Annotated in this window: 58 protein-coding genes and 3 pseudogenes (1 of these 61 running past the window's edge); 48 read left to right on the top strand and 13 right to left on the bottom strand. The window is 61.9% G+C overall.

The window, feature by feature from the left end; genetic code table 11:
- From M3I56_RS24470 to M3I56_RS24460, 3 genes are all read right to left on the bottom strand, one after another.
- On the bottom strand, positions 1 to 147 hold the 5' portion of the coding sequence (locus tag M3I56_RS24470; RefSeq protein WP_254316937.1) for a hypothetical protein. The gene continues 9 nt to the left of window position 1, outside the view; only the first 147 of its 156 coding nucleotides appear in the window; it begins with the start codon at positions 145 to 147; its stop codon lies beyond the left edge, outside the window.
- Between the two features lie 185 nt (positions 148 to 332).
- The gene (locus tag M3I56_RS24465; RefSeq protein WP_254316936.1) at positions 333 to 767 is read right to left on the bottom strand and encodes a hypothetical protein; all 435 of its coding nucleotides are present in this window, start codon (positions 765 to 767) and stop codon (positions 333 to 335) included.
- Positions 764 to 1,771 (bottom strand): PRTRC system protein D, encoded by a 1,008-nt coding sequence (locus M3I56_RS24460; protein WP_254356176.1) that lies wholly within the window; start codon positions 1,769 to 1,771, stop codon positions 764 to 766. The genes M3I56_RS24465 and M3I56_RS24460 overlap by 4 nt, the downstream gene beginning before the upstream one ends.
- Before the next feature lie 1,101 nt (positions 1,772 to 2,872).
- Here M3I56_RS24460 and M3I56_RS24455 point away from each other — a divergent pair.
- On the top strand, positions 2,873 to 4,003 hold the full coding sequence (locus M3I56_RS24455; protein ID WP_254344380.1) for an integrase domain-containing protein: 1,131 nt from the start codon (positions 2,873 to 2,875) through the stop codon (positions 4,001 to 4,003).
- A gap of 724 nt (positions 4,004 to 4,727) precedes the next feature.
- Positions 4,728 to 6,005, top strand: a complete 1,278-nt coding sequence (gene ltrA, locus M3I56_RS24450; protein WP_254356175.1) for a group II intron reverse transcriptase/maturase — start codon at positions 4,728 to 4,730, stop codon at positions 6,003 to 6,005.
- A 106-nt stretch (positions 6,006 to 6,111) separates the two neighbouring features.
- On the opposite strand, the gene M3I56_RS24445 is transcribed toward ltrA, so the two are convergent.
- The 6 genes and pseudogenes from M3I56_RS24445 to M3I56_RS41120 all read right to left on the bottom strand — a co-directional run bounded on the left by M3I56_RS24445 (position 6,112) and on the right by M3I56_RS41120 (position 9,989).
- Positions 6,112 to 6,489: a hypothetical protein gene (locus M3I56_RS24445; protein ID WP_254356191.1), complete on the bottom strand. Its 378-nt coding sequence runs from the start codon at positions 6,487 to 6,489 to the stop codon at positions 6,112 to 6,114.
- A 15-nt stretch (positions 6,490 to 6,504) separates the two neighbouring features.
- Positions 6,505 to 6,783, bottom strand: a pseudogene (locus tag M3I56_RS24440) (Lar family restriction alleviation protein); the annotation flags it as partial.
- Between the two features lie 135 nt (positions 6,784 to 6,918).
- Positions 6,919 to 7,920 (bottom strand): phage Gp37/Gp68 family protein, encoded by a 1,002-nt coding sequence (locus M3I56_RS24435; RefSeq protein ID WP_254356174.1) that lies wholly within the window; start codon positions 7,918 to 7,920, stop codon positions 6,919 to 6,921.
- 2 nt (positions 7,921 to 7,922) lie between these two features.
- Positions 7,923 to 8,504, bottom strand: coding sequence for a hypothetical protein (locus M3I56_RS24430; RefSeq protein ID WP_254344384.1), 582 nt, complete (start codon positions 8,502 to 8,504; stop codon positions 7,923 to 7,925).
- 100 nt (positions 8,505 to 8,604) lie between these two features.
- Positions 8,605 to 9,822, bottom strand: a complete 1,218-nt coding sequence (locus M3I56_RS24425; protein WP_254356173.1) for a DUF1173 family protein — start codon at positions 9,820 to 9,822, stop codon at positions 8,605 to 8,607.
- A 35-nt stretch (positions 9,823 to 9,857) separates the two neighbouring features.
- On the bottom strand, positions 9,858 to 9,989 hold the full coding sequence (locus M3I56_RS41120; protein WP_302056976.1) for a hypothetical protein: 132 nt from the start codon (positions 9,987 to 9,989) through the stop codon (positions 9,858 to 9,860).
- Positions 9,990 to 10,451: 462 nt separating this feature from the next.
- Between M3I56_RS41120 and M3I56_RS24420 the strand changes: the two genes are divergently transcribed.
- From M3I56_RS24420 to M3I56_RS24255, 33 genes are all read left to right on the top strand, one after another.
- Positions 10,452 to 11,588, top strand: a complete 1,137-nt coding sequence (locus tag M3I56_RS24420) for an N-6 DNA methylase (protein WP_254356172.1) — start codon at positions 10,452 to 10,454, stop codon at positions 11,586 to 11,588.
- Positions 11,589 to 11,806: 218 nt separating this feature from the next.
- Positions 11,807 to 13,483: a PRTRC system ParB family protein gene (locus tag M3I56_RS24415; RefSeq protein ID WP_254344396.1), complete on the top strand. Its 1,677-nt coding sequence runs from the start codon at positions 11,807 to 11,809 to the stop codon at positions 13,481 to 13,483.
- Positions 13,484 to 13,563: 80 nt separating this feature from the next.
- On the top strand, positions 13,564 to 14,031 hold the full coding sequence (locus M3I56_RS24410; RefSeq protein WP_254344398.1) for a PRTRC system protein E: 468 nt from the start codon (positions 13,564 to 13,566) through the stop codon (positions 14,029 to 14,031).
- Positions 14,032 to 14,042: 11 nt separating this feature from the next.
- Complete coding sequence (locus tag M3I56_RS24405) at positions 14,043 to 14,261, top strand: PRTRC system protein C (RefSeq protein WP_254344400.1); 219 nt, start codon at positions 14,043 to 14,045, stop codon at positions 14,259 to 14,261.
- 99 nt (positions 14,262 to 14,360) lie between these two features.
- Positions 14,361 to 15,500 carry a PRTRC system protein F gene (locus M3I56_RS24400; RefSeq protein WP_254356171.1) on the top strand — a complete coding sequence of 380 codons (1,140 nt, stop codon included), beginning with the start codon at positions 14,361 to 14,363 and terminating at the stop codon, positions 15,498 to 15,500.
- A gap of 15 nt (positions 15,501 to 15,515) precedes the next feature.
- Positions 15,516 to 16,244 carry a PRTRC system protein B gene (locus tag M3I56_RS24395; protein WP_254356170.1) on the top strand — a complete coding sequence of 243 codons (729 nt, stop codon included), beginning with the start codon at positions 15,516 to 15,518 and terminating at the stop codon, positions 16,242 to 16,244.
- A complete protein-coding gene (locus M3I56_RS24390) occupies positions 16,241 to 16,876 on the top strand; it encodes a PRTRC system protein A (protein ID WP_254316921.1) in 636 nt (211 codons plus the stop codon). Before M3I56_RS24395 ends, M3I56_RS24390 begins: the two co-directional genes overlap by 4 nt.
- Complete coding sequence (locus M3I56_RS24385) at positions 16,873 to 17,676, top strand: PRTRC system ThiF family protein (protein WP_254344408.1); 804 nt, start codon at positions 16,873 to 16,875, stop codon at positions 17,674 to 17,676. The genes M3I56_RS24390 and M3I56_RS24385 overlap by 4 nt, the downstream gene beginning before the upstream one ends.
- A gap of 119 nt (positions 17,677 to 17,795) precedes the next feature.
- Positions 17,796 to 18,287: a hypothetical protein gene (locus tag M3I56_RS24380; RefSeq protein ID WP_254316919.1), complete on the top strand. Its 492-nt coding sequence runs from the start codon at positions 17,796 to 17,798 to the stop codon at positions 18,285 to 18,287.
- Between the two features lie 357 nt (positions 18,288 to 18,644).
- A complete protein-coding gene (locus tag M3I56_RS24375) occupies positions 18,645 to 18,896 on the top strand; it encodes a hypothetical protein (protein WP_254344410.1) in 252 nt (83 codons plus the stop codon).
- A 134-nt stretch (positions 18,897 to 19,030) separates the two neighbouring features.
- Complete coding sequence (locus tag M3I56_RS24370; RefSeq protein WP_254316917.1) at positions 19,031 to 19,492, top strand: glycine zipper 2TM domain-containing protein; 462 nt, start codon at positions 19,031 to 19,033, stop codon at positions 19,490 to 19,492.
- A gap of 494 nt (positions 19,493 to 19,986) precedes the next feature.
- Positions 19,987 to 20,454 carry a hypothetical protein gene (locus M3I56_RS24360; RefSeq protein ID WP_254316915.1) on the top strand — a complete coding sequence of 156 codons (468 nt, stop codon included), beginning with the start codon at positions 19,987 to 19,989 and terminating at the stop codon, positions 20,452 to 20,454.
- 206 nt (positions 20,455 to 20,660) lie between these two features.
- Positions 20,661 to 21,080: a hypothetical protein gene (locus tag M3I56_RS24355; RefSeq protein ID WP_254316914.1), complete on the top strand. Its 420-nt coding sequence runs from the start codon at positions 20,661 to 20,663 to the stop codon at positions 21,078 to 21,080.
- Positions 21,043 to 22,683, top strand: coding sequence for a hypothetical protein (locus M3I56_RS24350; RefSeq protein ID WP_254356169.1), 1,641 nt, complete (start codon positions 21,043 to 21,045; stop codon positions 22,681 to 22,683). Before M3I56_RS24355 ends, M3I56_RS24350 begins: the two co-directional genes overlap by 38 nt.
- A gap of 9 nt (positions 22,684 to 22,692) precedes the next feature.
- Positions 22,693 to 23,157, top strand: a complete 465-nt coding sequence (locus M3I56_RS24345) for a hypothetical protein (RefSeq protein WP_254316912.1) — start codon at positions 22,693 to 22,695, stop codon at positions 23,155 to 23,157.
- 251 nt (positions 23,158 to 23,408) lie between these two features.
- Positions 23,409 to 23,633 (top strand): DUF3717 domain-containing protein, encoded by a 225-nt coding sequence (locus M3I56_RS24340; protein WP_254316911.1) that lies wholly within the window; start codon positions 23,409 to 23,411, stop codon positions 23,631 to 23,633.
- A gap of 123 nt (positions 23,634 to 23,756) precedes the next feature.
- Positions 23,757 to 24,782: an ATP-binding protein gene (locus M3I56_RS24335; protein ID WP_254344729.1), complete on the top strand. Its 1,026-nt coding sequence runs from the start codon at positions 23,757 to 23,759 to the stop codon at positions 24,780 to 24,782.
- A 113-nt stretch (positions 24,783 to 24,895) separates the two neighbouring features.
- A complete protein-coding gene (locus M3I56_RS24330; protein ID WP_254316909.1) occupies positions 24,896 to 25,810 on the top strand; it encodes a hypothetical protein in 915 nt (304 codons plus the stop codon).
- Positions 25,811 to 25,817: 7 nt separating this feature from the next.
- Complete coding sequence (locus tag M3I56_RS24325) at positions 25,818 to 27,011, top strand: VWA-like domain-containing protein (protein WP_254316908.1); 1,194 nt, start codon at positions 25,818 to 25,820, stop codon at positions 27,009 to 27,011.
- A 266-nt stretch (positions 27,012 to 27,277) separates the two neighbouring features.
- Positions 27,278 to 28,324 (top strand): CpaF family protein, encoded by a 1,047-nt coding sequence (locus M3I56_RS24320; protein ID WP_254344726.1) that lies wholly within the window; start codon positions 27,278 to 27,280, stop codon positions 28,322 to 28,324.
- A 20-nt stretch (positions 28,325 to 28,344) separates the two neighbouring features.
- A complete protein-coding gene (locus M3I56_RS24315; protein WP_254316906.1) occupies positions 28,345 to 28,731 on the top strand; it encodes a TrbC/VirB2 family protein in 387 nt (128 codons plus the stop codon).
- Positions 28,718 to 29,050 carry a VirB3 family type IV secretion system protein gene (locus M3I56_RS24310; RefSeq protein ID WP_254344724.1) on the top strand — a complete coding sequence of 111 codons (333 nt, stop codon included), beginning with the start codon at positions 28,718 to 28,720 and terminating at the stop codon, positions 29,048 to 29,050. The genes M3I56_RS24315 and M3I56_RS24310 overlap by 14 nt, the downstream gene beginning before the upstream one ends.
- Complete coding sequence (locus M3I56_RS24305) at positions 29,044 to 31,518, top strand: VirB4 family type IV secretion system protein (protein ID WP_254344722.1); 2,475 nt, start codon at positions 29,044 to 29,046, stop codon at positions 31,516 to 31,518. The genes M3I56_RS24310 and M3I56_RS24305 overlap by 7 nt, the downstream gene beginning before the upstream one ends.
- Before the next feature lie 10 nt (positions 31,519 to 31,528).
- Entirely contained in the window at positions 31,529 to 32,278 is a 750-nt protein-coding gene (locus tag M3I56_RS24300; protein WP_254344720.1) for a DUF4141 domain-containing protein, read from the top strand.
- A gap of 44 nt (positions 32,279 to 32,322) precedes the next feature.
- The gene (locus M3I56_RS24295; RefSeq protein ID WP_254356168.1) at positions 32,323 to 33,330 is read left to right on the top strand and encodes a type IV secretion system protein; all 1,008 of its coding nucleotides are present in this window, start codon (positions 32,323 to 32,325) and stop codon (positions 33,328 to 33,330) included.
- Positions 33,331 to 33,341: 11 nt separating this feature from the next.
- Complete coding sequence (locus tag M3I56_RS24290) at positions 33,342 to 34,727, top strand: TraI domain-containing protein (RefSeq protein ID WP_254344718.1); 1,386 nt, start codon at positions 33,342 to 33,344, stop codon at positions 34,725 to 34,727.
- Complete coding sequence (traD, locus tag M3I56_RS24285; RefSeq protein WP_254356167.1) at positions 34,724 to 36,604, top strand: conjugative transfer system coupling protein TraD; 1,881 nt, start codon at positions 34,724 to 34,726, stop codon at positions 36,602 to 36,604. Before M3I56_RS24290 ends, traD begins: the two co-directional genes overlap by 4 nt.
- 11 nt (positions 36,605 to 36,615) lie before the next feature.
- On the top strand, positions 36,616 to 37,137 hold the full coding sequence (locus M3I56_RS24280; protein ID WP_254344716.1) for a hypothetical protein: 522 nt from the start codon (positions 36,616 to 36,618) through the stop codon (positions 37,135 to 37,137).
- Positions 37,094 to 37,354 (top strand): hypothetical protein, encoded by a 261-nt coding sequence (locus tag M3I56_RS24275; protein ID WP_254316898.1) that lies wholly within the window; start codon positions 37,094 to 37,096, stop codon positions 37,352 to 37,354. Before M3I56_RS24280 ends, M3I56_RS24275 begins: the two co-directional genes overlap by 44 nt.
- The gene (locus tag M3I56_RS24270) at positions 37,347 to 37,946 is read left to right on the top strand and encodes a DUF4400 domain-containing protein (protein WP_254316897.1); all 600 of its coding nucleotides are present in this window, start codon (positions 37,347 to 37,349) and stop codon (positions 37,944 to 37,946) included. The genes M3I56_RS24275 and M3I56_RS24270 overlap by 8 nt, the downstream gene beginning before the upstream one ends.
- A 234-nt stretch (positions 37,947 to 38,180) precedes the next feature.
- Positions 38,181 to 39,074 carry an ATPase gene (locus M3I56_RS24265; protein ID WP_254344714.1) on the top strand — a complete coding sequence of 298 codons (894 nt, stop codon included), beginning with the start codon at positions 38,181 to 38,183 and terminating at the stop codon, positions 39,072 to 39,074.
- Between the two features lie 10 nt (positions 39,075 to 39,084).
- Positions 39,085 to 40,797, top strand: a complete 1,713-nt coding sequence (locus M3I56_RS24260) for an ATP-dependent helicase (RefSeq protein ID WP_254356166.1) — start codon at positions 39,085 to 39,087, stop codon at positions 40,795 to 40,797.
- Positions 40,798 to 40,804: 7 nt separating this feature from the next.
- Positions 40,805 to 41,221: a hypothetical protein gene (locus M3I56_RS24255; protein ID WP_254344710.1), complete on the top strand. Its 417-nt coding sequence runs from the start codon at positions 40,805 to 40,807 to the stop codon at positions 41,219 to 41,221.
- Positions 41,222 to 41,770: 549 nt separating this feature from the next.
- On the opposite strand, the gene M3I56_RS24250 is transcribed toward M3I56_RS24255, so the two are convergent.
- The 3 genes from M3I56_RS24250 to M3I56_RS24240 form a co-directional block, all read right to left on the bottom strand.
- On the bottom strand, positions 41,771 to 42,184 hold the full coding sequence (locus M3I56_RS24250) for a polymer-forming cytoskeletal protein (protein WP_254316893.1): 414 nt from the start codon (positions 42,182 to 42,184) through the stop codon (positions 41,771 to 41,773).
- Positions 42,185 to 42,197: 13 nt separating this feature from the next.
- Positions 42,198 to 42,986, bottom strand: a complete 789-nt coding sequence (locus M3I56_RS24245) for a hypothetical protein (RefSeq protein ID WP_254356165.1) — start codon at positions 42,984 to 42,986, stop codon at positions 42,198 to 42,200.
- Positions 42,987 to 43,069: 83 nt separating this feature from the next.
- Positions 43,070 to 43,684, bottom strand: coding sequence for a DUF1845 domain-containing protein (locus M3I56_RS24240; protein ID WP_254316891.1), 615 nt, complete (start codon positions 43,682 to 43,684; stop codon positions 43,070 to 43,072).
- Positions 43,685 to 44,456: 772 nt separating this feature from the next.
- Between M3I56_RS24240 and M3I56_RS24235 the strand changes: the two genes are divergently transcribed.
- The 11 genes from M3I56_RS24235 to M3I56_RS24185 all read left to right on the top strand — a co-directional run bounded on the left by M3I56_RS24235 (position 44,457) and on the right by M3I56_RS24185 (position 53,490).
- Positions 44,457 to 44,597 (top strand): hypothetical protein, encoded by a 141-nt coding sequence (locus tag M3I56_RS24235; RefSeq protein ID WP_254356164.1) that lies wholly within the window; start codon positions 44,457 to 44,459, stop codon positions 44,595 to 44,597.
- Positions 44,594 to 45,895, top strand: coding sequence for a hypothetical protein (locus tag M3I56_RS24230; RefSeq protein WP_254316889.1), 1,302 nt, complete (start codon positions 44,594 to 44,596; stop codon positions 45,893 to 45,895). Before M3I56_RS24235 ends, M3I56_RS24230 begins: the two co-directional genes overlap by 4 nt.
- 109 nt (positions 45,896 to 46,004) lie before the next feature.
- A complete protein-coding gene (locus M3I56_RS24225) occupies positions 46,005 to 47,384 on the top strand; it encodes a metallophosphatase family protein (protein WP_254344706.1) in 1,380 nt (459 codons plus the stop codon).
- Positions 47,385 to 47,625: 241 nt separating this feature from the next.
- On the top strand, positions 47,626 to 48,156 hold the full coding sequence (locus M3I56_RS24220) for a hypothetical protein (RefSeq protein ID WP_254316887.1): 531 nt from the start codon (positions 47,626 to 47,628) through the stop codon (positions 48,154 to 48,156).
- On the top strand, positions 48,144 to 50,465 hold the full coding sequence (locus M3I56_RS24215; protein WP_254344703.1) for an SMC family ATPase: 2,322 nt from the start codon (positions 48,144 to 48,146) through the stop codon (positions 50,463 to 50,465). Before M3I56_RS24220 ends, M3I56_RS24215 begins: the two co-directional genes overlap by 13 nt.
- 72 nt (positions 50,466 to 50,537) lie before the next feature.
- Entirely contained in the window at positions 50,538 to 50,720 is a 183-nt protein-coding gene (locus tag M3I56_RS24210; protein WP_254344700.1) for a hypothetical protein, read from the top strand.
- Positions 50,721 to 50,776: 56 nt separating this feature from the next.
- Positions 50,777 to 50,977 carry a hypothetical protein gene (locus tag M3I56_RS24205; RefSeq protein ID WP_254344698.1) on the top strand — a complete coding sequence of 67 codons (201 nt, stop codon included), beginning with the start codon at positions 50,777 to 50,779 and terminating at the stop codon, positions 50,975 to 50,977.
- A 270-nt stretch (positions 50,978 to 51,247) separates the two neighbouring features.
- The gene (locus M3I56_RS24200) at positions 51,248 to 51,622 is read left to right on the top strand and encodes a hypothetical protein (protein WP_254344696.1); all 375 of its coding nucleotides are present in this window, start codon (positions 51,248 to 51,250) and stop codon (positions 51,620 to 51,622) included.
- A 13-nt stretch (positions 51,623 to 51,635) separates the two neighbouring features.
- Positions 51,636 to 51,956 carry a GntR family transcriptional regulator gene (locus M3I56_RS24195; RefSeq protein WP_254344695.1) on the top strand — a complete coding sequence of 107 codons (321 nt, stop codon included), beginning with the start codon at positions 51,636 to 51,638 and terminating at the stop codon, positions 51,954 to 51,956.
- A 135-nt stretch (positions 51,957 to 52,091) separates the two neighbouring features.
- On the top strand, positions 52,092 to 52,676 hold the full coding sequence (locus M3I56_RS24190) for a hypothetical protein (RefSeq protein WP_254344692.1): 585 nt from the start codon (positions 52,092 to 52,094) through the stop codon (positions 52,674 to 52,676).
- A 76-nt stretch (positions 52,677 to 52,752) separates the two neighbouring features.
- Positions 52,753 to 53,490 carry a hypothetical protein gene (locus M3I56_RS24185; protein ID WP_254356163.1) on the top strand — a complete coding sequence of 246 codons (738 nt, stop codon included), beginning with the start codon at positions 52,753 to 52,755 and terminating at the stop codon, positions 53,488 to 53,490.
- Between the two features lie 624 nt (positions 53,491 to 54,114).
- On the opposite strand, the gene M3I56_RS24180 is transcribed toward M3I56_RS24185, so the two are convergent.
- Positions 54,115 to 54,603, bottom strand: coding sequence for a hypothetical protein (locus M3I56_RS24180; protein WP_254346643.1), 489 nt, complete (start codon positions 54,601 to 54,603; stop codon positions 54,115 to 54,117).
- An 88-nt stretch (positions 54,604 to 54,691) separates the two neighbouring features.
- Here M3I56_RS24180 and M3I56_RS24175 point away from each other — a divergent pair.
- Together M3I56_RS24175 and M3I56_RS24170 are read left to right on the top strand one after the other, a co-directional pair.
- Positions 54,692 to 55,318, top strand: a pseudogene (locus M3I56_RS24175) (hypothetical protein); the annotation flags it as partial.
- A gap of 78 nt (positions 55,319 to 55,396) precedes the next feature.
- Positions 55,397 to 56,042: pseudogene (locus M3I56_RS24170) on the top strand (IS701 family transposase); the annotation flags it as partial.

Raw genomic sequence — 56,042 nt, 5'->3', positions numbered from 1 at the left:
CCCAACGTTGTGGGCGCCGTCAAAGAGCACGCCGCCAAACATCCAGCCAGCGATTGCGACCGCGACTAGCGCGCCGATATAGACCCAGGTGAGGGGCTCGTCCAGGCGTTGACCGTGGAGGATGGCGAAGAGACGTTCGTATTCCATGTTGACTGCTCCTTTGAAGTTTATGTACCGGTGCAGGAGGTTGCACCGGCATCTGATTTGATGATGACATGCCCACACTGAAGTCAAGTCGCGCGGCGCTGCTCACCCTTCCACCGTCCCCTCGGTCCTAATAGGCGGCACGCTCGCGGACACGTAGGGAAAGGGAGAAAAGGGGCAGCGCCTGTTCAATCAAACTGAGCAAACTCATTGCTGAGCGCGTCGCCGAATGCCGATCCGGAGTCGTCGGAGTCGGCAACCCGAACAGTCTGGAACGCGTCTGACGATGCTCCCATTTCGGCTCTCGTTGTAGATGGGGCAATTGGGCCGCGCGACACCACCGCGGAGGTGCCCGTCGCGGCATTCTGCGATGGCGCGACGTCTAGAGGGACCGGGGTCGCCTGCCGAATGTACACCGGTACGGCGGTCGCCTCTCGACGGTCCGGGGCGCCGCGCTCGACCGGGTGAGCATTGCCCATGGTCTCGTCCCATAGCCTGGCTTCAGCGAGCGCGCGGAACACGATTGCGCGCTCGCGCGGCGAGCTGCATGCACGCAGTCGCTGGTAGAGCTTCGGCGAGACAAGTGGATTGACCGTGACGGTCATCTCGATCTTGTCGCTCATGCTACGCGGCGCTCGCTCGCAAGGCGTTCGCCAACAAGCAGGAAACCTCTCGCGTTGGCCGTGCATGGGGAATCGATCACCTCGATCACAATGCGAGGGAACGCATGCCGGATCACGGATGCATAGAGTCCCGCGCCACCGCCGGAGAGGATGATCGATCGCACGTTCCGCAAATGACCGACGCTGTTCTGCATTTCCTTCACGACGTCGGTAACGATCGGACTGGCCTTCTCGAGATAGGGCGAGAGATCGACGTCCTTTCCGTAGAGAAGGAAAGGCTTGTATTCGCGCAGCGCCTTGTCGATAAGCTCAATCTCAGTCACGTTATCGTCTTCGTCCACGGAGATCAGACGCGCGATGCGCTGATAGATCTGTGACGCGCCACCAAGCATACCGCCGCTGCGCGTGTCGTCCATTGCGAAACCGTTCGCATAGACCCAATCGGTCGTGAAATAGCCAACGTCGATGACGAGATGCGCGTCGTCGCGATTGAAGCTGTCGCCACGCGTACTGGCAGCAAATACGAGTGAGCCTAGCGGCTGGGGGATCACGACGACGCGCTCGACGACCACTCGACCGGGGCCGAAATCGTGTGCACCAACAAAGCGGTCCTTGAGCGCGGCCGAATACTTCTTCATGTTGTGCACGGGCAGGCCAAGTACCAGACGGTCAATCTGCGTGATGCCAGCAAAATGGATAGCGCCGAAAAGTAGCGCGGCATAGTTGTCGGTCATCACGTAGTCGTCGGCGAGAGCGCGGCCTGTCTTGCCATAGGCAGCACTCAGCGAGACGTCGGGTCCAACTTCATAGTTAATCCCGTCAATCTTGATAGTGACCACCTTTCGCGATGCGAGAACGCCTTCACCGAATCCAGAGAGCGAGTGGGTTGCAGCGAGCGGGGCGAGTGAGGGAAACATGCCCGTCGCGACCGTGCCGCTCGCTGCGCGGTGAGCGTATTTGGTGTTGCCGTAGCCAACGTCGATAGCGAAGACTGCAGTTTTCATGGTGTCTATGTTCCCTGGTTAGAACGAATCGGGTGAACGGCAAAGTTAGACGTGAAGTCCGACTTCATCCGGGATCTCAAAAGGCTGTGGAGCCCAGTTTGAAATGGCATGTTGCTGAGTCCAGTCTATCGAGCGTAGTGGGAAGTCAAGTTTCCAAAAGCGCGCTGGAACAGGTCATCTTTTGCTCGCGGGCGATTGCAGCGAGCGCCTATTCTTGTCAGTACCTGTCGCGCCCCTGGCGCATCGACCTGAAGTGCATGGCACTTCGCGCGTCCTGTTTCTGGCCAAATCGGCCAACGCCCCCCCGCCCGCAAGGGCAAACTTCCCAAGACTGTCCGCGTGCCACCGTGACGCGGCTTTTTTTCAATCAGATCAAGTCCACCCTGTCCCACTCTGAGGACCACTGGACAGTGCGATATCCATACGATCGGCGGGTGTCCGCCGGAATGCGGCGCAATGAGACAAAGTGGGTGCGGATAGTTGGACAGTTCGCGCCCTCGGTCTCATACGCCTTACACACGTTCCTTCAGCCCACAGCGCTGGGTGCGTTCACGAAGCCCGATACACCGCGGCGGAGATGAACGTGCTTCGGAACGGGGGAGAGTCTGCACGCTGGCCACGCCAGTGTTTCGCGCCTCCCTGTACGGAAGATAGAACGGTCCGCGCAGCCGTCACCAAAAATGCGCAACAGGAATTGCCCGGCAGTTGGCCCGGGCACCCACAGGCCGGACGGCGCTGTGTGGTGTCCAGATGCGGAAACGCGTCCGGGGGCCGGTCGGGTAGCCACAGCAGGCGGCAAGGCAGCACAGGCAGTAACCGCGGGAAGCGGTTTGCGCGAAGCGCGATCCGGCCCGTGCCGCAGCAAGGTGGACAGTCGGAACGCATCTCTTCCGTGCGTCGGGCTGATCGGATGGAATCGCTAAAGGCAAGGAAGGCAACAAACCCCGCGCCGGGGAATCGGCGAAGCCGCTCAGGCGGCCAGTAACAGCGGTCAGGTCGGTGCGGCCGCAACGATGTCAGGCAGGGACATCGGGCATCACCGACCTGGCCACAGCAATCTGCGCAACTTCGCGCGGAGCGCAACGGCAACGGAGGAAAAAAGTGGCGGCGATACTGAACGTTCGAGCGGTGGTGCGCGGCTACCGGCTGACGCCCGCGATTGCACAGGAGTTGATAGACCTGTTCGATGAGCACGTGGCGACGGTTCACAGCAGGACGCGAGTCAGCGGGAGGTCATTGTCGATCAAGACACAGGAACATCGTGTGCGTGCGATATGCGTCGCTCTGGTCGAACTGCGTGGAGGCGGCTTCGCAGTGACGAGCCCGTGGAACCTGCGGCAGAAGCATATTGAGTGGCTGGTGCGGCGCTGGGTGGATGCGAAGCAAAGCGGCGGGACGATCGAGAACAAGCTCACATATCTGCGCACGCTCGCCGGGTGGATGAAGAAGGAACACCTGGTCGGCACGCTCGCGAACTATGCGGATCGCAAGGCTAACGGGCTCGAGCGTTCCTACGTGGCCGAAGCAGACAAGTCATGGTCGGGCAACGGTATCAACGCGACGGAAAAAATTGCGGAGATTGCGACAACGTGCCCACGGGTGGCGGTGCAATTGAAGCTTCAGGCAGCTTTCGGACTGCGGATCAGCGAGAGTTTCCTGCTGAGACCGGCCGAGGCCGTGAAGGATATCGAGAACCTTGGCGTCACTCGTGGCACGAAGGGCGGCCGCGAGCGCAAGGTGCGGATCGAAGACCAACTCGCGGTGCTCGAGGAGGCAGCGCAGCTGGCTAACCCGATGACCGGTTCGACGATTCCCGCGGATCGCACGTTGAAGCAATGGGTCGACCGGTACAAGACGGTGCTGCGGAAGCACGGCGTCAACAAGAAGGGGCTGGGTGTCACAAGCCACGGGCTGCGTCATCAGTATCTGCAGGAGCTGTATGAGCGGGCGAGCGGTGTCCCTGCGCCCGTGAAGCTCGCTGGAACTCGGCCAGATCCCGAAGTGCACAAGGAGGCAATGCGTCGCGTTGTCGAGGCTGCCGGCCATAGTCGGGTGACGAAGGCCAACGCGTATCTCTCGACGTTCGCGCGCCAGGAGCGATTGGCGAAACCGTCCCCGACCGTCGAGGAGGCGGCGAAGGCGCTGGAGGCGGCGGGAGGAAACAAGACGCACGCGGCGCGGTCACTTGGGATTTCCAGGCAAGCGCTCTATCGGCTGCTTGGCAACGCGTAGGCGCTATTTGTCTGGAGAAATGTTCGGCGCACTGATGGGAAAAACGCGCTGGCTATCATGGCAGTGCCTTGACGCGGCCCGGGGGAGCATCGAATGAGCACTTAAGAACCAACGATACGGGGAAAAGAGGGCATGGCCGCGAGGCACAATGAAGGCGTGTCTCTCAGGTTCTGGTCCCCTCGAAACCAACACCCAGAACCCATTCAACCGGCCCTAGCGGCCGGTTATTTTTGTGCGCCGAGCATGCGCAACAGCTTGGGGGTGCGAGTCCCCTGCCCAGCCAGATGGGGCGAAGGGCTAGTGAAACGCAAGGGCGTCGTCGCGAGGCGGGGTCTGAAGGAAGCGTGTAGCAAAGCCGCGACCTGACGAACAGAAACCAGATATGAGGCCCACCAGGTCGGACGAGCGAGCAAATGATCGCGAAGTCCACAACCATCAAGGACCGGGGAGGTAGATCTGGCAGGTGTGCGGTGAAGGCGGTTGAGCTTACCTCGGGAGGCCTGCGTGGTGTCCAGTAGGACTGAACATCTCGCAAGGGATGTTGATCGCCACGCTGGAGTCAGCAGCGGGCATAGTAGGGTGGCGACGCCTGAAGGCCCAAACGGAAAGGAGTGGCAAGTAAGCCGGAGAACTCGACATGGGAGCGCAGCGGAAAACGCGTCGCGTCCTTGGAATCGAAGATAGGGGTGAAGCCCCAAAGATCGATGTCCGAGGGGCTGAACCTATGGCGGCGAACCCCGGGCCTGAAAGCCCGTCGGCTAGTGGCCGACTGATGGAAGAAGTCTGTGAACGGGAGAACCTGAAACAGGCGCTGAAGCGTGTGCAAGCAAACAAAGGGGCGCCCGGCGTGGACGGCATGACAGTCCAGGCGTTACGGCTGCACCTGCGTGAGCACTGGCCGTCGATACGGTCGTCATTGCTGGGCGGAACCTACCAACCCCAACCTGTGAGACGGGTCGAGATACCCAAGCCGGACGGAGGCGTGCGCAAGCTCGGCATCCCGTGCGCGCTAGATCGCTTCGTTCAGCAGGCGGTGTTGCAGGTGCTGCAAAGGCGGTGGGACCCGACGTTCTCGGAGTCCAGCTACGGATTCCGTCCGGGGCGCTCGGCACATCAGGCCGTGGAACGTGCCCAAAGCTACATTCAGGCGGGACACCGCTGGGTTGTAGATTTGGATCTCGAGAAATTCTTCGATCGCGTGAACCACGACATTCTGATGTCTCGGATAGCCCGGCGGATCAGCGACAAGCGGATGCTCAAGCTGATTCGTTCGTTCCTGACGGCGGGCGTGCTGGAAAACGGGCTGGTTGGTGCGACGGATGAAGGTACGCCGCAGGGCGGTCCGCTGTCGCCGTTGTTATCCAATCTGATACTCGACGATCTTGACCGGGAGCTTGCCCGACGCGACCTAAGTTTCGTGAGATACGCAGACGATTGTAACGTCTACGTGCGCAGCGAACGCGCGGGGCTTCGGGTGATGGCAGGGCTGAAGGTCTTCCTCACTAGCAAGCTGAAATTGCAGGTCAATGAATCGAAGAGTGCCGTTGCGCGGCCACACACGCGGAAGTTTCTAGGATTTACCTTCTCGGATCGGGAACAGACCCGGCGGCTCATAGCGCCCAAGGCCCTGTCCCGGTTCAAGGAGCGAATTCGAGAACTGACTCAGCGCACGCGCGGCATCAGCGTCGACCAGATGATCGGCTCGCTGAAGCGGTATCTGACGGGTTGGCGTGGATACTTTGGTTTCTGCGAAACGCCATGGGTACTTCGGGACCTGGATAAATGGATTCGTCGCCGCATTCGTTGCTACTTCTGGAAGCAATGGAAACGTGGCCGGACTCGATTCGAGGAACTCATTGCCCGTGGCGTGAAACGCAATCTTGCCGCCCAAACCGCCGGAGCACCGCACAGCGCGTGGCGGCTCAGTCACAGCCCTGCAGTGAACCTCGCCCTGTCAAACGGGTACTTACGTTCTCTCGGGCTCCCATTGCTTGGTCCCTAGCCGATCAACCGATCCGAACCGCCGTGTACGGACCCGTACGCACGGTGGTGTGGGAGGGGTCGGGCCGCGAGGCCTGCCCCTATCCCGATTTTGCTTGTCCGAGCGATTACCAGCGGTCGCGGTCGGGCAGCGAATCGACGGCGGCGGCGATCCGGTCTTCGAATAGCATCTCGTCGTGCTCGGCGGGCGAATAGATTTTGGGGAACTGGGCGTACGACTCGCCGTCAATCTCAACCCATTTCGCGAGCTGGATCAGTTTCCTCCAGCGTGCCGCGTCGTTGAGCACCGGGTCGATTGGCCATGAGTCAAACGTGACAACGGTGGCATCCACGAGGCGGCGAGCGAGCATCGCAAACATCGGCCCCATCTCTTCCCAGTTGCCGGCGGTACGCGATAGCAGATCGAGGACAGCGGGTATGTCGGCGGCCCCAATTTCGCGCTCGACGAGCCGCTGCACGTCGCTCTTCTCGGCTTCGGGGCGCATCAGCCGTCTGTTCCATACGGCGCCACAGCGGTCCATCGCGGCTTTTTCGTCGCGACCAGTAGCTTCCCATGGCGTTTGCATTCCGCAGTCCGCGCAGTAGATACAGACCAGGGGTGCTGTCTTCGGGACCTCAGGCGGACGCGGCAGCCGGTCGCCGATCCGAGGAGGCCCTGACATGCGGCCCCACTCGGTGTAGTCGTACTGTGGATTCGGGAGTTTGGAGACCAGGCGCTGTGAGCGGCCAACTGTCGGTCGACCGCCGCAGTGGTCGCAAGGTATGAGCTGCTCGTACATGGCGAGTAGTTAGTGGAATGGTAGGCCGCCATTATCCATGCTTCGCCAGTTTTCAATACCGCAAGGTGAGCGGTGCAAGGGGCGTATCTCGACGCTCTGCGGGTGTTTTGCCCGCAAACTCAGCACCCCTGCGGGTCAAGCCGGAGACGGCACCAGCGGCACGCGAGGGTTGGGGAAATCGTTGTGCATCCGGCCGTCGAGCAGGCGGCCAGCCGCTTTCTTACCGACGCGCTGCATCCATGTGCCATCCTCGAAGCGATAAAAGAGCGGGCCGCCGGCATCGACGACTTCAGGCGCTGGAGCCCACTCCCCCCACTGCTTGAAGTGATATGCAGTGCCAGATGTCGCGCACTGGTCGCGCAGCGCTCGCGGCCTCGTCGGATGAGTCGGACGTGCGTGTGGGCCGCTCTCGCCGCCGCAGATGACCCAGTCGACGAAGTCGTGCATGCCAGGTCGATGAATCGGATCGCTTTTGTTGCCCGCACAATGGGCACAGTAGCCGTCCCCCATGCTCCCGCCTTGCTCGAAGCCCGCGCAATGCGGAAAGCCCGGTGCGAGCCAGTCGCTTATATCGACAGACCCAAGCAGCGGCTCCATGCTCAGGAACTTGATGCGCGCTGGAACCTCGAGCAGCTTTGGTATGTCGCGGTCCGCCTCTGTCTGATTGACGATGGTGGCACCGAGCCAGACGTTATCGGGCAGACGTGGTTCTTGCAGGCACTCGAGGTCGAAGCGGCGGGCTGCCGTCTCGTTGATCATCGACATCACGTTGCCGATTCGTTTCGTGAGCAACAGCCAGTCGAGATTCGGTGTGCGTTCGATGAGGTCGAAGAGGTCGGCGCGCCACGCCGGATCGACTGCGTTGTCGAACACATCTGCGAGCGACGCACAGAAAACTCGCTGCCGGCGTCCGTGCATGGCGAAGAAGTCGTCATGTCGCGTGTTCCAGGTCAGCGGCTTACGCCAATTGGCAGGGCTGGTCCGAAGACGTGGCTGGCCAGAGCCCCATGCGACTTTATGCAACCGTTTGTCCAGCAACTGTTCGGCGTAGTAGTGGTCGCACCCGGGCGAGACCTTCGTGCAGCCGAGAAACGGATTGAAAGTGTGGTCGGCCCATTCGATGGTTGTGTTTTCCATCCTCAACCTCCGGACGTTTTGCTGCCGAGAACATAGCCCCGGATGACTTTCATGCAATGTGCGTCGGCCTGCGCGGTTGCGCCGGAAAGCCACGACTTATCCAGTGGCGTGCACATGCGCTCGAGCGCTGCTCGCACGGAATCCGGAACCGGATTGTCGATCACTTCGCGAGCGAGGAGTTCGGCATCGTCCAGCGCGATCGAAACTCCAGTTCGTTCGTTGCTGGGAGGCAGTTTCAGCAGATCGAGCCGCGCAGCCGCGATCGTCGCCAGCAATCGTGCCGCTCGTTGTCGGGATGGTTTAGGTGTGCATTCGCAGACCGCGTCCGCTTCCAACGTTGCTTCATTCGCGTGGAGCAGGGCAATCTGCGCTGGTGCAGCCGCCTCGTCTTCGTAGGCTTTATCGCACAGCGGATGATGGAAACCTCTCCAATCTCCAAGTCGTCGGCATTTGCATGTCTCGTCGGGCTGCGCTGTCGTAGCAGGCGCGATGGTGCCGACGTGGGCGACGCTGCCGTCCCCGTGATTTCTTTGGTGGGCGAATTTACGGCCGTCGCTGCCTTCTGTTTGGATTGTGTCGTTCACTTTCGCTGTTACTCGCGTCGGATAGAGAGATCGAGGTTGGGTCTGGCGACCGGGCTGAACCGGGCCGGATCGAATCCAGCCTAACCGAGCGTGGACGAAGTCAAGTGCGCTGGACCGGTGAAGGCAGCCTGGCCTGTCTGACTGTTTGGCGATCGACATTCCACTCTACGGTCGGTATGCCGCGAGCCAATCGCATTGCGCGTTTTTTCGCCTTGCGCTCCTCATAGCTCGCGAGTCCGTTCATGCCGTAGACCTCAATGTGCGTCGCGGGCTCGTTATCGAGCAGCACAAAATCGGGCAGCATTTGATCGCCCTCGGCCATGCGGATGGGCTTTTCGAAGACTCGCCTCAGGCCGACGAGCCGGTTGGCCATTGCGACCTCGTGGATCGAGTCACATGGAATGAATGCGGCTGAACAGAGCATCGCGGCGAGATCGATGATGATCAGGTGCCCTTTGGTCGTGCGTTCGATGAGCAGAAGGCCAATGACGCGGGCCGTGGATTCGGCGATTGCGCGCCATGCGTGGCCATACTTCTTTGTGGTCTGCTCGATGAGCGCGTTTGACGCGTAGTAGCGCAACTTGCGCTGACGTAGCGTTATCGATGCGCCGTATTTGGTTTCGCCGACTGCGCCAATTTCACCGAGCACAAGGGCGCGGCGCGATACCTTTCCGTCGGTGGTTATTGTCGCGAGAAACCTTTCAAATTCCGCGTTGATCGCGTCGCGCTCGCTCTCCTCGTAACGCCTCATGACGTGTAGGACATCCTGAGCTGACGCGCCGTTAATCCGCGCATTTTCACCAAGTCCGCCGAGTAGCATCGAATTCACCGCGCCCCAGCCGCGGTGATCGTTGGTACCCGTCCATGAATTGAGGCCGGCGCTGACCCATAAGGTTTGCATGAAGGCCAGCAGGGGCGCGGCGCGGCGCGATGTGCCGTTGGATGTCGTGTGGCTGCGCGCTCGGGGTCCCGACGCGACTTCGCGCTGGAGCAGTGAGGCATCCAGTCGCACATTCAGACCGTCCGCGTCAATGACGATGGCGGCGGTGCTATCGCTCCCATCGCCCGCAGCGGCCCCCGGAGTCTTGCGGAATTCGCATCCCTCTGCGTGATGCACGCCGTCGTCGGGCCAGCCGGCGAGATGAAAGAGTGAGCCATACCGGCGGATCACGAGCTTGCGAGGCGCGTCCGTGCGGCAGTGGCACTGCGCGAAGCCGGGGACAATCTTGGCGCGCTCAAGTCGGCGTGCGAAACGTGCTGGATTTTCCTGAACTTCGGTGAGCGGCACGCGCTCGCCGTCGAACGATACTTCGAACATGAAGGGGTTCTCCTGGTTGGGGCGCCGCGAGCAGACTAGGCCACGACTTCGACTAGCCGCTGGGGACAGTGCCAGAAGGAACCATCGTTGGTGTTGAGCACGGTCACCATCTCGTTGTCCGCGTCGTGCTGCGTGACGACGCCTTCGCAGGGGGTTACGGCGTCCATCGGGTAACGGACGCGGCGCAGGCGAAGCGAGGCAACACCGAAAGTGAAGGCGGTCGGGGACATCGGTCCATCTTCGCGCCTTGAGGGCGAGATGAAGGGGGAAAAGCCAGCGAATTTCACGCCCGTTTCGACCGACCGACAGCGGGAAAGCTGCACAAAAACTGCACCATTCCGGGTTTAAGCGTTTAGGCGCCTAAACGGAGAGGCTGACCGCGACCGCCCGGACGCGACGAAGCGACGTCGCGCCGACGGCGTGGCCCTGTTGCCCGCTGCTGTTCATTCTCGGGCGCGCCTCGGGTCTCTGGCGGCTGGAAAGCCAACCGATATGGGCGCGATAGCGGGCTGGTCTTGTTGTCGCGAAAACTGTTCTCCACAGGCTTGTCCACGGAAATTGTGGATAACGAGGGCGCCCCAAAGGCGAAAGCCCATGCGTAGCGGCCTTCTTTGTGCGGAAACCGATCGGTGGTTTCCACTTACGATTGCACGATCAACCGCGTCTTCGACGCATCGAACCATACCGGCGCTGCCGGTTTTTTTTTCCCTGTGGGGCATCGCGCCCGCAGGGGCCGTGCCCCTCTCTCACGGAGTGGGCATATGAGCAAGAATGCACAACGAAAGCATGAGCAGACGGCTGACGAACATCAGCGCAACCTCGTTGCTCTCATTAACCAGTTTTCCTACGGCCATCATCTCGACACGGTATTCCGCGACTTTGTCGAACTGGCGGCGCTCGCGATCAGCAACAGCGTCGATCGCGCGCAGTTCGATGGGCGAGAAAAGCGCTATATGGAGATCGTCGGGAAGTACAAGCCGGAGGAGGTCGCGAGATTCCCGAAGATGCTTTCGGAACTGACGATGTCATTCGAGGTGCGCGTCGCGACGATGACAGCAGCCCGCGGCCTCGGGGTTCGAGGAAGTGGCCTCACCGATGTACTCGGCGAGACCTACATGATGCTCGACCTTGGCAACGCACGAAGCGGGCAGTTCTTCACGCCGTACCACGTGTCGAAGCTGATGGCCGGGATGATCGGCGGTGACACCGTGGCGAGAGCCGACGCGCAGGGATTCGCACGCGTGCACGAACCAGCATGCGGCGCGGGCGGCATGGTCATCGCAACAGCCGAGGCATTTCACGATGCCGGCCTGAACTACCAGAAGGCAATGCACGCAACCTGTATTGACATCGATCCATGCTGTGTCCATATGGCCTACCTGCAACTGTCGTTGCTCCACATTCCCGCCATCGTCGTGCACGGCAATGCGCTCTCAATGGAGGTCTGGGGGCACTGGTTCACGCCGGCGCACGTGCTCGGCGGCTGGGGTCACCGCCTGCGTGCACGCAAGGCGTTCGATGCGATGCGCGAGTTGCTGGCACCCGATGCCGGGACGTCTGAAGTCGAGGCGGACGCGAAGCCTGCCCTCGTCGCCGCGCCGCCGGCAAGCGAGGTGCTTGAGGTCGAAGTGGGCGGAGCCGCGGTGCTTGAACAACCGCGCGCCGAGGGCCTCGACATCGCGGACATGTTCGAGGAGGCGATCGCAACGCTCCCTGCGGCGCCTGCCTCCATCTTCGAGGTCGTTGATCAGTTGACGTTGTTTTGAAAGAAGGGCCCGGATTTTTGTCCGGGCCCTTTTCCTTTTCCTGAAAGCCATCCCGTATTCGCGATCTTTCCGGCCATGCGCGATGCGCCGGCAGGCTATCGTTCCCATATCTACCGCGCTTCATGCGCATCGACACAGGCCCATGTGGCCTTTCTTTTTGTACCCTTCGGGAATCCTCCTCCCGATTGGGGCGCGGGTTCCCTCTCTGGAGACCCGCAATGCAAGAGCATATTCAGCAACCCACACTTCCGCTGTCCCGCATCAAGCTCGGTCGTAACCCGAGAACGTACTTTGACGACGCAGAGATGCAGGAGATGCGTGCGTCGGTGCGTGCGCGCGGCGTTGATACGCCGATTCTCGTTCGCCCGATCGACGATGGGTTCTACGAACTCATCGCTGGCGGGCGTCGTTACAAAGCTGCGATGGAAGAACGTGGCGAGAGCTACGAGATGCCCGTTGCTGTGAAGTACGTCGACGAGTTCGAAGCCGAGGAAATGGCGCTCATCGAGAACATCCAGCGTTCGGATATGTCGCCTGGCGAGGAGGCAGTCGACGCGGCGAAGCTCGTCGGTCGCTGTCAGGGTGATCGGGAGGAGGCGGCACGCCGTCTCGGCTGGAGCGTCCACACGCTCGACAGTCGCCTCGCGCTCATGAACTGCAGTGCGTCCGTTCTGGAAGCGCTCAACACCCGCAGCATCAAGCTCGGCCACGCCGAACTGTTCGCGGCTTTCACGAAGGAGCAGCAGGACAAGCTCCTGCCCGTCGTTGTGAAAGAACGGCACAGTGTCGCCGACCTGAAGAAAGTACTGGAGCGCGCAGCATGCTCGCTCTCTGCCGCGATCTTCGACAAGGTGGACTGCGCCGGATGCCAGCACAACTCGGCCGCTCAGGCTGAGATGTTCGGCGAGTCGATCGGCACCGGCAGTTGTACGAACCGTGCCTGCTACAGCGAAAAAACGGAAAAGCAGCTCGAAGCAACGGCCGCAGGCCTGCGCGACGAGTACCAGACCGTTCGCATCGTTCGGCCCGGCGACAACCACACGCGCATCCAGCTCGTGGCGGATGGTCCGAAGGGCGTTGGCGCTGAACAGGCGAAGGCGTGCTATGCGTGCCAGAACTTCGGCGCGGCGGTGAGCGGTCTGCCCGACTCGCTGGGCAACGTCTACAAAGGCCAGTGCTTCGACACCGTCTGCAACATGAAGAAGGTTGCTGCACGCATCAAGAGCGAAAAGCCATCGGCACCGGCCACGGCGAAAGCTGCACCGGCAGCGGGCGCATCGAAGGCCGTGAACGCTGCAAAGGGCGACAAGCCCGCTGCAGCTGCACCTGAAGCGACGACGGTGTCTGAATCCGACCGGGTGAAGGCATACCGGGTCGCGCTCTGGCGCAAGGCGCTGCGTCGCGAGGTCAGTACGGACGTTGCGCTTGCGCGTCAGTATCTGATCGCAATCGTGGCGACTGGCCAGGCACGGTGCATCGACGGCGGTCCGGTTACGACCGTGTGGGAGCGCCTGATTGACGACAAGCCGGCCGTGGGTGACTTCGGCAAGGCCGCGTCGGCAGCGTCGCAGGTCCAGTCGGATCAGCAGGTGAAGCTCGTCGTGGCCATGACGCTCTCCGCAATCCAGGGTGTCGATGTTACGTACCTCACGCAGATGTGCCGTCACCACAAGCTCGACCTCACGAAGCACTGGAAGCTCGACAAGGAGTTTCTGGAGCTGATCACGAAGTCGGAGATGAAGGTGGTAGCCGACGAACTCGGTCTGCGCGCAGCGATGGGCGCAGATCACTTCAAGAAAGTGTTCGCGAAATCGAAAGCTGAAGTGATCGAGGCAATGCTGACCGTCGAGGGTTTCGACTACGTCGGCAAGGTGCTGAAGGTCCTGAAGTTCTGACAACTGCCGTGGGGTTTCCCCGGCACATTCCCTGATACACGCCGCGTTTCTCGCGGCGTTCCTTTTTTCAAGAGGTTTTTATGTTCCAGGAACTCGAAGCATTCGTGCGCGAGACCGGAAAGGTCACGCTCACGATGAAAATGGCAGGCGACCTGATGGCAGTGGTGGTCATGCCGTGCGGCGACTCGAAAGAGGTGGCGCTGCGGCAACCGCTGGTGCTCACGGCGTCGCCGGCCGATCTCGATGAGGGCTTCGTCGAAGCCCTGCAATCGTTCCACGGCGTGCACCGCTCACTCGCGGAGCAGGTAAGCGCCACGAACGAGATCCTGCAGGCGGCTGAAAAGTCGCAGGCGGGCAAGGCGCAGAAGGCGTTGTCGAAGGGATCGAAGCCGGCGCTTCCCGCGCCCGCATCACAGCCCGACGGCAACGACGAAGACGAGTCGCCGGACGCCGAAAACGCCACTGCGGCGCAGTCGCCGACGGTCGATGCAACTTCGGCGTCGGCAGCACCTGCTGACGGTAAGTCCGATCTGTTTGCTCTTCTGTGAGGGTTCGCACCATGGCAATCAACGTAGCCACACTCGTTCGCGAATTTATCTACAACGGCATGCACTTCGTGGATCCCGGTCCGGCGTTCTCGCCCGATCAGGTTCGCGATCTCTACGCGGCGCAGTATCCGGAACTCACGACCGCCACGGTCGACGGGCCGGAAGTCGCGGGCGAGGTCGCCAGCTACAAGTTCGTCCGCGCAGCCGGTGCCAAAGGCTCCCATGCGTAAGGACGCTCTGCTCAAGGCCCTGTCCGATCCGGACAAGGGCTTCAACCAACAGGAACCGCCCGAAAGGGCGGTTTTTCTTTACGACGACGAGATGAACAAATGTTGCTCGATCCTTCATACGCTGATCGATCGATCGTTGACGGCGCGTGCGAAGCCTGGCAACCGCCACGCCTTGCCGCTCCCCGACATCGATCTTCCCCTTGTGTTCTGACGCTGCCGGACATTGCAGACGATGTGCCGTCCGGCATCACGCTCAGATGGCGCGCCGAACTCGCCATCAACGACATCGTGCTCGAGCAGTTCCGGCACGGCCCGTTGCGTGCGACGGACGTGCAAGCGCCGACAAGTGCGGCGGACGCATTCCAGCAGGCGTTTTTCATCTGGATGCAAAGGCAGATTCGTCAGCCCTTGCGGTTCCTCTCGGTCACGTTCGAGCTCTGCGACACCAACGCCGTTGAGGATCGCATCGCCTACCAGGACAGCGATGAGTTCAAGCCGAAGGGTCCGCTTCATCTGGGCGTCAAGCTGACCGATGAGTGGGTGCATGAGATTGGCCCGCTCGCTGAACCGCTCAGGGCGTGTCATCCGCTGCTGCTTCACACGCTTTTCTCGCTCGTTGACCGGGTTTCCGGCAAAACCGTCCTTATTCGCACGCCCGGCTGGTTCCTCCAGGAATTCGCCTGCATGCACTGGGAGGGCGACGAGAGCGCGAAAGACGAAGACGTGCGTGAGCTGCTCGTCGCGTATCACGGCGCGGACGAAGAGACGGTGGAGCGTTACCTGCCGTCGAACGTTCTCCCGGAGATCTATCCCGATGAGATCCGGAGGCCATCGAAACCGGATGGGCGCCGCAGCAGGCGGCTCGCGCTTTCCGAGCGCGAGCTGCTTGAACTGCAGGCGCGTTGTTCCGGCATGCCATCAAAGGTGTGTGCTGAGCTGGCCGCGCTTCATCGGCTGCTCAGGCGCGCGGGCAAGCGTCCACTGCTGAACACGGGCTACGACTCGCGGCCGATTTATTCGGGCTGCACGTTGATGCTCGCGACCAACGAGCGATCCATCGAGATTCTCGACGACTACATGAACGGTGAGTACCAGGCCGGAGAAGCGACCGAGTACAGCTGCTTCATTGAATTTTCCAGAACGAAACGGGGCATCCGCGAGCAGTACGCGCAATGGAGCCTTGCCTTCCAGATGCTTCACCACCTCGACCGGCTGCTGGCGCTGGTGGTGAGCCCCTAATCAGGAGTTTTTCCCATGAGTGATGTTTCGATTGGCCGTACAGGCCATGACGTGTCCCTGTCGTCTGCATTGCTGCTCTATGCTGGCCAGAACGGCGCGCACTACGCGACCGTCCACCGCATCGCCGCCGATCGCGTGTCGGGTCGTCCCGTTATCGGGGCGGGCCGCCCCCTCGATCGCCGCGCGCTCATCACCACGCTCATGCAGCTGGAGAAGAGCGCGGCGCCCAAGTGCGAGTTTCTGCCCGCCAACCTGTTGGGCGTGTCTTCCGCCGCGGTCACGTGGTGGTGTCCGCCGGCGCCGCGCCGCGTGTTCTTTGACTGCAAGGAACTCGGCAAACGCAGTCGCGTTGTTTCGCATCCGGGGCTGGTGTTTCAGGCCTCGTTGACGGGGTTCCGTGTGTTCGCGCTGAAGGAGAGCGGACGCCCGACTCCGGATACGCCGCTGTTCGAGCCGCCGTACTTCAACACGTGGGACCTCGGCGAGATCTGCATCGGTTCGGCGCAGGTCCCCCGGCGCATCGAGGTTGATGCGATTGGCGGCTGGGAAGATGGCTTTTTCAACTCCGCCTTCACGCATTCGAATCACGGTGGCAAGCGCGTGACGTACGAGGACGGGTTCTATGCGTTCTGGCGCGACATGCTCGACGGCAAGTTCGAGGTGTTTCCGCTCGACGTGCTGGTACCGATAAAAGGTGCAACGGCGGGCAAGCTCGTCGCTGGCGCGATCGGAGGGAAGGCATGAATCCCATCGATTTCGCTCTTCAGCACTCGTTCCCCTCGGTGATGGTGCCCACGCGTGAGCCGGTGGCGCCCATGACCGTGCCGGGCGAGCGGTTGCTCATCGCGTCGAATGGCGTGTTCCTCGAGATCAATCGCCCATGGATCCGTCTGGTTCGTCGGCTGGGGGTGTTTGAGTGGCGCACGTCGGTGCCCTATGGCGAGGCGGCCGAGCTGACCGAACTGGCGTGCGGCTCCGTGCCGGCCGAACTGGTCGCGGGGTTTGCACACATGGCGCGTGCGGCTCTTCCCAACGAGGCGGGCGCATGGATTGTGTGGGACGCGGCAACGGGGGAATTTCGCGTCGTACCGCTTCCCTCGTTGTCGCACAGTCCTGCTCACCTGAGCTACGAACGCCCGGAATTGCGCAGCGGTGAATGGCTGGTCGTGGATTGCCATTCGCACGGCAGCGGAAGTGCGTACTTCTCGACGACCGATGATCGCGACGATCAGCACGACGTGAAGTTTGCGCTCGTGCTCGGTCATTGCCATCGCGTACCGTCAGTCGCGCTGCGTCTTTGTGCGAAAGGACGGTTCGAACCCGCGCAGGCGGTTCCGCAGAAGTGGATGACGGCACTGGAAGGAGAGGTCGCATGAACGGACCCATTCTTCACAAGACGCCGCCCCACATGCTCAACGGACCGTGGAAGGTGGTTGTGGTTGGCGCGGGTGGTACTGGCAGTGCGCTGCTCCCGTCGCTCGCGCGACTGCACCACGCAATGATCGAGCTGGGGCACCCGGGCGGTATCGAGTGCACGGTCTACGACGATGACACGGTCAGCGAATTCAACGTTGGCAGGCAGGGTTTCTATCCCAACGACGTCGGCCAGTACAAGGCGACGTTGCTGGTGAACCGGCTCAATCTGCTGATGGGGACGAACTGGGTGGCTGAACCGCGTCGCATCGATTCGCGGATCAACCTGCACACTGACATCGTCATCGGTTGCGTCGATTCGCGACGTGCGCGTCACGCGATCGTGCAGGCCGCGAAACGGGGAAAGTGCCTCTACTACCTCGATTGCGGCAACGAGACGGACCGTGGTCAGGTCATTCTCGGCGAGTTCGGCAAGCCCCGGCACGACCGGTTGCCCCATGTGGGCGATCTGTTCCCGGACATGCTGAATGCCAAGAACGACAAGGGTGACGATTCCCCGTCGTGTTCGATGGCGGATGCACTGCGCAAGCAGTCGCTCGTCATCAACCAGGCGATTTCGGTGCAGGCTTTCAACCTGCTCTGGTCGCTGTTTCGAAATGGCGGTCTTACGTTTTCGAGTGTGTTCGTGAATCTCGCAACGGGACGCACGAATCCGATTCCGATTGACCCCGCTGCATGGGCGCGTTTCGGTTACGAAGCGCCGCCCATGAAAAAGCCCGCACGCCGTCGCAAGGCAGCGTGAGGGGCACCTCCCGCGAGTCACACAGCGTTTTACGCCGCTGTGTGACTCATACCCCTCCGTAATTATTTCGGCCCTCAGCCCGAGGGCCGACCGTTACCTATTCCTGCAAGGAGCTTCAAATGCATATGTTTTTTTCAAGTACTGTTCAGGCGCGTTTCGGCCGCGCGGCGACGGAACGCACCAGGGCCATGCTATTCGCGGTGGCGTTGTTCGCTGCGACCGGCCTCCACCGGCTGTGGGGCTTCGCGAAGCCTCACCATGCGTGGTTGCGTGTGCTGGAGGTGCGATGGCTTGGACACTGGGCGCCCAGCAGTATCGAACATCTTGCGGCGGCATTCGCCGGCTGCGTGCTGTTCGTGATGCTGTGGTCGAGCTTCGTGTCTCAGACCACCCGTAACCGCGCCCTTCTGGGGCTCGTGTTTGCGGTGCTGTACGGCATCACGTCCACGTGGAAGTACGACGGTCGCGAGTATCTTGCGACCGGAGATGTCAACCAGTTGGCGCAGATGGTTGCCGACGTGTTCGGTCTGTTGCTGGCGCTCGCGTGGCTGACCTGGCCGGAACGCTCGAACCGCCTGCAGTACGTCCCCGGACGTGGCTACCGTGCGTGATTCAACGCGTCGCCGGAATTCCTGAAACCAACGCAGTCCCGCGAAAGCGGGCTGCGTTTTTTTTCGTCCGGAGCTTCCTAGGTCCGGCAGCACGAACTTCGTGCGCGCACCGCGCGTGGTGCGGGCCGATAAAACATAGGTCGTTTCGGCGAGCATTCCGGCTCGGCACTGGGCGCGCGCGCCTTAGACTGTCCCTATTCCCCGCGCTTTCTGCGCATCGACCTGACCACAGCGGCGTGCTGCTGTGCTTCTTTTTGTCTCACCGGCCGGACCTTCGTCCTGCCGCCAATGCATACCCCGTTGGGAGCCCACTCCCTTCGGGATGCGGCTCCCTTTTTTGTTCAAAGGAGCTGCACCATGCTGAATGTTTCCGCTGCCTCGCAACCCGCCGTGAAGGTTCTCGAACTCAACGGCTTTCGCGAAAAGCAACGCATCACCGCGCAGGATGTCCAGGCAAGTCCCCCGCAGCTTCATGCCGGTACGATCGTTTCCGTCTGGAGCGATCGCACGGCAACGGTGCAGTGGGACTACGATCTGCCGTTCGCTGTTGAACGTCGGCTCGTGAATGCTGGCCACGTCGAACTGCACAATCTGGCACGTCATTCGTAACGGCGTGGGCGTTTAGCCCCGCCTTCAACGCTTCACCCGCGCTGGGAGTCACCTCCCAGCCAATTCCCATACCCGTTCGGGCAACCACTGCCCGAAGGGGCTCCGGTTGCCCTCACTACCTTGAGGCAGCCGCCATGATCCGCATTTTTCTCGCCGTCGTTGTTCTTTCCGTTCTCTCCGGTTGCGCAAGCACCGACTTCGGCTCGCCCGACGTCTACCAACGCTCGGATGTCCAGCGCGCCGGTACGCTCGAACAGGTGACCGTCGTTCGCGTTCGCCGCATCACGATTCAGGTGCCGGGCAACAACTCGGGTCTCACGAGCCTCGTGAGCGCAGGTCTCGGCGCCTTTCTCGGCTCCAAAACGATCGGAAATGGCAACGGTCGCTATGTCGCGGCAGCGATGTCCGGTGCCGTAACGGGCTTCGTCGCCCAGCACGTGAGCGACGCGCTCTCGCGCACCGCCGGTCTCGAAATTGTGGTGCGCAAGGCGGATGGCTCGCTTCGCGTCATTACTCAACCCGACGACCAGTTGTTCTCGCCTGGCGATCGCGTGCTCTTCATGGACACAAGCTCGGGCGTTCGCGTCACGCACTGACGTATTCCCTTTGCCGGCCAAAGCCGGCCCTCTTACCTGCAAGGCGGGGTGACTCCTTTCGGAGCACCTCGCCGTTTTTTTTCGAGGCATTTATGAACCACAGCAGCAAGGTTTTCCACGCGTCCCGCGCAAGCGCGGGTGCCGCGCGGGAGTCGGGCGTCAAGCATCATGCGCAGCGTTTCCTTCGCCGTGTTGCCGGCGACCTTCGCCTACGCACTAGCGAACACGAGATCGTGGCAGAACCCGCTGAACGCGGTCGCGGCTGCCGTGTAACGCTTCGCACCGACAGGCTGATGCTCGAGGTCGCCGATGCACCCGAACGCGGTACCGTGGCGGTTTCGTTCCGTACCCGCCGGGGTCGAAAGGACCTGTCTGGCGGCGGGGACAACGTCGTGAGCCAGGAACAGCTTGGATCGCATGCAGGCTACGAGGCCTTTCTAGGCGCTCTCCGTCTTACCAACGGGCTCGACTCGGATCGTCGGTAGGGGGCGGACATGGATATCGTTACCGTGGTCGTCCAGTACGCGGGCGGACTGGAAATCTCGGAAGGCGCCACGCTTGATCCCGTGACCGGGGTCGTGCACGTCTCCGAACGCCTTCAGCAGCTGCTTCGCGAATGCGATACGACAGAGTCGCCGCCTAGACTTACCGTGCTCGTCGGCGGTGCCCGTCATCTGCTGATTCGCGACCGGGCGGAGTTCAAACTTGGCGAAGCTGTCTCAACCACGATCCCACGTACGGTAATCCCGTTCAGTCGGTTTGGGCATACGTGGAACAAGGAACAGCTCCAGCAGTTTGGACGGTTTGTCCATACTCTGTCGGCAGCCTCGATCGTGGGCGCAATCGGTTACTGGCACTCGACGACGAACTGGACCCTAGCCGCCGTGCTGAGTGAGGCAGTTCTGGTTTTCGCCTTTGTGGTACTCTTTTTGAGAGGCATGGATTCCATGAACGGAGAATGAACATGGGTTTCGCACTTTTTACTCTGGTCGTCACGTTAGCTATCTACTTTTACGGTGGCTACATGGCGAACAAGAGCCGCGCGGCGGATCGTGAGCGTCGCTCGCATTCGCACTGAACATTCACTGTAGCGCCAGCTTTCGCTGGCAAATCCCAATCAAGGGCCGCACCTTCGGGTGTGGCCTTTTGCATTTCTGGACCACTTTTCATGCAATCAACTCTTGAGCTTCTCGATGCGCCGGGTGTGCTGGACGCGGCGCCGTTCGATACCACTGGCAAGACGGTAGGGCAGGTCGTCGACCAGATCTGCCGGAAACTGCGAAAGACCGAGCTCGAGCCCGAGTGGGTCGTCGTCGCAAACTACGCAGAGAACGCGAACGATGCGACGTTTGGCGCGAAGCCCGATGCGCCGTGGCCGGAAACGGATGGGCGGCGAAGCCGTCTGTGTCTCTCGGTTTCGATCGGCCGTTCCGAGGGATGGCTCGTGCAGATCGACCACGTTCACTTCGTTGAAGAGGGCGGCGGCAGTCACTGGCTCAGCCAGCCGCTTGTGCGCGCGAAGGTGCTGAACCGCTCGCTCGCCTGGTCGATTGCGGCTGTCGTCTCGCGGCTGCTGGACATCGACTGATCCTCGTATCACCACTCATTCTTTCCCTTGCGGGGCCTTCGCCCCGATGGGTGTTGGCCCCTGCTCACCGGAGCTTTCATCCATGTACACGCTTTCCGTACCCAATGCAGTTCTGACGTCGCCCACGCTCGCCGGTCTCTTCCCGCTGTTCCAGGACGATCGTGTGCGCGAAGTCGATACCTGCTTTATCCGTCTGGCCGGCGCCGAAGCGGGCGAGCGCATCACGCGCTACAACGGCGCGCTGGCGCTGCGTATGCCGGGCACGGCGCGCAGCATCATCAACGAGGCGCTTCACGAGATCCGGCGTGCGGGTTCGTTTGTGCGACCCGACGGCTCACACCGCGAACCGTGGGAAATCCACGCAAGCGACTGGGATGGCCTGTTCGAGTTCGTGGAACTGTGCCGCAATCCGAATCTGCTGCTTTCCTCGGACCAGATCGAGGCTGCAACTGCCGAGGCGCGTGCAGCCGGCAAACGCTTCGTGCTGTCGGACATCTGCATCGAGGCAATGGAGCGGCTGTTCGGGTTCGGCTATTGCGGGCCGCGCCTCCCCGGGACGCGCGACGCACAAAGTCGCCACTCGCTGCACGTCGCGTACGCGCTGCTCGCCAATCTGCCGGTACCGGAATCGGTGCTGCAGGCGTACCGCAACGATGCGGAGGCTTTCCGTTACTCGGAGTGGGCCGACGTGCTCCTCAAGGTTCCCAGCCTGCGAGGCGCAATTTCCGGTGCAAGGCTTCGTAACATTGCTTCCGTGATGCGTCACAACGGCAAGTCCATCAACGAGCAGAACGCCGACATCCTCACGATGCTCGCGCGCCTGCTGCCGGACGAGCCGACGTATCCGCACGTCGAGGACGTCCTGCACGCGCACGGACTCATCGATGACCTGCCGCTGCCGGATACGTTCAGCAAGCCGGTCGACGTTGGCCAGCCTGTCTCGCCGTTGGCCAGTCGCGTTCGAGAACTGGTTGCTGCAAGCGTCTGCCGGCGTGCCGTGGAATTCGCCGACAAGGAGCTGAAGGCCGGTCGCATCAGCCACCGCATGCACCGCCACCGCTGCAACATTGCCCGTCTGGATGAGGGACGGCACACGTTCGAGTACGGGAACCGGATGGCGCGCGCTCTCGCCGAACGCAACGTAGAGTCACTGCTGAAGGTGCTGGACACTTCCGACGAACACAACCGCGCCAGCAAGACGGCGTTCGAGGAAGTGCTCGGCGTAAAGCTGCTACGTCTGCGCCCGGCGGCACGTCATCGCGCGGTGTTCCTGCTGTGCGGCTACAACGAGGCGCAGCAGGCCCAGTGGGAATCGCTGGCTGCACAGCGCAGGGCGGAATCGGAAGCGGAACGCGGACTGCAGGACGCTCGGGAGGCTGCCACCCAGGCCCGCTACAAGGACACTGAGGACGCAGTCATCACGGGTGTGGAGCATGTCGATCGGGCGATCCGCGAGGGCTATTCGACCATCCGTAGCTATCCCCGCGGCGCAAGCGTCAGGTATGTCCTCGCACGCGGCGAAGAGCGCACGGCGCGCCGGCTCAGTGCGAAAGACGGCACGCTCGCGTATGCGCGCGCTGTCCTTGGCACCCTCGCATCATAGGAGGTTGCCATGCGATTCGAACGTGAGCCGCGAACGGAGGGGTACAACTGGACCGCCCGCAAGGAGGCACTGTTCGTGCGCCGGGAAGCGCGTGAGGCAGAGAAGATCGCGCGCGACTATCCGCTGTTCGTCGGGCAGTTCCAACCGCGACCAACGCTGCCAGTTGATGACGAGCGCAAGCGGCGGGAACGCATGCTGCTGGAAAGCGAGCAGCGCTGGCGTGACCTGCAGGCGCGCTTCTGGCGTCAGGCGCGACGCGCGTATTTTGCGTGCGTTCCTGACATGCGCGCGGCGATCATGGCCGAGTGGGACCAGTGGCGCGGACCTGCAAGGCCGCTCTACTTTACCTACGTCGTCGAGAAGCACAACGGCGTCGGCGAAGAGCGAACGCGTCGACTTCGCCAGGAGGAAGCCGCAATTGTCGTCCGTATCCGGGAGCGTGAGAATTCTCAGGCCCGGCTCTCGCTTGCCTGAAACCTTGACCGAACCGGCGCTTGCGCCGGTTTTTTTTACGTCCGCGCGCGGCACGTCGCGCGCGAAAGCTACCTCGAATTGCCCAGCATTGGCCCGTAGCTGATGCGTGCGCGAGCCTAAACTGGCCTCTATCACCCGCGTCCCTGACGCATCGAACCCGCCGGCGCCGCCGGCAATGCAACCCGCCTGGTAGGGACCCCGTCCCGGCTTGGGCGCGGCGTCTCCCGGGCCTTCCGTCAAAGGAACAGCCCATGTATCCGCAACCTTTTGCAGTGACGATCGCCCAGATTGAGTCGGCGATTAATCACTGGCGTGAGCGTCGACCGGCAGCCGCTGAGGACCAGCCGGTACTTTGCGCGGAAGCTCGCGCACTGGCAGACGTCTACGGTCTTCTCATCTATAGCGGCGCCACAAGCGTGGAGTATTCGACGCTCAACGCCGGGCAGCGCGATGCCCTTGCGGCCACTCTGCGCTAACAGCTTTCTCGCGCCTTAGGCGTATCGACCGCCGCGCACGCGGCAAACCAAATCACCCTGTCAGGACAACGTTCCCGACGGGGAAGTTGTCTGCACAGGGTTTTCTTCTTTCAAGGAACCCAAATGCAAGTCAACGCTTCCCAGCTCAATGCACTGCTCACCGCCTACGTTCCGAAGCGCCTTCCGGTGCTCATTACGGGGCGCCCAGGCATCGGCAAGAGCGATATCGTGGCCCAGGTCGCCGACCAGGTCGACCACGATCTGATGATCAGCCATCCCGTCGTCGAAGATCCGACCGACTCGAAGGGCTTGCCGTTCGCGGCGGCCGACGGCCAGTCCGCACGCTTCCTGCCTTTTGGCGATCTGGAACGCGCGCTGCAGCCTCGCAAGCGCCCGTTGATCTGGTTTCTCGACGATCTCGGGCAGGCCTCGCCGGCCGTGCAGGCCGCGAAAATGCAGCTGCTGCTCGCGCGCCGGATCGGCGAGCACAAGCTGCCCGAGAACGTCACGTTCCTCGCGGCTACCAACCGACGTAACGACAACGCGGGCGTGAGCGGCATTCTCGACCCGTTGATCTCGCGCTTTGCCACCGTGGTGGAGCTCGAGGCGACGATCGAGGAGTGGAGCGCCTGGGCCGTCGCGAACGATATCGCGCCGGAACTGTTTGCGTTTCTGCGCTTCCGGCCGGACCTGCTGTCGGTCCAGAAGACCTCGCGCGACATTGAAGCGACGCCAAGCCCGCGCAGTTGGGGTTTCGTCGCGAAAACGATGGGAGTCGTGCCGAAGGAACTGGAACTGATCTCCCACGCCGGTTCTGTGGGCGAGGGTCCGGCAACCGAGTTGCTGGCGTTCATCCAGATCTACCGGCAGTTGCCGTCGCCGGCAGCGGTTCTCGCCACGCCCGATGTTGCTCCGATTCCCGAGGCGCCGTCGGCGCTTTACGCCATCAGTGCGGCGTTGGCGATGTACGCGAACGAGAGCAATTTCGAACGTGTCGTCATCTACACCGAGCGTTTGATCGCGGCGGGGCTGGGCGAGTTCGCCGCGTTGCTGGTAACAGACGCGCTGCGCAAGACGCCGGATCTCGCGAACACCCACGCCTTCATCAAGGCGCAGGGCGGTCCGATCGGCAAGCTGATTCACGGGTGACGTTTCGCTTCATTCCCTCTCCTCGTTGTTCCGGGCCGCGCACGACGTGCGCGCCCGCGTCGCTTTTCCCTTTCCCGATTCATTCCACTTTCTGTCTCTTCAGGAGTCTCTCCATGAACATTACCGATATTCAATCGCGCGTCATGCTCTGCTCGGTCACCATCTCGTCGTGGGTCGCACGACGCTTCGATGAGAAGGTCACTGAGGAGGTTGAAACCCGCCACGACACCAAGGGCATCGGGCGCTTCAACAAGCGGCTGCTGCCCGAGAACGCCTCCAGCTTCAAGGAGGTCCTGTCGCTCGCCGGGCGCATCCGCCGCTACTTCTATGACCACACGCTGGAGTACAACCAGCTTTCGGTGCGTCTGCTGCCCACTTCCATCTACATGGAATTCTCGACACAGATGCGCAGGATGAAGGACGAGTTCGATCTCGCCGTGCAGGTTTTCCTCACCGACTACCTGGACCTCAAGGAACAGGCCCGTCAGGAGATGAACGGCCTCTTCAACGAGGCGGACTACCCGACGCTCGCGCAGCTTGGCGAGAAGTTCGGCGTACGCATGGCGGTCCTGCCGTTCCCGGACGCCAGCCAGTTCGGTGTCGATCTGCCCGAGGACGTGCTCACGAGCCTGCGCTCTGAAATCGATCAGCACGTCGAGCGCTCGATCGACCATGCGAACCAGGACATCGTGCGCCGTCTGTACGATGCCGTGTCCGCGATGGCCAACCGGCTGTATGCGGCCGGTGGCGTACGTATCGACGTTGCCGACAACGTGCGTGAGCTGTGCGGGCTGCTGCCGAAGCTGAATTTCAGCAACGATCCGCAGCTGAACCACATCCTCGAGCAGGCCAACCGTCACCTTGCCGTGCACAACGGCGTCGACCTGAAGGAATCCGAGGTGCTTCGTTCCCAGGTGGCCGCCAAGGCAACCGAGATCGAGGAACTGATGGAGGCCTTCATGGGCGGCAAGCCGCAGGCAGCGATGCCCAAACCCGGCCTCGCGCCGCAGCTGCGCATCGCGGCGTGAGGTGCGCATGGATACTCGCATCTCGAAACAGCGTTCGGCGTTGGTGATGGACCAGCCGTTTTTTGGCGCGCTGGCGCTGCGTCTGAAGGTAGTCGAGGATCCGGCTTGCAAGACGTTCTGGGTGGACGGAGAGGCGCTGGGCTACAACCCGGCGTATCTTGACACCCTGAACGATCTGGAATGCCGGGGCGTGCTCGCGCACGAGATCCTGCACGTCGCCAACGGCCACTGCTTCCGGCAGGGGCCGCGCGACGCGAAGCGGTGGAACGATGCGTGCGACTACGCAATCAATCCGATCGTGAAGCAGGCAGGGATGGTTCTGCCAGCAGGACACCTCGACGACGCGCGCTTTCATGGCAAGTCGGCCGAGGAGATTTACGCGGTCCTCACGCAGGAGGCGAGGCAAAAGGAAAAGGAGAAGTCTGGCGGCAAACCTGGTGCGCAAGCACCGGGCGCTCAACAGGCACCCGCGAACGGCGCGAACACACCGTCAGCGGCTCCCGATCCCGATGCACCGCCTTCCTGCGGCGAGGTCCGCCCTTATCCGGGGCCGGACAAACCCGTGAAGGAAGCCGAGTGGAAGGTCGCCACGCTCCAGGCCGCGAAAGCGGCCAGGATGCGCGGCAAGCTTCCCGGCGGCATGCAGGCGATGGTGGAGGCAGCAGCGGAGCCATCTGTGGACTGGCGTTCGATCCTGATGCGCTTTGCGCAGCAGGTGACAAACGACGACTACAGCTTCGCGATGCCCAACCGCCGTTACCTGCATCTCGGGTTCTACCTGCCGTCGCTGCATTCGCCGGCGGTGGGTGACGCGGTGTTTGTACGCGACAGCAGCGGCTCGGTCTTCGACGAGACGCAGGCGCAGTTCGCGGCCGAGATCATTCACGTGGCCGAAGTCGTTCGCCCCGCGCGTCTGATTGTGATGGACTGCGACAAGCGCGTCACGCAGGTGCAGGTCTTCGAACGGGGTGACCCGATCGAGCTTGCGCCGGTTAAGGGTGGGGGCGGCACGGCCTTCACCGATCCGTTCCGTCGTCTGGAAGTGGAGGGCCTCAATCCGGCATTCCTCGTCTATCTGACGGACATGGATGGCGACTTCCCCGACGTGCCTCCGTCGTACCCGGTGTTGTGGGCGTCGACGACGCCGCTGCGTCGGGCACGTCAGGCGCCGTTTGGCGAAGTGGTGGAGGTGATCATCTGATTGCCCGTTTTCTTCAACCCGACCCGGCTCACATCGAGCCGGGTTTTTTTTCGCCCATACGCCGTTGCACGCATTGCCCAGCCCGGTCGCGACCGCCGAAAAGCTGCACAAAAAGTGCACCATTCCGGGTTTAAGCGTTTAGGCGCCTAAACGGGTGCGGGGCGACATTTGGCTGCCAAGTCCAGCGCGCAGGCGTTCGGGAAAGCTGCCGAATATCGCTACCCTTTTGCCCGTTAGCCACGCGGCCGGCCCGGAACAATACCAGCATGTCCGAAGCCGCCGAAAACCCACTGCTCAAATTCAACCGCCTCGAAGAGAGTGCGGTCCGGATGTTCTTCGCCTCGCTTGCGCCGTTGCGCGAGTTTCTCGACGCGCCGGACATCGCGGAAGTGATGGTCAACAACCCGAAAGACGTCTGGATCGAGCGTCGCGGGGTACTCACGCGCGTGCCGATCGAGCTGAATCCGTCAACGCTCTCAGGCGCGATTCACTCGCTCGCTTCCTCGGTGGAGAAGTCGGCGAAGGCGGGCACGGCCCAGGGGATCCTGAACGCGGGGCACGGCAACCTCCGTATCGCGGCCGTCATGCGTCCGACCGCGATCGACGGCGACGCTCTGAGTATCCGAAAACACCGCGACAAACACCTCTCGCTAGACGACTACGTTCAGGCCGGCGCGTTTTCACGCGCGCGCGCGCGCGAAGACGTGGACCAGGAGTTCTTCCGACCGGGCATCGAGAACCACGATCTGCGTCAGGCATTGCGCGAGATCGTACGCGCGAAGAAAAACATCCTCGTTGCAGGCGGCACGTCATCGGGCAAAACGACCCTGCTCAATGCTATGGGCGCCGAGATTCCCGATGAAGATCGGGTGATCACCATCGAGGACACGATGGAACTCAAGCTGCCAGTGCCGAACAAGCTGCGGCTGCTCTCGAATACCGATACCGGGGTGACGACCCAGATGCTCGTTGCACTCTGTCTGCGCTTTCGTCCCGACCGGATCCTCGTCGGCGAAGTTCGCAGTGGCGAGGCCTATGACTTCATCCAGGCGCTGAACACGGGCCACGACGGCGGACTGGGCTCCATTCACTCGAGCACGGCGCGCGGTGGCCTGCGACGGTTTGAGAGTCTCGCGATGCTCGGCGTGCCTTCCGGGACGCGCTGGGACATCTCCGACCTGCGTCAGAACATCGCCAGCTGCTTCAACTACGTCGTGCATTTGAAGCGCACGGGCGAAATGCGGCACCTCTCCGAAATCCTCGAAGTCCGGGGCTATGACAACGGGGACTACATCCTCAAACGCGTTTTCTAAACCACTGGAGTGGACCAACGATGAAGCAGTACCTTGTCTCTTTCCTTCAAAACGCCACCAGCCGGGTGCGCACGGCGTGCTCGCGTCTGTTCAGCCGCCGCGAACTGCGCACAACGCTGATTGCGGCCGCGCTCAGCGCGATCGCCCCCGTCGCGTCCGCCACCTCCACCGATCTGAGCGATCTAGGCCCTGCGACAGACGCGATCTGCCTGATCTCGAACTACATCAGCGGTCCCTGGCTCTTCTGTATCGGTCTGGTCGTCATGATCATCGCTTTCATCGCGATCGCGAACTCGGAAAGCACGCTCGGCAAGGTCCTCGGCAGCGTGTTCGTGGGTGTTGGTCTCGCTGCCTGTGCGATTCCGGTTCTCAAGGACCACTTCAAAATTTCCTATGTCTGTACGTAACCGTGTCAAGGTCAGCCGTGGCCTGTCCCTGCCTCGCCAGATTGGCGGGGCAGACCGGTTGCTCGCGCAGGCGAATGCCTTCATCACGCTCTTGCTCTGCTACGCGTGCGGGTTCGACCTCGTAAGCTCGATCGGCTTCATTGGCCTCGGCATGGGGATGCACTTCTTCCTGCGGTGGATGAGCTCGCGCGACCCCTGGTGGCGCCTGGTCATGCTCGTCTACAACCGCTACCCCGACGTCCATGAGCCGACACCGGGCGGCAAGTCGTCTGCCCGCTTTCGGCGTCCCTATGGTTTCGATCAGGATCTGTCATGCTGAAGCCCGGAAAACGGCGTGCACTTGCGCGCCGGCCCATCCAGGAAATCGCCCCATGGATCACCATGGTCACGCCGGACCTGGTCCTCGACAAGGATGGGTCTCTGCTGACCTCGTTCACATTCGAAGGTGTTGACGCCGATACCCCGAACACGAGCGACATCACAGCGGCGCGAAACAACCTCGACAATGCCTCCAAGAACTTCGACCACCGGGTCACGGCGTGGTGGCGGCTTTCGCACCGCAGGGTGAAAGGGGCGATCGACGGCGAATTCGCTTCGCCGCTCGATACTCGACTGGACGCGATCAACCGGCAGAACATCGGGAGCGGGAAGTTCTTTCGCAACTCGCACTCGTTGTCGCTTGCCTTCACGCCCGAGACCGGCTTCAACAAGTTCTTCGAGAAAGTCGGCTACCACCTGAAGATCGGTGGCAAGTCCATGCCCCTTGCTGCCTTCGAGGCGATCCGTGATCAGGTCCTCACGCGCAACGCGTTCGCTTTCGACATCGACCAGTTGACCGCCGACATACGCCGGTTCGAGGGCCTGCTCGATGCGTTCCGTGGCGGCATGGGTCGGCTCAAGATGAAGCGTCTTGAACTGCAGAACGCACTTGCCCATCTGCACCAGACAGCCAATCCTTCGGTGCCGCCGCGGCGCGTGCGGTATCCGGTCACGATGCTCGACACGCATCTGACCGAATCGTTTGTCACCTACGGCGCTGAACACCTGCTGTTCGAGTCTGCACATGGCAAGCGCTTTGCGAAGATCATTGCTGTCAAGGAATGGCTTGGGTTCCAGGAAGCCGCGCTTGATGTGCTCTGCGACGTGGATGCGGAGCTCGACATCTGCGTGATGTACCGGTTCCTGAGTGCAAGCCGCGCGGAAGCCTTCATCAAGTCCGTGCGCAAGTTCTTCAAGGCGGCGGCAATCAACCCGTGGGCAATCCTGAAGCAATTCTTCGCGAAGGAAGAACAGAAGAACGATAAGGGACGCGAGACTCTTGCCGACGAAGCCGAAGATGCGCTCAAGAGGCTGACCGTCGAGGGCGCCCAATACGGTTTCGCGAACATTTCCGTCCTCGTCTACGGCGACACGATGGAGGAATGCGACCAGGCAACCTCCGACGTAGTCGGGCGACTGAGCAACGCGGGCTTCGGCCTCGTGCTGGAAAAGGACAACCTCGGCGCCGCCTGGGCTTCGACGCTGCCAGGACGCTGGGACCAACAAAAGCGACTGCAGTTTGTGGAAACGGCCGCTGTGTCGGACGTCGCGCCGGTGCGTGGGGTACCGGAGGGGCCTGAAGTTAATGAGTGGCTGACGCAACAGTTCGGCCGCAAGACTGGCGCCACGACGATCCTGCCTACGCGCCACCGGACGCTGCAGCGGGTCGTTCTCCATCACCCGGGCGGCCGCTCACATTTGCTGGTCGTGGGCCCCAATGGCGCGGGCAAGACGATGCTGCTGAACTTCCTGCTCTCGCAGATGGCACGTCACGACGCGCGCCGTATCCGCTTCGACAAGGAACGATCCACGCGCATCCCGACGGTGCTCTCGGGCGGCAAATTTATCGACGTAACGGGACGTTACGAGGCGGCGACGCCGATCAACCCTCTTTCGTTGCTGTCGGACGAACGACACTACGCGTATGTCGCGACGTGGGTCCAGATGGCGATCGAGGACGACGCATTCAAATGCACTCCGACGCAGGAACGCGAAATCTTCGAGCGGGTCGCGATGCTCGCGACTGGCTACGCCCCTGAGTACTGGACCCTGTCGTTCCTGACCACACTGCTGTCGGCCGAGTTGCGCGAGCGGCTGCGGATCTGGACGAAGGGGGAGAAGAACGGAAACTTCTTCGACCATGTGGACGATGCGTTCGCGCTCTCGGACAACCTTTCGATCGAATGCGGCGATCTGTTCCAGAACAACCCGGAAGCGGCGCTCCTCTTTACCGATTACGCGTTCTACCGCATCTCGCAGTGGCTGGACGGCACGCGCTTCACCGTCATCGAGGTCGAGGAATGCGGCTTCTTCTTCCTGTACCCACGCTTCTATGCACGCCTCGAACTGTGGGCTGTGACGATCCGGCGTCTGAACGGCACGCTCGCGCTGGCCACGCAGTCGCTCAAGCAGCTCGAGCGGGTCGCGAACTTCGAGGTGCTCAAGGAGCAGTTGCAGAACATCTTCTATCTGGCCAACCCGGACGCGCGAAGCAACATGAAGCTCTACGGCGACGTGTTTGGCCTCAGCGAAGGACAGATCGACATGATCGTCAATGCGATTCCAAATCGCGACTACCTGTGGGTGACGCCCACGCAAACCCGCATGCTTCAGGCGAGCTTCGACAAGGAGACGCTCGCGGCTCTGCGCGCAGATGGACGCGCGCAGAGCGTACTCGACCGCCACTTCACGTCGGGCGATGAGAACTGGGCCGACAACTACATGCGCGAAATGCTTCTTTCTGATTGAGGAACCAAGAATGAAAAAGACCCTTTTTCGTGCCGTCGTCGCTACGGCAACGCTCCTTTGCGTGTCCTCGGCGGCGCGCGCCCAACTCGTGGTGTTCGACCCGACCAACTTTGCACAGAACTTCATTACTGCTGCGAAGGCTGTGAAGGGTGAGATCTATCAGGACACCAACATCGCCTATCAGTACCAGATGATGGCCAACCAGCTGCTGCAGGCCACGAATCTGAACCCGACGGCCATGAAGGCACAGTACGACCAGATCACCGGCGATATTTCGAAAGTAAGCAGTCTCACGTCAACGCTTACGCAACTATACGGGAGCCTGCAGCAGGGCTCGTCCTACGTCACTCATGTGCAGAACCTCATCTCGACGTCGGGCAAGTCGCCTACCCAATGGCTCTCGGACATGAGCGAGCTTTACAAGCAGGGCGATGCGACGGCGACCAACCTGTTCCAGATGGGCAACGACGTGATGCAGCACACGCAGACCCTCGCCCAGCGCCGTTCGGACCTGCAGTCGCAACTGTCACTCACGCCGACCCAGCAGGCGACGGCGGAAATCACGACCCACTACCTGGACATCGTCAGCAGCCAGAATTCCGACATGCTTCAGATGATGGCGGCGAAAACCCAGAACGACGCCCAGCAGCAGGCTTCGACCAATGCCGCGGCGAAGGACAGGCTGTCGGCCGCGCAGTCCTACACCGCACAGCAGGCCGCCGAGCGTGCAGCATTCGACGCACTGCCCAACGGAAATTGAGGGGCAAGATGCGCTTTCGACAGTTCTGGGCCTGCCTCGCACTCGTGAGTCTTGGGCTTCTTGCATCGTCCGCATGGGCCGACGACTCCCCGGCGCTCGGGCAACAGATCACCGAGTCAACAGGCACCACGGTCACACAATCGTCGTCGGGCAACGACACCTTCGGCTCAACGATGACCAAGGGCGAGATCGCCGCCGGCGCTACCAAGGCGGCGGCAAAGGCAGCATCGCTCTTTGCGGCGGCGATCCCGGCGGCGGTCACCGTGAGCCAGAGTATCAAGAGCGAAGCCGACAAGTTCGCCGCAGGCCTGGGCGTTATCACGCTGGTCCTGACGTTTATCCGGTACTCCGCGACCCGGGATCCCGTGTCTGCGTGGGTGACGGTGTTCGAGGAGATCGGGACACTCGGCATCTTTGCGTCGATCTACGTGAGCTACCAAACCTTCGCGCCGGGCTTTTACAACTGGTTCCAGACGCTCGCGAACATGATCCAGTCGGGCGCAGGGCAGGGCGTTTCGTCGTCCATGGCCGCAGCAGGCGGCGCGGTCATGGAGGCTGTCGTCAAGGCGTACAACGGCACGTCGTGGACGAACTACGTCGCGCTCACCATCTCGATGTTTCCGCTGCTGCTCGCCTACATCGTTCTGGTGATTACCAGTATCGTTTTTGCCTTCATGAACAACCTCGGTCTCATCCAGGCCGCGGTCGGGATTGTGATGGGCCAGATTGCGGTGGCGCTTGGATTTTCGTCATACACGCGTGGCTACTTTAAGTCCTGGCTTGACTACATGGTCAGCGCGGGCATGTACTGCGTGGTCTCGGCGATCCTGCTCAAGCTCGTTGCGACGTCGCTCAACCAGGCTATCGACGAAGCAACCGCAATGGGTCTCTCGACGGCCGAAGGTGCTTCATACGTCTTTGACCTTTCACTCTTCGTCTTCCTGCTCTCGTTCGAAATTCCCAAGATGGCAGGGATGTTTGGCGGCGGCGCCAACGCATCTGGTTCGATGATGAAGAAGGCGGCGAGCGTAGCCACGGGAGGTATCCTGTGAGCGCCGCGGCCATGCATCAACCGATGGACGCCCCGGCGCTGCTCGCCGCGCACGATCGCCGCGTCGCGCTTATCCGGCAGGCTGCCAACGAGGCAAGTGACGGCGAGTACCGGTCGCGCTGGGGCGACCTGCTCGCGCGTTGTGCCACGTGGTTTTCGAGCCTTCCGTATTCTCCGGATCTGTACCGTGAGCCCGGTGGGGCGTTTCGCTGCACGGTGGAAACGGCGTTCTACGCGATGCGGCTCGCCGGTGGCCAGAAGTTCGGCACGAACCTGTCATCGGAAAAGCGGCGGCACGTCGAGCCACAGTACAACCACGCCGTATTTATCGCGGCTCTTTGCTCGGGGCTCGATGAACCCTACCGCCATTTTGTCGTGCTTCGAAGCCGCGACCAGGCGGAGTGGAGTCCGGCTGGGCATGGGGCACTGGGACCCTGGCTCGGTGGCGACACATACGCGCTCCAGCGCAGGCCAACGCCGCTCCCGGTCGAGCGGATGCGCACGGCGCTGTTTGCGCAGAATCTCATTGGCCACGAACTGCTTGCCGGGTACGAGGCAGGGGTGCTTGCTCATCTCTTTGGCGCGATCAATCCAACGGTCACCGCGCCACCTGGCGAGTCGCTCGTACACAAAGTCGTGCGCCAGGCCGTCGCGGTCGCTGCAGACTTTGACAAAAAAGCGCAACACGCAGTCTTCGAGGCGGTTCAATACCCTGTACCACCCGCAATCAACGTGGCGGCGGCCGTTCAGCCGGTAGTCACGCCGACGCCTGCGCCAACGGCAGCCGCCGGCACCGCACCCATTGCATCTGCGCCTCCCGCGCCGGCCGCGGTTGTGCGGCCGGTTACTGCGGAATCCAGTGCCGGGGCACCTGCCGAAGCGGAACCTAGTGCCGCTGACGTGCCCGCTCGCGCTCCAGCCGCAACCCCCGCAGCAACGGCGGCGCCCGCTCCTGATCGCGAGGAGGCCGGTGAGCCGTCGCGCTCGCCAGCCGCGTCGCCACAGCCGCGCCCGAAAGACGAATCGCAGCTTGGCCTGCCGTTTTCAGGCGAGAAGCAGCCGCAGCCGTCCGTCGATGCTGCTTCTTTTCGTCCGGCTGGACGCCCAGCGCCCGCGGCGGTGCCCGAAGGGTTCGACCAGGTGCTGGAGGGTCAACCGAACATGATCCGCGAGTTCTTCCGTGCGCTCCGGGAGGACGTTGCCGCAGGTCAAGCGAAGGTGAACTGGACTGAGAAGGGGCTCGCGGTGCCCAAGCGTCTCGTTGGAAGTTACGGCGTGCCGAGTGACACGCTCGTTGAACACCTTCGCAAGCGAGGCCTGCTCGTCGCAAATGTGCAGGCAGAGATAGTGTTCGCGCCACGCGCGGGCGAACTGATCCTTCAGCGGGGCGCCGAATGAACGCGACCACAAATTACATCAATCACTTCCGGCCGATCTACGAATTTCGCGCGACGATCTTCTGGCTGGCCGCGTTCGTCGTGCTTCCATTCACGGGTATGCCGTACGGGTGGGCATTCGGACTCGCTGCGCTTCTGCCGTTGCTGCTTCGGGGTCGGCAGGTGTGGAAAGCGCTGCGCTTTCGCATGGCGATCTCGACCAAGTGGCTCACCACGCTTGACGTACCGCGTCTCCTGCGCATCCAGAAGCGCATGCGCGAGGAGAGCGATTCGATGTACCTCGGCATGGGTTTCGAGTGGACGCAGAAGCACTGCCAGATCGCGCACGACATCCTGCGTATGCCGACGACGGACATTCCGGGGCTCCCGAAATGGCTGGGCAAGACTCGGCACGGCCGCCAGATCAAGGAGGCGATCGAGAAGATCTTTGCGCCCGCTGACAGTATCCGGGATCGCATGCCGCAGGGCGCGTCGTGGATCCATGGCATGGAGCCCGACAAGGGGTTCGTTCCATTCCACTACAAGGCTATGGGCGGCCATACGGCAGTGGGTGGAACGACTGGCTCCGGCAAGACCCGCACTTATGAGGTGTTGTCCACGCAGGTCATCCATCTGGGCGACGTGCTCATCATCATCGACCCAAAGAACGACAAGGACTGGAAGGCGCGGGTGGAGCGCGAATGCGCGCGCACCGGGCGCAAGTTCCTTTACTTCAGCCAGGCGAAGCCTTCCGAGTCGATTCGCCTGAACCCCCTCGAGAACTGGTCCCAGCCGTCCGAAATCCCCGGGCGCATCGCGCAGCTTATGGAGGAGGGGCCGTTCCGCGATTTCGCGTTCCTGTTCATCGACCGCGCGGTCAAGGGGGAACTGTACGTCGGCGACAAACCGAACCTGCGCTCGATCCTGAAATACGCGCAGGCGGGCGTCGCCAAGCTCCTGGAGCGCAGTCTTGAGCGCTTCTTCCGCGACGCGGGTCTCGCAAATTGGGAGGAACTCGTCGCGACGACGTTGACCCAGATCGGTGGCAAGCCCGGCAGCGTGTCGAAAGTCGATGCGATGGTGCTGCTCTACAACGAACGATATGCCCACGAGGACCACGGTCACGAGGCAATCGACGGCCTCATCGCGACTCACACGCACGATCGCGACCACTACACTCGGGTGATCGCTTCGGTGATGCCTCTGCTGCAGATGCTCGCTACTGGCGAGACGGGTCTCATGCTCGCGCCGAAGGTCGAGGACTTCGAAGACGAACGGGAAATATGGGACATCGATCGCATCATCAAGCAGAAAGCGGTCCTCTACATGGGCTTCGACTCGCTCTCAAACAGCATCGTGCAGAAGGCAATAGCGTCGCTGGTTCTTGCCGATGTCGCCGCAGTGTGCGGCGCAATCTACAACTTCTATAAAACCAATCCCGATGTCGTTCTGGTTATTGACGAAGTTGCCGAAGCGATCAACGAACAGGTTATCCAGATTCTGAACAAGGGCCGCGGCGCGGGCTTCAAGGCGTTCGTCGCGTTCCAGACACGCTCGGATCTGGAAGCCAAACTCGGAAACGCCGCGAAGATGCTGCAGGTTTTGGGTAACCTCAACAACCAGGTCATCCTTAGACTGGAGGACAGCGACACGGCACAGTGGTTCTCGGACAAGGTCGGCGAGACCGCGATTCGGAACATCCAGATTTCCGGGTCCACGAGCCGTGGGAGTGAAGGCCACATCGGTGAATTCAACGGTGGCATCACACGTTCGCTTCAACTGGAAAAGGCTCCGCTCATACCGACTGCGCTCATCCAGCGGCTGCCCAACCTGCAGTACTTCATGCGCATCTCCGGTGGCGCTGTGTATCAGGGCCGTATTCCAATCTTGCAAGGCTAAATAAAAAAGGCATGACTTCCACCGTGTTTAAGAAAATCATTCGCGACTACAAGCTCTCGGGTCATCTCGTCCCGGTGTTCACGCTTGCACCCGAACTGGAACTCGCATGCTCGCGTCTGGCCGACTTCATTGGCGAGCGGTTTGTCGGCGAGAGTGAACCGCTCATGCGCGAAATGCTTGAGGACGGACTGGCTGCGTACAAGCGCGTACGCAAGACCGGCGAGCCACACGTTGCATTCATGCAGGGCCTCTTTAGTCGGTCGCACCTCCTGTACGCGCGTCGATACGTGGCGCGTCAGGGCGAACGACTTTATGTCTGGTCGCCAATGTTTGAACCTGTAACTGTGTTTGAGGCGCGCTTTCCCGATTGCACCACGGAGATGGTCGACGAAGCGTGTCCCGAACGCATCACGCATAAGACCGCCGCCTTCCAGCTTGCCGCGCGCGCGCTCACAGGCGAAGGTTTCCGGCTCTACTTTGAGGACTACGATGTCGCTCACAGCTACCCTGATAGCGCTGCTGTCGGGGCTTGACCCAGACGACGCGCAACGCGCGCTCACGACAGCCGCAGCGCAGGATGACCCCGCCGCACCCGCACCGCGTGAGTTTGCGCGCGGACGGGGCGCCCGGGCGTATGGCCTCGCCATCGTGATCGTCCGCAATCCAGTCCGCTTCTGGTGCGGTATTGCAGGCCTCATCGCGTTCCCCGCGTATCTCTTTTTCCGCGTCGGAGCGTGGCTCTATGGCTAGCAGCCGATTCGTTCGACATGTGAAGTGGTGGTTCTTTGTTGTTCCGCTGCTGGCCAGCGTCCTTCTACCCATCATCCCGGCAGATAGCCTGTTCGCGATCAGCGATGAGGAGTCGCAGTCGGCAGTCCTGGCCTTGGGTGATGAGCGCGCGTCGAGTTCAGTTGACGCGACAAACGTACTGTTTCGGCGGCTCTTCGTGACCACCGGCGCGGTCCAGGCGACACTGAGCGGCGGTGGCGACGGATTTGACGCGGATGGCACCCGGGACTTTGCGCGTGGCTGGGCACGGCATTTCTGGATGCAGACGTACCGCGCGCTCTATCGCGCCATAGTGATGAAGGCGTGGCTCGCGGGAACAGTTGTGCTGTGCATGGCCGGGTGGGTGGACGGCACAATGCGCCGCCGCATACGCGCGGCCGCCGCGGGCTTCGCCAGCCCGCTGTCTTTCCATCTCGCGATGCACGGCATGCTTGTCGTACTGGGCTGTGCGTTTGTCGTCCTTGTGCTGCCGGTGCCGCTCATCGCGCAGTGGTGGACCATACTGGCAATCTTCCTTCCGTTGCTTCTCTGGATTGTCAGTTCGTCGGCCTGACGCGTCCGGCTTAACACTTTCCACTCCAGAAAAGCTCACGAAAAACGTGAGCTTTTTGCATTTAAGCGTTTAGGCGCCTAAACGAGGGCACGTCGTCGCCAGTCCTGCTGCGGTCTATCGCGCGAAAGCCGCTTTATTTCCACGCGTTTTGCCCGCGAGCCCCGCCTGTCCGCCGCAACAATAAGCAAATGCCGCGCGCTGGTGCGCGTGCAACTTTCACAGGAATTCGAAACCATGAGCACCAACAACGAAGACGCTGTCCTTGTCGAAGCGGCGGCATCCGGCACCGGTATCCCTCTCGCGACGACGTCCGAGGCTGAAAACTCGCGCTCCGATGGCACCGCCGTGGTTGGCGCGCCGGGCGTGACGGCTGCAACGGACGGCGCCGACGACGGCGAGCTGGAGACCGAACTGCAGCAGATGGAAAGCGACGCGGCAACGCTGCAGCGCGAAGGCATGATCAGCGACGCGGAGGCCGACGACAAGCGTCAGCAGGTCGAACGCACGCGTCGCTTCTTTCGCGATCTGCCGCCCGCTGAGCGTGCAGTGATCGTCCGCCGCCGCCGCGAAATCGGCCGTCAGCTGCTGGAAAGGCAGCTCTCGGGCGCCGCGATCGTGCCTGCTGCGGTTCGACTGAACCACACGCGCCTGCGGCCGCTTTTCGAGCAGTGGTGGCCGTACCTCAACCGTATGAGCATCAATATGCAACGTTTCGGCGACGCGACCTTTGGCGAGCGCGACAAGGGAAGCGTGAACGCCTGGTTTGAAAAGCAGGTGGAAGCGCTTGAAGCATACGTGGATGAGCAGTTGCAGGTCGCGGACGGTTTTCGCGAGCGGACCGAACGCGAAATGACCCTGCGCGGCGATATCGTGTTCCGTCCTGCCGTCACGAAGCCGTCGCTCGAGATCGAGGTCGAGGCGTTCTCGCGCTTCGCCATGCGCCTGCTGTCCGTCATCACGCGTTTCGACAAGGTGATGGATCAATTCGATTTTCTGGTCTGGAACGGCGTGCGCGACCAGTCCGACGTCGATGAGGAAACCGCGCGTTTTCTACGCAAGTTCCATCCGGTTGGCGTGCGCGGCTACATGACCCATCTGCGCCTGATGACCTCCGTTCGCGGCCTCTGAGTGACGCGCCATGCTCGACGGCCTTAACCCCCGGCAGCTCGAAGTCGCACAGGCACAGCGGCATTGCCTGGCCGTGGCGTGCCCGGGCGCCGGCAAAACGAAAACGATCGCGTCCAAGGCCGCATCACTGCTCGCCGCGCCCGGCAGCAGGGTTGGGGCTGTCACATTCAGCAAGGATGCGGCGATGGAGTTGCGAGATCGCATTCTCACGCTTGCCGGCGCAAGCGCGAAGGCCCGGCTGATCGCCGGTACGTTCCACTCGTTGGGATTCAGGCAGATCGGACGCCCGGGTGGTAAGCGTCGCGACATCGCGTCGGACGGCGACCGCACCGGCCTGCTGATGCGCGTGCTTGCAGAGACCGGTCTGAACTGGAAGGTCGAGGAAGCGGTACCCGTCATCGAGCAACTCAAAACGGGCATCACGCACGCGATCGAGGGGTCGCCCGAGGCTATCCTGTACGGAGCATATGAGGACGCACTCGCGCGAAACGGCAAGATCGACTTCCAGGACATGCTGCGTCTCGCGATCGCTGGCATGGAGTCGGGCGATATCGAACCCTACGCATTCACCGATCTGCTGGTCGACGAGTTCCAGGACACTGACCCACTGCAATACCGCTGGGTGGAATTACATGCTGCCGCCGGCGCGCGCGTGACCGTCGTGGGCGACGACGATCAGAGCATCTATGGGTTCCGCGCAGCGATGGGGTTTCGTGGCATGGAGGGCTTCGCCACGAAATTCGACGCCCAACGCGTCGTCCTCGGCAGCAACTATCGTTGCCGGTCCGAGATCCTCGCCGCCGCCGACCGGCTCATCCAGCACAACACAGACCGGATCGCGAAGGTGCTGCATGCGGAAAAGGGTGCGGGCGGTACCGTCGTGGCTCGCCGGTTCAACGACGAATACGATGACGCCGCGGCCGCCGTCGAGGCGCTGAAGCCGCTGCTCGCCGCCGGGCAGTCGTGCGCGATTCTCTCCCGCACCAACCGGGTGCTGGACCCGATAGAGTCAGTGTGCCGCTCGTATGGCGTGAAGTATTACCGCGCGTCAGGCCGCTCCGTGCTCGACCAGCCCGAGGGCGCGCTCATGTGCAATCTGCTGCAAATCGTCCAGCGGATAAAGCTCAACGGTCTGGACGCGGTACTTGGCTATGCGGGCATGAGCACGCGCGACCTGACGGCCCTGCACAACGCCATGGGTGCGACGCTCGCGCAGAAGCAGAAAAAGGATCTGATCGCGTTTGGCCTGTCCGAGGACACCGCAACGGCCTATCGTGGTTTCATGAAGCGCCTTGCAGAATGGCAGGCGCTATGCGAGAGGCAGTTCTATTCACTCGCGCTTGAGGGCGTGCGGGAGTGGATGATGCTGTACGTGCGCAAGGAAGCCGCGGAGCGCGCGATCCTCGCGACCTACGACGTGATTTCCCGCCTGAATGGCTCTTTCAGCGAACGCATCGAGTTCCTGAAGCGGGCGAACAACGAGCCGGCGCCGGATGCGCTGGTCTTAACCACGATGCACAGCTCCAAGGGTCTCGAGTGGGACCATGTGTGGATCACGCGGTCGGAGGAGAACGTGGTGCCCGACCAGAAAAGCCCTGAATCGGAGGAGCGGCGACTGTTCTACGTCGCGATGACACGCGCCCGCGAAACACTCACGATCACTTCGATCCGCAAGAATCCACCCACACGTTTCATCCACGAATCGCAGGTGCCCGAGGTCTGAATGTTATGTGTATTACTTCGCCTGCCGTTCGACGCAGGGTAAGGGGGAAAGCGTGACAGAAGCCGGGATCGGGCAGGCGCCTGAGTGGTTTGCAAGCTGGTTCACTTCGAAATTCAATGTGGCGGTGCCTGAGGCGTTCGCCGCCTATCTCGCTAAGCATCCGAACGGCCTCTGCTCGCAAGCAGGCTCGCTGTGGAAAGCGGACGAGATCGTCGACGCGACCGAAGAGCGCGATCTGCAAGACAAAGGCGTCTGCATGATCGGTACGACAGCGTTCGAAGCGATTTTTATTCTTCGCGCCCGTGATGGCCGTGTGTTTGCCGTCGACAAGTTTGACTACGCTCAGGTCGATGCGTGGTTTTCTGATCTCGACTCGTGTATTTGCCTGCTGGATTTTGAGGAGGCGCCGGCTCCACAGGGATGAGAAGCCGGAAGCTGGCTGATGATTTCGCTCGTGCTAGGATTTCCCCCAACACTGGAGGGAAAGCGATGGCTGTGCACGCTATAACGGCGGTTCGGGTGGGTGGGAATCCGGAAAGGGTTACACACGTGCTTTGGGGGCAGGTGTCCGTGAGCGGAGACCAATTTGAGGTCACACCGCACGCATCGCCTGTAATCGAAGTGGTAGACGCACTGGCTAAGGGCGACACCGTCGTAACGGTCTTTCCGCTGGATGGGCAGCGCGTCGCAGGTCCGGAAGTCCGCTCTGTCGTCGACGACGCCGGACGCCAAAGCATCGAGACGGTGGCCACTGATTCCGATGGGGGCCGAAGGCTAACGGACCTGCCACGGCTTGATCACGAATAAGGCGCTCGTCGTGTCGACTTTATCGGTTGGAGTTTACCCCCCCGCCCTCACGACCCGGCGCCGAATCCGTCCCCCAGACTCCCGTCGTCTGAACACATAGGTGGGCCTGTCATGTGTTTCACATTGGAGACAATGACTGCGCCTAACGGTTAATACGACGACGAGATTACGCTGAGCCGGTTGATGCTCGCGGGAGGTGCTGGACGTTCGAGTTCTCGGGCGCGACCGCGCCGTCTATTGTGAGTTCGCGCGCGACGCGTTTCAGCTGACCTTCGAGCGAGGCGCGCTCGCCAAGCCTGATGGTCCCGCAGTAGAAAATGTTCCCTCTCACGCGGCCGTTGATCTCCAGCGAACCGCGTGCGCGCAGGTCGCCCTCGACCGTGCCGTCGATGCGCACGTGCTCGCCCTCGATCTGACCTTTCACCAGCCCGCCTGCGCCGACATGGAGCAGCCCTTCGTTGCTGATCAGGTTTCCGTCGACGATCCCGAATAGGCTAACGCCGTGGTCGAGGATCAAATTTCCCTCGATCGTGGAACCGGGCGCGAGAAGCGTGACATTGAGCGTGTGTTGCGATTTCATGGTCCGGTGTCCTTCAGAAGAGTTGTACGTCGCCGTTGCGCTGCCCCGGTGCTGCCGGAGACTTCGCGGTTTCGACGCTCGGTTGCTGCTCCGTTCGCGCCGGTGAGGTGTGAGGGCGGCCCAAGTGACGCACGACTGGTCGCGGCGCCGGTTGATCTTCCTTGGGCTGGGCAGGAGTTACAGCAGCATTCGGCGCGGCAGCCGGCACCGGTTTGACTGCTGCCGGCGCGCTCGTTTGAGGTTGCGGCACCTGCACGACGTGCTGGCGCAGCGGGGAGGCAAGCGCCTTCTGTTCGTCCGGTGCGCTCGCCGACATCACGGGACTCGTCGGCACGCTTTCACGGGTTTGGGGCGCCTGCCGGAGCACGGTGGCCGGATCAACGGCGGCGCTCCAGTTAGCACGACCAGGCCCCGTGAGCAGGTCCTGCGATGTTAGGGCTGGCGCCGATGCGGCCGGCACGGAAGCCTCGGTCGGAATATCCACTCTCGCCGAGGAAGTGGCGTGCAGGTCCGTTGAAGCTGCAACGTGAGAGCGATCGCCGTGGACTAACGGAATGAGGCGGGCCACGCCCATGCCCAGTAAGCCACAGACGGCAGCGCCGCCCGCAACCATAAGCGCCGTGCGGCCAAGCCGCCAACGCGCATTCCACGCCCGCCGCACGGCCGACGTGCTGGCCGCAGGTTCGTGCGCAAGCAGCAGCGGCGCGGGCAGGGCCTTGACCTGATTTTCCAGGTCGATGACAAAGTGTTCGCGGGCAAAGCGCGCATGCAGCGCGTGAACCTCGCGAAGGTCGATTTCCATGGACGTTCTCCTCACTGGGGTACTGTCGAGCGTAGCCGTCCGGCGTGGAAGTCAAGCCGGAACAATCAGCCGTCTTGCGGGGGTCAGCCTTCGCGGCGCGTGCCGTCGAAGTCGTACTCTTCGTTGTCGGGCACGCACAGCAGCGTGATGCGATTGAGTTTCTTCTCGGCGTTTGCCAGTGTGGCCGTGCATCGCTCCTGGCTAAGCAGGTGCGATGCGTGGGCCGACCATGCGCGGGCGAACAGGCGCTCGTACTGGGTCAGGCACCGGACAAGCTGGCCGGCGAGCGGACGTTTGACTTCGAGTTCAATCGTCTCGTACCGTCGCGGGAGATGGCGAGCGCCGAGCTGCTCGGTCCATACGATCGCCTTCGTGAACCACTCGGTCGTCTCCCGGATAGCGTGGTCGAGCGCGCGCAGCTTGCCGTCTCGAGCGACCGAAATCTTTGAGGCGCAAAAGTTGTAGTCCGAACGGAGAAATGTCCGGACGAAAATGGAGCTGTACTTCAGCGTCGTCACCTGGGCGGAATCCGGGATGATCTTCGCGTAGCGTGTATCGCTCGTCAGGCGCTCGATGGGTTTGAGCCCGGTGCCTGAAGGAACAGCGGTGAGCGGGGCGGGTGCGTCGGGCGCCCCGCCCTGTGCCGCGTTGCCGGGGGTTTCCTCCGGTTGCGGCGCAGTTTCAAGAACGGCGGCCATGATGTTGTTCGGGTGTGGTCTCTCTCACCTGTCATTGTGTTCCTGATTCGTCTGCAGATTTCCGGCAAAAGCTGCACGATATTGGCCACCATTCCAGGCACACACCCACGTTTTTTTGGCGATACTGACTCCATTGCTCGCGTCTCCTGACGCATCGACCTCGACTCCGTAGCCCGGAGTCCATCTTCTGCCTCAAGTCGTGCCTTTACGGCATGCTCCGACCAGCTGGCTGCTGGTGTGGAATATCTCTCGTGCTGAGCGGCTCGCCACCTGCTCCCCTCTCGTCAGTCGTGATACTCGTCGCCGGCCGCATTCATTTGCGCCGCGACATCGTTCGAGCCCGGATATTCGGGTGTCTCTCTCCAGACCCATCTGGGTAGAACGATCGAAGTGGACTGACCCGTGAACCTGCGGCGAAAACTCATGTTTTCGGAAAAGGGCTGTTCGCGCGACGTGATCATGTCGCGCCGGGAACGACCTAACGTTCCCTGCTATGAGCCTCACGGCTCCCTGTGCGCCACGTCCCCGAAAGGGACGTGGCGCATGGGTCATCTTTATCCGAATCCAGAACGCGTTCCTCTTGCCAGGGGAGCGCGTTTTTTTTCGTCCTGTGTTTTTACATTCCCTGTCTGGAGACGCTCCCATGCTTCTTCCCAATGGCCTTGACCAGCGCATCGCCGACACGATCAGCAGCACGATCGAAAGCGAACGCGCGACTACCGACACCACAACGGGCGCCTGACGCGCGCGCTGTGAGGTCGCCCAGATCGCGATGCTTGCCGACGGCGAGCGCCGCGTTTTCCTGTCCCATATCGCCACACGCCGCGGAGAGGCGGCGGCATCGAACCTGGAGCAGTCGGCCAGCGAGATGCGCACCTCGGCGATCTTCTTTCTTGCGAGGAAACCCTCATGAACGCTGTTGTTCCGTTGGGCGCTGCGCCCGTGCGCAGCATCGTCGAGGAGCGTGCACCACGCGCCCCCGTCATCGGCCGGATTCGTCCCGGCATCAAGGTCCTGACGTCTGCCGCGAGGCAAAACGAACAGGCAGTCAAGCTCTACGAGCAACTCGTCGCTGCTGGCGAGTCATTCGAGAAAATCGGCGACGAGATCGAGCGGCGCTGCAAGCTCAGAAACGCGCTCGCACCGCGCAACGTCCCGTACTTCACCTGCCGTCGATCCGACTTCACCAACCCGGATGTGGCCGACGAAATCCTGCGCCTCTATGGCGAGGATCGCGGCGACGGTCGGAAGCTCTATCGTTTCCCCGTTGTCTTCGCCTTCAACGACTGGATGGCCAACATCCCGAACGAGATGGCGACGTGGGGCACGACCGGGCGGAAGTTCTTCTCCGAGTACGGCGCCGATGGCACACGCTTCTGCAAGCAGTACGAAAAGCCGGAACGCGACGTACGGGCCCAGCGGGCGCAACGCAATTTCGGACCCCGTTCGATCATGCTGCGGCAGGACAACGCGATACCCGACGGCGTGTGCAATCCGCAGGGGTGCCCGCAGTATCAGGCGCGGCAATGCAACCTCTCGGCGCGCTTCATCTTCGCGGTCCCCGAGATCAAGGGGCTCGGCCTCATCGAGCTACCGACGAACTCGATCTACGTGCTCCAGAAAGCGTATTCGGCGATGCAAACCGTGGCGCTAGCGCGGGGCAAGCTCACCGGCACGCGGTTCTGGATCTCGAAGCGCGAATTTGAGATCACGCGAATCAACGAGCAAAGCGAGCCAGTGCGTCAGATGCAGATGCTCACCGTGCTCGACGCGGATATCGACATCAGTGCGTTGCTCGACGGCGCGGAAGATCATCCGCCGGCGATCGCTGTTGCGTCGGAGGCTGCGGCGCTGCTTGAGGGGGCGACCAACGTGTACCCGCTCACGCCAGCAGGAGGGCCAGCAGGTGCCGCAAGCGATGCTCATGAGGTTGTCGAGGGACTCGGCTTGCAGCCATCCGGGTCGCCGACAGCGGAAACGCTTGAAGAAAAGCGCGACCGCATGTCGGACTTGCTCAGCCGCCTCGGACTGAGCGTGGAGGACCGGCAGCGCGACTTCCGGGTCTTCGCTCACGCAACTTACGGCAGAGGCTGGGTACAACGCCTCGCCGACGTCGACGGCATGAACGCTCGTCTCGAAGGCGCACTCGAGAATCGCGAAAAGCTTGATCGCGAAATCGAGAGTGCGGTTCGTGCGGCGATGCGTGACTGACCATGGCCGGCCCCTCGCAGGGCTGACTGACTCTTCCTTCGCCGTACGACGGCGTTCATCCCATTGAGGCTGCCATCCGGCGGCCACTTTTCGTTTACGGAGGTGCGTCTTGAAGATCGCACATTTTTCTGACCTGCATTACTCGCCTGAGCGACTCGACGAAGCGGACCGCTGTTTCAGTTCCGCTACTCACGACGCGATCATGCGAGGTGCGCGCGTAGCTGTCGTGTCCGGTGATTCGACTGACCATCGACTCGACGCTCATTCACCGGCGCTCGTCACGCTCGCGCGTCGGATTCACCGTCTCGCGGCCTCGATGCCCGTGATCATGCTGCAGGGCACGTTCTCGCATGAGCCACCCGGTACGCTGGACATTTTTGCGCTCATGGGCTCGACCAACGAGGTGTTCATCGCAAGCCGCATCCAGCAGGTTGCGTTTGCGAATGGACGCTTCCTCGCATCGGCGGGGCCGTTGTTCAACGAACGCGAATTCGCGCAGGTAGTGGCGATGCAACCCGACGCCGTTTTCACCTGTCTGCCGACCGTCAATAAAGGGCAGTTCGCAGCGAGTGTTGGCGCACTCGTCGCGGCGACGGATCTCGGCGACGTACTCTCGACGTATCTGGCAGCGTCGGGGCAGGTGAATGCGCGTCTGCGTGAAGCAGGCATCGCGACTGTGGGCATCTCGCACGGTACGATAGTCGGCTGCGAAACGGAGCACGGTGTCACGATGGCGGGGCTCGATCACGAGTTCTCGCTCTCGGCGCTCTTCGACGCGCAGTGCTCGGCGTTCATGCTCGGTCATATCCACAAGTTCCAGTCATGGGAGCGCGGTGGGTCGTTGATCGCGTATGCGGGATCGATCGGTCGCTTTCACTTCGGCGAGCAGGGCGAGAAGGGTTACCTGCTATGGGAAGTGGATACCCATTCGGCCTCGGCTGAACTGGTCCCAACGCCCGCGCGCCGCATGCTTTGCATCGACTTTGATGGTCCGCCCGACATGGAACGACTCGCGCAGTTTGCGAGCGATGCTGGCGACGCGTTTGTGCGCGTTCGCTGGCAGGTCGATGAGGAGCACCGGCAGTCGGTCGACCGTGCTGCAATTGAAGCAATGTTCGCGAACGCGCAGGGCGTGAAGCTCGAACCCCGCATTCTCCCGGTCGTGCGCAGTCGCGCACAGGGCATCAGCCTGGAGACATCGGTCGACGCAAAGCTCGGCAGGTGGTGTGAAGTCGCCGACGTGAACGCGGCACCGGTTCTCGAGCGTCTGCAACTGCTCGATACCGGCGATGCGAACGCGATCGCCGACGCCGTGATGGCGCAACTCGACCAGTCGCCAGCGGCCACACCGCTGGCACTTGTCGCGGGCACGCCGTCCGATGCGGTCCGGCCGGACGGTTCTCGTGTCGTTGTCTCGCCCGCGTCCAGCGTGAGCGGGAACACAGGCGAGGCTCTCGACTGGCTGGAAGGCGATCTCTTTGCGGCTTAAGCAGGCAACATTAGTCGCCAACCAGTGGGCGGGGCCCGTACGGCCCGCTCACTCGTGGACACAGCTGTGTCCCGCCAGTGCGCTCGCGGTTTCTCGATGAGCGCACTGCCGGAACAAGGTTCACCCGCGCCACCGGCGCATCGATCGCAGCAACTGCTGCATCCATTTTCTTTTTTGACCCTGACGGGGAGCGATCTCCCGAAGGGGGTGCACTCCGTCCTTTTACTCTGGAGTGTTCCCCATGTTTGGTCTTTATCCCGCTGGTCCCGACTGGGTCCAGCATTTCAATGCAACGTCTCCCGCACGCGAGATCCAGCAGCTTCTCGTGAAGCACGCCGGATTTACTGCGGGGCTTTTCCATCAACCCTACGGTCCCGCACGCGGTGCCGTGATTGCGGTCCGCCACGGCTTTGTCGTGATGGTCCATGAAGATGACGCCGCCGAGCTTGAGCTCGTCGTGGCGCCTGACGTCGAGATGACGAATCTGCTCTGGTCGCATAGCCACGGCTATGCGAGCCAGTGGTCACCTCGCGAACTGAAAGCGCTCACGGCGTGTGACAGCTGGGAACAACTGCTGAAACTGGCAGGTACCCGGTTTCGCGCGGCCTGCACGGCGCTCGAACGCGCCATTGACGGCACGATCGTGCCGGCACCTGAGCCGATCGATCCGGTGATCGCCGCGCCGTTCCCTGACGATGACGATGTGCCCTGGCTGCCGTCCGACTACCTGCACGACTCGCCGGTCGGGGAGGGTATGCCATGCGACCGCTGATCCTCACGCTCGAAGGGTTTATCGGTGTGCGCGACGGGATGAAGCGCGACAGCGTGACTCTCGACCTGCAGGCGTTGCCAACGGGGCTGATTGCGCTCAAGGGCGCAAACGGCGCAGGGAAATCCACCCTCATGGACAACCTGCACCCGTACCGCATCATGCCTTCGCACGCCGCGAAGCTCTCCGTCGACGCCTTCTCGTACTGGGACCACCTCTGTGGCGTCCAGGCGCAGAAGATCTTCGAATGGGAGCACGCCAACGTGCGCTACCGCTCAACGTTCGCCTTCCGCAAGCCAGGCAAGACCGGCAAGGCGGAGTACTTCCTCGCATGGCTCGACAGGGCCGGATTCTGGCAGCCGTTTGTGGCGACCGATGGCACACGTTCTGACGGCAAGGCGGACACCTATGACCGCTGTGTCGAATCCGTGTGCGGCTCGCTCGAATCGTTTTTTACGAGCGTGTTCTCCGCGCAAAACCGGCGACCGCTTGCGTCCTACAACGCAGGCGAGATCAAGTCGCTGCTGGCCGAACTGCTGCACATCGACCATCTACGCACACTTTCGGCGAAAGCTGCGGACGTCGCGAAGATCCTTGGTGGCAAGCTCGATGGCATCCAGCGCGAACTCGCGTCCCTGTCCCTGAAGCGCGATTCGCTCGCGCAGATGGAACGGGCGATCACAACGGACGCAGAGTCGATCGCAACTGCACGGCGCGAGCGCGAGGGCCTTCTGGCCACCGCGCAGACGCTCGGGCAGCAGCGCGCCACGCTCGCGGCAAAGCAGGCCGAGTCGGCAACGGCAGAGGCACGCCTGCGCGAACTGGCGAAGCAGCGCGGTGACACGCAAAAGTCTCTCGCATCCATCCAGTCGGATGCGACAGAACTGACGCGGCGCCTCAACGATCGACGCACGACGCTCGTGAAGGGCATCGCCGCACATGAGACGACACTAGCTCAGCGTGCTTCGATCGAAGGCGCGCAGGCGCAATGTGATCAGGCGCAGCTGGAGATCGGAAGGCTGGAGGCGCAGCTTCAAGCGCTTCAATCCGAGATCGCCGGCCTCGAGCCGAAGCAGACGGCGTTGACCGAAGCAAATGCGGCCCTCGAAGGGCTGCAGGCGCAAGGGTCAACGAAGGCTGCGCTGCTCACGACGCTGCAACAGCAAGCCGCCGTTGTAGACCAGGTTCCGTGCGCTGGCCATGCCATGCATGCGACCTGTCCGCTGCTAGCCCAGGCGCGTGATGCGTCGGGGCGGGCTGGTGAACAGCGCATCGCAGTCGAAGCACTTCGCAGGAGCTATCGCGAGAAGAAGGCGCTTGCTGATGATCTGACTCCCGTCGTGGCACGCCTTGCGCCCCTACGCGAACAGCTTCGTTTGGCCAACGTGGCACTCACGTCGGCCCGGCGCGCTTTCGAGTCAGCCACTGCTCTCGCCGCACGCAAGCCGCTTCTCGAAGCAGCCGCGAACGGCATGGCACAGGCAAAGGCGGATCTTTCCGACGTCGATGTGCAACTGGTGCAGGTCGCTGAACGCCGGGAGGCCGAAACGACGCGCCTGCAGGCGGTGCTGCGCGATATCGATGCCGAAACTTCAAGGCTCTCAGCTTTCGATGTCACGGCCGCAATCGGGGAACTCGACCGGCAACTGCTCGCAAACCGGGAGGCCAGCACGGCTCTCGATGCGCGTATCGAGGCGCTCATCCGTCAGCACGCAACGCGTGAAACACAGCGCGAGGCAATGAAGGCGGAACTGGATGGCTTTGGTGCGACGCAGGAGAGGGCGGTACGCCTGTCCGACGAAATCGCGAACTGGAAGCTGCTGGCAAAGGGGCTCGGCAATGACGGCGTCATAGCACTGACGATCGACGATGCTGGCCCCGCGCTCACGCAGACGGTCAATGACCTGCTGCTTGCGTGCTATGGCCCGCGCTTCACCGTCGCGATTCGCACGCAACGCGAGCTCGCGTCGGGCGATCTGCGTGAAGGCTTCGAGATTCTTGTCCATGACGCCGACAACGACAGCACCAAGGCCGTATCGGTGATGTCGGGTGGGCAGAAGGTATGGATCAACGAGAGCCTGACTCGTGGCATTGCGCTGTATCTCGCGCGCAATGCGGGGCAACCGTGCCAGACGTTGTTCAGCGACGAATCAGACGGCCCGCTGGACCCCGTGCGAAAGGTGCAGTTCATGAAGATGAAACGCGAGGTCCTCCGGCAAGGCGGATACGAGCGGGAATTCTTTATCTCGCAGACACCTGATCTTGTTCTCGAGGCCGATGGCGTCATCGATGTAGAAGCGCTGGCCGCATGACTTTTCTTTTAACCCTTGTGGGGAGCGAATCCCCGCAAGGGGCGCTCCTCGTCTCAATCCCGAGGAGCAACCATGTTGAAGAAGCAATCTTCCGTTGTTAGCTGCATCACGCGCTCGGCCCGTGCGGCATCTCCGCGCGCGGGTCGCGAGCACGTCTACACGCTCAACGGCTCGCGCCTGCGCGACGTCTTCGTGGACGGGCAGTGGATCACGGTTTCCATATCCGATCCCGCAGTTCAACGCGCAGCCGCGTGATCTCTTTCGCCGCCCCTAACGGGGGCGGCGCATCTTTCTTTTCTGGAGTCAAACTCATGATGAATTTTTTGATGCTGCTCGTCGCAGCAGCCGGCACCTCGACCCTCGGCGCGTGCACGCACGCGCAACTCCGGCCCCAGGCAGAAACGCCGGTGATCGTTGTGCATTCGCCGAAGGGCGAGCAGGGCGATTTCCGCATCTGTGACGACGGGCGCGTGCTGGTCTATCCGGCGAGCCACCCGAAGTCCTGTACCTGACGCGCTCTCGCGCTCTTTCCGATAAGGCCCCAGTCCCTTTCAGGGGCCGGGGCCTTCGTCCTTCTGAACGGAGGCCCTATGAAACGACAGATTGTTATCGCAACCGTCGCGGCTTCGCTCGTCGCTGCGGTGTGCCTGTGCGCGGTATCGGTGTATGCCGGGCCGCGCCCATCACTGGCTAGCGTCGGACGAGCGAACTGAATTCCACTCGAACCCAGCGGGGCGTCAACACCCCGCTGGGGGACACGCTCCGCCTTCTGGAACCTGAAGATGACTTACTCCTGCAACCAATTCTCTGAAGACATCGTGCGCTGCCTCATCGATGCCGAAGTGGTTGACGCCGTCGCCTTGTCGGACCCCGACATGGGTAGACAGGCCGACGCTGCGATCGCCGGGATCGTCGCTGCCGGACAGGCAACGCGTGCTGCACGCTTCATCTCGCTCGTTCTCTCGAGCGACGAATCGCGCGCCGCGCTCGCCGCCACCGGCGATGGCGCCTTCGCCGACGCGCTTAGCCTGGCGGACGCTATTGCGTCCCAGCGCGTGCTTGAACTCCCGTCGGCGCGCGCAAACTTTGCTGCGTTCGTTGAAGCGCTGCCTCACGGCGGCGAGTGGGCGAAGCAGATTCGCCTGCGTTCGGTGTAGGATGCGCGTCACCATGTTTTCGGCGAGCAACTCTTACCCCAGCGCGGCCCCGCCGCCCACGGCCCATCGGCGCGATCAACTGAAATGGCGACCGGACTTTACGCGGATTCGCGGAAAGATCTACGTCGCTGTCGCAGACCAGATTGAACAGGCTATACGCTCCGGCCTCTTCCAGCCGGGCGACGCACTCCCCACGCAGCGGAGCATTGCTGACGATCTGGGCTTTCATCTGAACACCATCAACGCCGCGTTCCGTGAAGTGGCACGCCGCGGCCTTATCGAAAGTCGTACTCGTCGCGGTTCGATCGTTTCCGTTGGGTCCGCTGCGGTCTGAGCGTCATCGCCGCGCCCACCGTTGTCGCGGTACCGATCGCACTTCTTTAACTCGCGGCCTGACCCGCGCCATTTTTCCCTCATAGGGCAACGCCCCGCGAGGGAGTTGCCCTGTCTTTTTCCAGGAGCAACTCGCGTGAGCAACGAACAGATTGATGGCATCGCCCCGGGCATGCCCGTCCTTCAAACGAACGCGCATCTAGGCGACAGCCTTGTTGTTCGCGCCGGCATACCGCATCGGGGCGGCAAGCTCGCTTTACATGCGTTCAACGAAGGATACGCCGCGATGGTGTCGGCGAATGCCTTCTGGAACCCCGTACGGCGGGCGTTTCACATTCCCGAGGCGACGGACCTTACGGAACTGGACTTCGCCCTCGATAGCGCTGGCTTCACGGCCATGCAACTGTGGAAGGCGCGCGGCGATCAGGCCGGGATCGCCGGGGTGTACCCGTGGAGTTACGAGCAGTACGTCGAACTCGCGTCGTTCTGTGGCGCATCGTGGTACGCACAACCGGACATGTGCTGCGAACCCGAAATATCGACTGATCGAGAGGTGATCGACTATCGAATTCGGGCAACAGCGACGATGCTGGAAGGGACCTTACGTGTCGTGTTCGCGTGGCAGGAGCAACTCTCGCGCGACCATGACAGTCGAACCGTGAGCAATCTTGTTCGCGTACCGGTGCCGGTAGTACAGGGCTTACGTCGACGCGTTAAATGACAAGTCCAGATCGTGGGAGCGGCTCGAGGCATATGCAGCAGAGCAGGCGCTGAGCCCGCTCCTATCACTCGCGCAGATGCTCTATTTCAAGCCATGGACTCCTCTCAACAAGAAGATGACGGAGATCGACGCTCTCGTATGGCCGGAGAGGAAGGCACGCAGCGCGCTCCTGCTGTTCGTCGCCGACGAGATTCGTGCAGGCGTTGCAATAAAGAAAACAAGCATGGGCGAGTGTGTGGTGTGCCCTGAAAAGGGTATCCGCGCCGGAGGCCGCGATCAGCGACTGACGCAGCCCCCTTGCTGGGTGCTCAGCGTGGTCGACCGCGATCGCGACGGCAACCCGCGCGTTCGGGAAGCGTTCGCGCAGCACGCGTATTCGTTCGCGCGTCCTGTACCTCTGGACAGCCGGTATGAGCGCGTCACGCTGAAATTGCTGTTCGACGTCATGGCGTGGGTCAAAAAGCACGGCGTTGAGGTGACGCTCTGGAAACCGCTCTTTGATCGGGAAGTGAGGCAGACCGACGCGCCGAGCCAGTGGTGCCGACCCGACTTTGAACTGACGTTCCGATCGGTGGCAGCCGCTGGCGTTGCGGCACGGCCGCACCGTGTCGTCATCGAGACGATGGGTGCCGACGATCCTGACTACCTCGAACGCAAGTTGTGTACTCAGGAAATCATGAAGCGCCGCGGTATTCTGATCGAGCATCGCGTCGCTGATGATGCTGCCCAGAAAGAACGGGACGACGCGTTTTTCCGCAGGGTCGCAGCAAAGATCCTGCATCTCGCCGGTGTTTCGCAGACCAGGCCAGTCTGAACGATTCACGGTGCCCCGTTGCCTGCTGATCTTCCTGATGGATGCTCCGCTTCCTGCCGGCGACCCACGCACCATTACCAACGCGACGCCTACCACGGCACCTAAGTAGCGGCCATGGTGGGGGGCGTCACGACTTGCTGACCGTTGTGAATATCGCGGCGGGGCGTGCACAAGGGTTGACGGCTGCGGGGCGTCCGTCACCGCACGCACTTTTTCGACATTACCGGCCCAATGTCAAATCGCCATTCGCTGCCGCCCTTCATCGCGGACCTTGAAATGCGACTAACGGTCCTCCGCCTTTTCACCACCAAACGCGGGTAGCGGCGTAAAACCTTGTCTTCAGGCAGGTGGGTACGGCGCCCATGCGCATGGCTGGGGCAACTGGAGTCGTGTTGCTCTTTTGACATCTCGCTGCCGCACAGCGAGGCGAACTTGCTGAGCGTCTGGCGCTTGTGCTCGCACGCGGCGTCGGCTTCAGATTCCAGAATCTGGCCATCGGAGGGGTGGTGCTTCGGGGCGGAAGTCTTCGCAAGAGGGCGCGTCGACGTGCGATTTCAGTCTCTCTGAACGAACGAGTTTCAGCCGTGATTTTCAAAACATATGTCGCATTCCAGATTAATTTAATCAGAAAATCTCTCGTGGTTTTCGAACCGACGTCTTCTTCGAGCGTGAGATAAGAAGGAGTATCTGGGAAAGATGATTTCTATGAATACCAATCTGATCGGCTACGCGATCCAGCGTGATGCCGCTGTCCAGGAAGCCCTGTTTGGACCTCATTAGATCGTGAAGCTCTCTCGACTTCTCCTCCGCATACTTTCCAGTGAGAGAGCTTTTTGCGTAGCGTGAGGTTTTAATGCGGCTCGAAGCGACGTTTCCAAGCAGAGGGGCGAGATCGAAAAACACCCGTGCGGATGCGATCTTTCCATCTTCGAGGGAAGAATAATCTAAAGAGAATGAAAGGGACTTCCCCGTCCCGAGGCTGCGGCGGAAGCCGCGAGTCGGCATCAATGTGCCAAGATGAAGTTGCGAACGTTCATCGACCAGCGAGAGGGGAAGTCCATGCCTATTGTCACTATCGGAATCGATCTTGCCAAGAATGTATTTGCCGTTCATTTAGGCGCAACCTGGCGGCGCGCCGACACGATGCGCCTTGCTACGCCCCGCCGCAGCCGGTGCAGCGATCCGCTTTCCCAGCGTAGCACTGCCGCGGCCCCTCCATCGTATCCAGAGGTCCGGACTGGATGACTTCGGTCCAGCCAATCATCCGTTGCGACTGATTCGGCAGGGGTTGAACGATACCAGCGGTCGCATGGGTGAGGTTTTCTCGCGCATGTACGAGAGCGACGCCAAGGGAAGCCGCCCGCGCATCCGGTCGGAGAAACTGATTCGGGCGCGGCAGTGCTGTATTCGGTTAGCAGCGTGTAGTGCACAAGGCGAAGTCGGACGACGACATGCCGTCTGATAGAGCTGCAGGTCTTCACGAGAACTCGCATGGCGAGAAGCGCAGCGACGATACGCATGAATCCAGCACGGACAGTCACGCGCGACTGTTTCGCATGAGTCGTGGCACGGGCACAATGCTCTGCTATATGGGACAGGAGCTTACCGATAACAGGCACAACCTGGCGGTGAACGCACAGGTGACGCAGCCCAATGGCACGGCCGACCGCGACGCAGTGGCAGACATGCCTGCGGATGCCCCACAATTTGCTGGCGCGTCTATTACGGTAGGTGCCGACAAGAATTACGACATCGCCAGCTTGTTGCGACGCGCCGCGCACATGGTGCAATGCCGCATCTCGCGCAAAAAATCGCCCTCGCGGGCGGCTACTACTGTGTCAGAAAAAACATCTGCAGCGAAACGATACCTGGTAGTATTGAATAATGCATATTTCGGGCGATCGTGATGAGAGAAGATGTCGATGAATTTGACGAGTATCTGAATCATCTGGCGCAGGCGTTAGGGCACGCCGATCGCCATGCCGGCCTCAAGGGTTACTGTTCGGGCTTGGTGATGCCATTGTCACGCAAGAGCGTCGAGCCGATGGCCGCGCATATTGACCCACTTCACGCGAGTGCGAAACATCAGTCACTCCACCATTTTGTGGCCAAGGCAGAATGGTCTGACCGGGCGGTCCTGCAGCGGGTACGAGATGGGTGATGCCCGCGTTAGGCCTGCACGCTGCTGAAGAGACTGGCTATTACTGGATTATTGACGACACGGGCTTCCCGAAGAAAGGCAAGCATTCGGTCGGCGTAGCGCGGCAATACTGCGGGCAATTGGGCAAACAGGATAACTGCCGGATCGCCGTGAGCCTGTCGATCGCGACGCAACGCGGCAGCCTGCCAATTGCCTGGCAGCTGTATGTCCCCAAGGAATGGATTGAAGACCGGGAGCGAGCGCGTCGTGCGGGCATCCCCGACGATCTCGCCTTCGAAACCAAGCCACAGATTGCGCTGGCCCAACTCCGCGAGGCTGTCGCATCCGGTATTGGACCGGGCATTGTGCTCGCCGATGCCGGGTACGGCGACGAAACCGCTTTTCGGGAAGG

This window comes from Paraburkholderia sp. CNPSo 3281 (assembly GCF_024206515.1).
Classification (GTDB): Bacteria; Pseudomonadota; Gammaproteobacteria; order Burkholderiales; family Burkholderiaceae; genus Paraburkholderia; species Paraburkholderia nodosa.
This window is presented reverse-complemented; position numbering and strand designations above follow the sequence as displayed.

Bases quoted from the DNA above. Each gene is read 5' to 3' on its own strand.
- M3I56_RS24345 (WP_254316912.1), top strand. From the start codon at position 22,693: ATGCGATTCGAACGTGAGCCGCGAACGGAGGGGTACAACTGGACCGCC.
- M3I56_RS24305 (WP_254344722.1), top strand. From the start codon at position 29,044: ATGCTGAAGCCCGGAAAACGGCGTGCACTTGCGCGCCGGCCCATCCAG.
- M3I56_RS24195 (WP_254344695.1), top strand. From the start codon at position 51,636: ATGTTTTCGGCGAGCAACTCTTACCCCAGCGCGGCCCCGCCGCCCACG.
- M3I56_RS24335 (WP_254344729.1), top strand. From the start codon at position 23,757: ATGCAAGTCAACGCTTCCCAGCTCAATGCACTGCTCACCGCCTACGTT.
- M3I56_RS24245 (WP_254356165.1), bottom strand. From the start codon at position 42,986: ATGGAAATCGACCTTCGCGAGGTTCACGCGCTGCATGCGCGCTTTGCC.
- M3I56_RS24240 (WP_254316891.1), bottom strand. From the start codon at position 43,684: ATGGCCGCCGTTCTTGAAACTGCGCCGCAACCGGAGGAAACCCCCGGC.
- M3I56_RS24390 (WP_254316921.1), top strand. From the start codon at position 16,241: ATGAATCCCATCGATTTCGCTCTTCAGCACTCGTTCCCCTCGGTGATG.
- M3I56_RS24395 (WP_254356170.1), top strand. From the start codon at position 15,516: ATGAGTGATGTTTCGATTGGCCGTACAGGCCATGACGTGTCCCTGTCG.
- M3I56_RS24280 (WP_254344716.1), top strand. From the start codon at position 36,616: ATGACTTCCACCGTGTTTAAGAAAATCATTCGCGACTACAAGCTCTCG.
- M3I56_RS24340 (WP_254316911.1), top strand. From the start codon at position 23,409: ATGTATCCGCAACCTTTTGCAGTGACGATCGCCCAGATTGAGTCGGCG.
- M3I56_RS24200 (WP_254344696.1), top strand. From the start codon at position 51,248: ATGACTTACTCCTGCAACCAATTCTCTGAAGACATCGTGCGCTGCCTC.
- ltrA (WP_254356175.1), top strand. From the start codon at position 4,728: ATGGCGGCGAACCCCGGGCCTGAAAGCCCGTCGGCTAGTGGCCGACTG.
- M3I56_RS24180 (WP_254346643.1), bottom strand. From the start codon at position 54,603: ATGAACGGCAAATACATTCTTGGCAAGATCGATTCCGATAGTGACAAT.
- M3I56_RS24405 (WP_254344400.1), top strand. From the start codon at position 14,043: ATGGCAATCAACGTAGCCACACTCGTTCGCGAATTTATCTACAACGGC.
- M3I56_RS24270 (WP_254316897.1), top strand. From the start codon at position 37,347: ATGGCTAGCAGCCGATTCGTTCGACATGTGAAGTGGTGGTTCTTTGTT.
- M3I56_RS24310 (WP_254344724.1), top strand. From the start codon at position 28,718: ATGTCTGTACGTAACCGTGTCAAGGTCAGCCGTGGCCTGTCCCTGCCT.
- M3I56_RS24410 (WP_254344398.1), top strand. From the start codon at position 13,564: ATGTTCCAGGAACTCGAAGCATTCGTGCGCGAGACCGGAAAGGTCACG.
- M3I56_RS24185 (WP_254356163.1), top strand. From the start codon at position 52,753: ATGCTCTATTTCAAGCCATGGACTCCTCTCAACAAGAAGATGACGGAG.
- M3I56_RS24265 (WP_254344714.1), top strand. From the start codon at position 38,181: ATGAGCACCAACAACGAAGACGCTGTCCTTGTCGAAGCGGCGGCATCC.
- M3I56_RS24315 (WP_254316906.1), top strand. From the start codon at position 28,345: ATGAAGCAGTACCTTGTCTCTTTCCTTCAAAACGCCACCAGCCGGGTG.
- M3I56_RS41120 (WP_302056976.1), bottom strand. From the start codon at position 9,989: ATGGACGCCGTAACCCCCTGCGAAGGCGTCGTCACGCAGCACGACGCG.
- M3I56_RS24370 (WP_254316917.1), top strand. From the start codon at position 19,031: ATGATCCGCATTTTTCTCGCCGTCGTTGTTCTTTCCGTTCTCTCCGGT.
- M3I56_RS24400 (WP_254356171.1), top strand. From the start codon at position 14,361: ATGTTGCTCGATCCTTCATACGCTGATCGATCGATCGTTGACGGCGCG.
- M3I56_RS24260 (WP_254356166.1), top strand. From the start codon at position 39,085: ATGCTCGACGGCCTTAACCCCCGGCAGCTCGAAGTCGCACAGGCACAG.
- M3I56_RS24355 (WP_254316914.1), top strand. From the start codon at position 20,661: ATGCAATCAACTCTTGAGCTTCTCGATGCGCCGGGTGTGCTGGACGCG.
- M3I56_RS24210 (WP_254344700.1), top strand. From the start codon at position 50,538: ATGTTGAAGAAGCAATCTTCCGTTGTTAGCTGCATCACGCGCTCGGCC.
- M3I56_RS24415 (WP_254344396.1), top strand. From the start codon at position 11,807: ATGCAAGAGCATATTCAGCAACCCACACTTCCGCTGTCCCGCATCAAG.
- M3I56_RS24215 (WP_254344703.1), top strand. From the start codon at position 48,144: ATGCGACCGCTGATCCTCACGCTCGAAGGGTTTATCGGTGTGCGCGAC.
- traD (WP_254356167.1), top strand. From the start codon at position 34,724: ATGAACGCGACCACAAATTACATCAATCACTTCCGGCCGATCTACGAA.
- M3I56_RS24385 (WP_254344408.1), top strand. From the start codon at position 16,873: ATGAACGGACCCATTCTTCACAAGACGCCGCCCCACATGCTCAACGGA.
- M3I56_RS24220 (WP_254316887.1), top strand. From the start codon at position 47,626: ATGTTTGGTCTTTATCCCGCTGGTCCCGACTGGGTCCAGCATTTCAAT.
- M3I56_RS24320 (WP_254344726.1), top strand. From the start codon at position 27,278: ATGTCCGAAGCCGCCGAAAACCCACTGCTCAAATTCAACCGCCTCGAA.
- M3I56_RS24230 (WP_254316889.1), top strand. From the start codon at position 44,594: ATGAACGCTGTTGTTCCGTTGGGCGCTGCGCCCGTGCGCAGCATCGTC.
- M3I56_RS24290 (WP_254344718.1), top strand. From the start codon at position 33,342: ATGCATCAACCGATGGACGCCCCGGCGCTGCTCGCCGCGCACGATCGC.
- M3I56_RS24275 (WP_254316898.1), top strand. From the start codon at position 37,094: ATGTCGCTCACAGCTACCCTGATAGCGCTGCTGTCGGGGCTTGACCCA.
- M3I56_RS24380 (WP_254316919.1), top strand. From the start codon at position 17,796: ATGCATATGTTTTTTTCAAGTACTGTTCAGGCGCGTTTCGGCCGCGCG.
- M3I56_RS24250 (WP_254316893.1), bottom strand. From the start codon at position 42,184: ATGAAATCGCAACACACGCTCAATGTCACGCTTCTCGCGCCCGGTTCC.
- M3I56_RS24435 (WP_254356174.1), bottom strand. From the start codon at position 7,920: ATGGAAAACACAACCATCGAATGGGCCGACCACACTTTCAATCCGTTT.
- M3I56_RS24205 (WP_254344698.1), top strand. From the start codon at position 50,777: ATGATGAATTTTTTGATGCTGCTCGTCGCAGCAGCCGGCACCTCGACC.
- M3I56_RS24460 (WP_254356176.1), bottom strand. From the start codon at position 1,771: ATGAAAACTGCAGTCTTCGCTATCGACGTTGGCTACGGCAACACCAAA.
- M3I56_RS24375 (WP_254344410.1), top strand. From the start codon at position 18,645: ATGCTGAATGTTTCCGCTGCCTCGCAACCCGCCGTGAAGGTTCTCGAA.
- M3I56_RS24360 (WP_254316915.1), top strand. From the start codon at position 19,987: ATGGATATCGTTACCGTGGTCGTCCAGTACGCGGGCGGACTGGAAATC.
- M3I56_RS24425 (WP_254356173.1), bottom strand. From the start codon at position 9,822: ATGTTCGAAGTATCGTTCGACGGCGAGCGCGTGCCGCTCACCGAAGTT.
- M3I56_RS24235 (WP_254356164.1), top strand. From the start codon at position 44,457: ATGCTTGCCGACGGCGAGCGCCGCGTTTTCCTGTCCCATATCGCCACA.
- M3I56_RS24300 (WP_254344720.1), top strand. From the start codon at position 31,529: ATGAAAAAGACCCTTTTTCGTGCCGTCGTCGCTACGGCAACGCTCCTT.
- M3I56_RS24325 (WP_254316908.1), top strand. From the start codon at position 25,818: ATGGATACTCGCATCTCGAAACAGCGTTCGGCGTTGGTGATGGACCAG.
- M3I56_RS24465 (WP_254316936.1), bottom strand. From the start codon at position 767: ATGAGCGACAAGATCGAGATGACCGTCACGGTCAATCCACTTGTCTCG.
- M3I56_RS24330 (WP_254316909.1), top strand. From the start codon at position 24,896: ATGAACATTACCGATATTCAATCGCGCGTCATGCTCTGCTCGGTCACC.
- M3I56_RS24445 (WP_254356191.1), bottom strand. From the start codon at position 6,489: ATGCGCCCCGAAGCCGAGAAGAGCGACGTGCAGCGGCTCGTCGAGCGC.